The sequence below is a fragment of the Bacillus sp. NPDC060175 genome, from assembly GCF_042728695.1.
Taxonomy (GTDB): domain Bacteria; phylum Bacillota; class Bacilli; order Bacillales; family Bacillaceae_G; genus Bacillus_A.
Genome location: NZ_JBHWYR010000007.1, coordinates 1 through 56,735, shown reverse-complemented (window position 1 = coordinate 56,735; position 56,735 = coordinate 1). Strand labels below are relative to the sequence as shown.

General features: G+C 34.9%; 67 protein-coding genes, 1 pseudogene and 1 riboswitch (1 of these 69 running past the window's edge). Of the genes and pseudogenes, 26 read left to right on the top strand and 42 right to left on the bottom strand.

Translation table 11 applies throughout. From position 1 onward, the window contains the following. Both pckA and ACFWDE_RS06065 read left to right on the top strand, forming a co-directional pair. Positions 1-1,389 carry the 3' portion of a phosphoenolpyruvate carboxykinase (ATP) gene (pckA, locus tag ACFWDE_RS06070; RefSeq protein ID WP_002145259.1) on the top strand. 198 nt of this gene lie to the left of the window's left edge, so only the last 1,389 of its 1,587 coding nucleotides appear in the window; its start codon lies beyond the left edge, outside the window; it ends in the stop codon at positions 1,387-1,389. A 290-nt stretch (positions 1,390-1,679) separates the two neighbouring features. Then, the gene (locus ACFWDE_RS06065) at positions 1,680-1,877 is read left to right on the top strand and encodes a hypothetical protein (protein WP_078180110.1); all 198 of its coding nucleotides are present in this window, start codon (positions 1,680-1,682) and stop codon (positions 1,875-1,877) included. 279 nt (positions 1,878-2,156) lie between these two features. Here ACFWDE_RS06065 and ACFWDE_RS06060 read toward each other — a convergent pair whose 3' ends face one another. Next, positions 2,157-2,540, bottom strand: a complete 384-nt coding sequence (locus ACFWDE_RS06060) for an ATP synthase subunit I (protein ID WP_377890771.1) — start codon at positions 2,538-2,540, stop codon at positions 2,157-2,159. A 290-nt stretch (positions 2,541-2,830) separates the two neighbouring features. Here ACFWDE_RS06060 and ACFWDE_RS06055 point away from each other — a divergent pair, with 290 nt between their 5' ends. Further along, positions 2,831-3,052: a hypothetical protein gene (locus tag ACFWDE_RS06055; protein ID WP_002123250.1), complete on the top strand. Its 222-nt coding sequence runs from the start codon at positions 2,831-2,833 to the stop codon at positions 3,050-3,052. Between the two features lie 28 nt (positions 3,053-3,080). Here the strand turns inward: ACFWDE_RS06055 and ACFWDE_RS06050 are convergent, their stop codons facing one another. After that, complete coding sequence (locus ACFWDE_RS06050; protein ID WP_377890769.1) at positions 3,081-3,986, bottom strand: DMT family transporter; 906 nt, start codon at positions 3,984-3,986, stop codon at positions 3,081-3,083. A 272-nt stretch (positions 3,987-4,258) separates the two neighbouring features. Further along, the gene (locus ACFWDE_RS06045) at positions 4,259-4,582 is read right to left on the bottom strand and encodes an iron-sulfur cluster biosynthesis family protein (RefSeq protein ID WP_016095945.1); all 324 of its coding nucleotides are present in this window, start codon (positions 4,580-4,582) and stop codon (positions 4,259-4,261) included. Positions 4,583-5,068: 486 nt separating this feature from the next. On the opposite strand from ACFWDE_RS06045, the gene ACFWDE_RS06040 reads away from it, so the two are divergent. After that, positions 5,069-5,989, top strand: a complete 921-nt coding sequence (locus tag ACFWDE_RS06040; RefSeq protein WP_377890766.1) for a Nif3-like dinuclear metal center hexameric protein — start codon at positions 5,069-5,071, stop codon at positions 5,987-5,989. 315 nt (positions 5,990-6,304) lie between these two features. Here ACFWDE_RS06040 and ACFWDE_RS06035 read toward each other — a convergent pair whose 3' ends face one another. From ACFWDE_RS06035 to ACFWDE_RS06020, 5 genes are all read right to left on the bottom strand, one after another. Further along, a complete protein-coding gene (locus ACFWDE_RS06035) occupies positions 6,305-6,457 on the bottom strand; it encodes a hypothetical protein (protein ID WP_377890764.1) in 153 nt (50 codons plus the stop codon). 153 nt (positions 6,458-6,610) lie between these two features. Then, complete coding sequence (locus ACFWDE_RS30560; protein ID WP_483861744.1) at positions 6,611-7,717, bottom strand: hypothetical protein; 1,107 nt, start codon at positions 7,715-7,717, stop codon at positions 6,611-6,613. Positions 7,718-7,996: 279 nt separating this feature from the next. Further along, positions 7,997-8,137, bottom strand: coding sequence for a hypothetical protein (locus ACFWDE_RS30555; protein WP_483861743.1), 141 nt, complete (start codon positions 8,135-8,137; stop codon positions 7,997-7,999). A 155-nt stretch (positions 8,138-8,292) separates the two neighbouring features. Next, complete coding sequence (locus ACFWDE_RS06025; RefSeq protein WP_377890762.1) at positions 8,293-9,513, bottom strand: ATP-binding protein; 1,221 nt, start codon at positions 9,511-9,513, stop codon at positions 8,293-8,295. A gap of 25 nt (positions 9,514-9,538) precedes the next feature. Next, the gene (locus ACFWDE_RS06020; RefSeq protein ID WP_377890759.1) at positions 9,539-10,768 is read right to left on the bottom strand and encodes an ATP-binding protein; all 1,230 of its coding nucleotides are present in this window, start codon (positions 10,766-10,768) and stop codon (positions 9,539-9,541) included. Positions 10,769-10,933: 165 nt separating this feature from the next. On the opposite strand from ACFWDE_RS06020, the gene ACFWDE_RS06015 reads away from it, so the two are divergent. Both ACFWDE_RS06015 and ACFWDE_RS06010 read left to right on the top strand, forming a co-directional pair. After that, positions 10,934-12,961: a catalase gene (locus tag ACFWDE_RS06015; RefSeq protein ID WP_377890757.1), complete on the top strand. Its 2,028-nt coding sequence runs from the start codon at positions 10,934-10,936 to the stop codon at positions 12,959-12,961. A 21-nt stretch (positions 12,962-12,982) separates the two neighbouring features. Further along, positions 12,983-13,792, top strand: coding sequence for an alpha/beta fold hydrolase (locus ACFWDE_RS06010; protein WP_377890755.1), 810 nt, complete (start codon positions 12,983-12,985; stop codon positions 13,790-13,792). Between the two features lie 319 nt (positions 13,793-14,111). Here ACFWDE_RS06010 and ACFWDE_RS06005 read toward each other — a convergent pair whose 3' ends face one another. Beyond that, positions 14,112-16,178: an LTA synthase family protein gene (locus ACFWDE_RS06005; protein WP_377890753.1), complete on the bottom strand. Its 2,067-nt coding sequence runs from the start codon at positions 16,176-16,178 to the stop codon at positions 14,112-14,114. A gap of 291 nt (positions 16,179-16,469) precedes the next feature. Here ACFWDE_RS06005 and ACFWDE_RS06000 point away from each other — a divergent pair, with 291 nt between their 5' ends. After that, the gene (locus ACFWDE_RS06000) at positions 16,470-17,723 is read left to right on the top strand and encodes a glycosyltransferase family 39 protein (RefSeq protein ID WP_377890751.1); all 1,254 of its coding nucleotides are present in this window, start codon (positions 16,470-16,472) and stop codon (positions 17,721-17,723) included. 39 nt (positions 17,724-17,762) lie between these two features. Here the strand turns inward: ACFWDE_RS06000 and ACFWDE_RS05995 are convergent, their stop codons facing one another. From ACFWDE_RS05995 to ACFWDE_RS05985, 3 genes are all read right to left on the bottom strand, one after another. Beyond that, positions 17,763-18,419 carry a YwbE family protein gene (locus tag ACFWDE_RS05995; protein WP_377890749.1) on the bottom strand — a complete coding sequence of 219 codons (657 nt, stop codon included), beginning with the start codon at positions 18,417-18,419 and terminating at the stop codon, positions 17,763-17,765. A gap of 188 nt (positions 18,420-18,607) precedes the next feature. After that, on the bottom strand, positions 18,608-18,838 hold the full coding sequence (locus ACFWDE_RS05990) for a hypothetical protein (protein WP_377890747.1): 231 nt from the start codon (positions 18,836-18,838) through the stop codon (positions 18,608-18,610). An 11-nt stretch (positions 18,839-18,849) separates the two neighbouring features. Further along, a complete protein-coding gene (locus ACFWDE_RS05985) occupies positions 18,850-19,146 on the bottom strand; it encodes a DUF3986 family protein (RefSeq protein WP_088079542.1) in 297 nt (98 codons plus the stop codon). A gap of 120 nt (positions 19,147-19,266) precedes the next feature. On the opposite strand from ACFWDE_RS05985, the gene ACFWDE_RS05980 reads away from it, so the two are divergent. From ACFWDE_RS05980 to ACFWDE_RS05970, 3 genes are read left to right on the top strand one after another with little or no spacing between them, the layout of a single operon-like run. Next, positions 19,267-20,274, top strand: coding sequence for an ABC transporter substrate-binding protein (locus ACFWDE_RS05980; protein WP_377890744.1), 1,008 nt, complete (start codon positions 19,267-19,269; stop codon positions 20,272-20,274). Between the two features lie 11 nt (positions 20,275-20,285). After that, the gene (locus tag ACFWDE_RS05975; RefSeq protein WP_377890742.1) at positions 20,286-21,050 is read left to right on the top strand and encodes an ABC transporter ATP-binding protein; all 765 of its coding nucleotides are present in this window, start codon (positions 20,286-20,288) and stop codon (positions 21,048-21,050) included. Then, positions 21,043-21,849 carry an ABC transporter permease gene (locus ACFWDE_RS05970; RefSeq protein WP_377890740.1) on the top strand — a complete coding sequence of 269 codons (807 nt, stop codon included), beginning with the start codon at positions 21,043-21,045 and terminating at the stop codon, positions 21,847-21,849. The genes ACFWDE_RS05975 and ACFWDE_RS05970 overlap by 8 nt, the downstream gene beginning before the upstream one ends. A gap of 34 nt (positions 21,850-21,883) precedes the next feature. Here the strand turns inward: ACFWDE_RS05970 and ACFWDE_RS05965 are convergent, their stop codons facing one another. Then, complete coding sequence (locus ACFWDE_RS05965; protein ID WP_377890738.1) at positions 21,884-22,111, bottom strand: hypothetical protein; 228 nt, start codon at positions 22,109-22,111, stop codon at positions 21,884-21,886. Positions 22,112-22,337: 226 nt separating this feature from the next. Next, positions 22,338-23,456, bottom strand: coding sequence for a recombinase family protein (locus ACFWDE_RS05960; protein ID WP_377890736.1), 1,119 nt, complete (start codon positions 23,454-23,456; stop codon positions 22,338-22,340). A gap of 93 nt (positions 23,457-23,549) precedes the next feature. Between ACFWDE_RS05960 and ACFWDE_RS05955 the strand changes: the two are divergent. Further along, positions 23,550-23,663, top strand: a pseudogene (locus tag ACFWDE_RS05955) (HAD family hydrolase); the annotation flags it as partial. Positions 23,664-23,732: 69 nt separating this feature from the next. On the opposite strand, the gene ACFWDE_RS05950 reads toward ACFWDE_RS05955, so the two are convergent. The 3 genes from ACFWDE_RS05950 to ACFWDE_RS05940 all read right to left on the bottom strand — a co-directional run bounded on the left by ACFWDE_RS05950 (position 23,733) and on the right by ACFWDE_RS05940 (position 25,266). Continuing rightward, complete coding sequence (locus tag ACFWDE_RS05950; RefSeq protein WP_377890734.1) at positions 23,733-24,269, bottom strand: DUF3267 domain-containing protein; 537 nt, start codon at positions 24,267-24,269, stop codon at positions 23,733-23,735. 115 nt (positions 24,270-24,384) lie between these two features. Next, positions 24,385-24,864 carry an antimutator 8-oxo-(dGTP/GTP)ase gene (gene mutTA / locus ACFWDE_RS05945; RefSeq protein WP_002015736.1) on the bottom strand — a complete coding sequence of 160 codons (480 nt, stop codon included), beginning with the start codon at positions 24,862-24,864 and terminating at the stop codon, positions 24,385-24,387. Between the two features lie 84 nt (positions 24,865-24,948). Continuing rightward, positions 24,949-25,266: a hypothetical protein gene (locus ACFWDE_RS05940; RefSeq protein WP_002089150.1), complete on the bottom strand. Its 318-nt coding sequence runs from the start codon at positions 25,264-25,266 to the stop codon at positions 24,949-24,951. 83 nt (positions 25,267-25,349) lie between these two features. On the opposite strand from ACFWDE_RS05940, the gene ytzI reads away from it, so the two are divergent. From ytzI to ACFWDE_RS05915, 5 genes are all read left to right on the top strand, one after another. Next, a complete protein-coding gene (ytzI, locus tag ACFWDE_RS05935) occupies positions 25,350-25,499 on the top strand; it encodes a YtzI protein (protein ID WP_070145237.1) in 150 nt (49 codons plus the stop codon). A 1-nt stretch (position 25,500) separates the two neighbouring features. Further along, the gene (locus ACFWDE_RS05930; protein WP_377890731.1) at positions 25,501-25,731 is read left to right on the top strand and encodes a DUF3953 domain-containing protein; all 231 of its coding nucleotides are present in this window, start codon (positions 25,501-25,503) and stop codon (positions 25,729-25,731) included. A gap of 14 nt (positions 25,732-25,745) precedes the next feature. Beyond that, positions 25,746-25,976: a YczI family protein gene (locus ACFWDE_RS05925; protein ID WP_377890729.1), complete on the top strand. Its 231-nt coding sequence runs from the start codon at positions 25,746-25,748 to the stop codon at positions 25,974-25,976. 378 nt (positions 25,977-26,354) lie between these two features. Then, entirely contained in the window at positions 26,355-26,588 is a 234-nt protein-coding gene (locus ACFWDE_RS05920) for a hypothetical protein (protein ID WP_377890727.1), read from the top strand. 25 nt (positions 26,589-26,613) lie between these two features. Continuing rightward, entirely contained in the window at positions 26,614-26,844 is a 231-nt protein-coding gene (locus ACFWDE_RS05915; protein ID WP_377890725.1) for a YczI family protein, read from the top strand. 62 nt (positions 26,845-26,906) lie between these two features. On the opposite strand, the gene luxS is transcribed toward ACFWDE_RS05915, so the two are convergent. Next, positions 26,907-27,380 carry an S-ribosylhomocysteine lyase LuxS gene (luxS, locus tag ACFWDE_RS05910; RefSeq protein ID WP_001141371.1) on the bottom strand — a complete coding sequence of 158 codons (474 nt, stop codon included), beginning with the start codon at positions 27,378-27,380 and terminating at the stop codon, positions 26,907-26,909. Positions 27,381-27,508: 128 nt separating this feature from the next. Here luxS and yidD point away from each other — a divergent pair, with 128 nt between their 5' ends. Further along, positions 27,509-27,745, top strand: coding sequence for a membrane protein insertion efficiency factor YidD (yidD, locus tag ACFWDE_RS05905; protein WP_341305533.1), 237 nt, complete (start codon positions 27,509-27,511; stop codon positions 27,743-27,745). On the opposite strand, the gene ACFWDE_RS05900 is transcribed toward yidD, so the two are convergent. Further along, entirely contained in the window at positions 27,742-28,305 is a 564-nt protein-coding gene (locus tag ACFWDE_RS05900) for a beta-class carbonic anhydrase (RefSeq protein WP_377890722.1), read from the bottom strand. The two genes, yidD and ACFWDE_RS05900, sit on opposite strands and share 4 nt — an antisense overlap. Before the next feature lie 224 nt (positions 28,306-28,529). Between ACFWDE_RS05900 and cydA the strand changes: the two genes are divergently transcribed. Both cydA and cydB read left to right on the top strand, forming a co-directional pair. After that, positions 28,530-29,879, top strand: coding sequence for a cytochrome ubiquinol oxidase subunit I (gene cydA / locus ACFWDE_RS05895; protein WP_199675525.1), 1,350 nt, complete (start codon positions 28,530-28,532; stop codon positions 29,877-29,879). After that, positions 29,869-30,897, top strand: a complete 1,029-nt coding sequence (cydB, locus tag ACFWDE_RS05890) for a cytochrome d ubiquinol oxidase subunit II (RefSeq protein WP_377890720.1) — start codon at positions 29,869-29,871, stop codon at positions 30,895-30,897. Before cydA ends, cydB begins: the two co-directional genes overlap by 11 nt. A 169-nt stretch (positions 30,898-31,066) precedes the next feature. Here the strand turns inward: cydB and ACFWDE_RS05885 are convergent, their stop codons facing one another. Further along, positions 31,067-31,300, bottom strand: a complete 234-nt coding sequence (locus ACFWDE_RS05885) for a spore germination protein (RefSeq protein ID WP_002015747.1) — start codon at positions 31,298-31,300, stop codon at positions 31,067-31,069. Positions 31,301-32,012: 712 nt separating this feature from the next. Between ACFWDE_RS05885 and ACFWDE_RS05880 the strand changes: the two genes are divergently transcribed. Both ACFWDE_RS05880 and ACFWDE_RS05875 read left to right on the top strand, forming a co-directional pair. Continuing rightward, positions 32,013-33,047 (top strand): YdcF family protein, encoded by a 1,035-nt coding sequence (locus ACFWDE_RS05880; RefSeq protein WP_377890718.1) that lies wholly within the window; start codon positions 32,013-32,015, stop codon positions 33,045-33,047. A gap of 187 nt (positions 33,048-33,234) precedes the next feature. Beyond that, the gene (locus ACFWDE_RS05875; protein ID WP_002112469.1) at positions 33,235-34,107 is read left to right on the top strand and encodes a YitT family protein; all 873 of its coding nucleotides are present in this window, start codon (positions 33,235-33,237) and stop codon (positions 34,105-34,107) included. Between the two features lie 201 nt (positions 34,108-34,308). Here ACFWDE_RS05875 and ACFWDE_RS05870 read toward each other — a convergent pair whose 3' ends face one another. The 5 genes from ACFWDE_RS05870 to ACFWDE_RS05850 all read right to left on the bottom strand — a co-directional run bounded on the left by ACFWDE_RS05870 (position 34,309) and on the right by ACFWDE_RS05850 (position 37,133). Then, the gene (locus tag ACFWDE_RS05870) at positions 34,309-34,527 is read right to left on the bottom strand and encodes a hypothetical protein (protein WP_219920641.1); all 219 of its coding nucleotides are present in this window, start codon (positions 34,525-34,527) and stop codon (positions 34,309-34,311) included. 96 nt (positions 34,528-34,623) lie between these two features. Then, a complete protein-coding gene (locus tag ACFWDE_RS05865; RefSeq protein WP_219920642.1) occupies positions 34,624-35,442 on the bottom strand; it encodes a DUF4247 domain-containing protein in 819 nt (272 codons plus the stop codon). A gap of 13 nt (positions 35,443-35,455) precedes the next feature. After that, positions 35,456-35,962: a DUF4178 domain-containing protein gene (locus ACFWDE_RS05860; RefSeq protein ID WP_016095930.1), complete on the bottom strand. Its 507-nt coding sequence runs from the start codon at positions 35,960-35,962 to the stop codon at positions 35,456-35,458. Between the two features lie 21 nt (positions 35,963-35,983). Then, positions 35,984-36,388 carry a DUF350 domain-containing protein gene (locus ACFWDE_RS05855; RefSeq protein ID WP_002067791.1) on the bottom strand — a complete coding sequence of 135 codons (405 nt, stop codon included), beginning with the start codon at positions 36,386-36,388 and terminating at the stop codon, positions 35,984-35,986. A 79-nt stretch (positions 36,389-36,467) separates the two neighbouring features. Beyond that, a complete protein-coding gene (locus ACFWDE_RS05850; protein WP_002067789.1) occupies positions 36,468-37,133 on the bottom strand; it encodes a PspA/IM30 family protein in 666 nt (221 codons plus the stop codon). A 411-nt stretch (positions 37,134-37,544) separates the two neighbouring features. Between ACFWDE_RS05850 and ACFWDE_RS05845 the strand changes: the two genes are divergently transcribed. Beyond that, positions 37,545-38,123 carry a lipoprotein BA_5634 family protein gene (locus ACFWDE_RS05845; RefSeq protein WP_377890713.1) on the top strand — a complete coding sequence of 193 codons (579 nt, stop codon included), beginning with the start codon at positions 37,545-37,547 and terminating at the stop codon, positions 38,121-38,123. Positions 38,124-38,157: 34 nt separating this feature from the next. On the opposite strand, the gene ACFWDE_RS05840 is transcribed toward ACFWDE_RS05845, so the two are convergent. From ACFWDE_RS05840 to ACFWDE_RS05830, 3 genes are read right to left on the bottom strand one after another with little or no spacing between them, the layout of a single operon-like run. Continuing rightward, complete coding sequence (locus ACFWDE_RS05840; protein ID WP_000989601.1) at positions 38,158-38,325, bottom strand: FeoB-associated Cys-rich membrane protein; 168 nt, start codon at positions 38,323-38,325, stop codon at positions 38,158-38,160. Between the two features lie 16 nt (positions 38,326-38,341). Continuing rightward, positions 38,342-40,330 (bottom strand): ferrous iron transport protein B, encoded by a 1,989-nt coding sequence (gene feoB, locus ACFWDE_RS05835; protein ID WP_377890711.1) that lies wholly within the window; start codon positions 40,328-40,330, stop codon positions 38,342-38,344. Next, on the bottom strand, positions 40,327-40,554 hold the full coding sequence (locus tag ACFWDE_RS05830; protein ID WP_000060512.1) for a FeoA family protein: 228 nt from the start codon (positions 40,552-40,554) through the stop codon (positions 40,327-40,329). The genes feoB and ACFWDE_RS05830 overlap by 4 nt, the downstream gene beginning before the upstream one ends. 194 nt (positions 40,555-40,748) lie before the next feature. Next, positions 40,749-40,850: riboswitch (TPP riboswitch) on the top strand. 85 nt (positions 40,851-40,935) lie between these two features. Between ACFWDE_RS05830 and thiT the strand changes: the two genes are divergently transcribed. Then, positions 40,936-41,595, top strand: a complete 660-nt coding sequence (gene thiT / locus ACFWDE_RS05825) for an energy-coupled thiamine transporter ThiT (RefSeq protein ID WP_377890709.1) — start codon at positions 40,936-40,938, stop codon at positions 41,593-41,595. A gap of 210 nt (positions 41,596-41,805) precedes the next feature. Here thiT and ACFWDE_RS05820 read toward each other — a convergent pair whose 3' ends face one another. The 6 genes from ACFWDE_RS05820 to ACFWDE_RS05795 form a co-directional block, all read right to left on the bottom strand. Beyond that, a complete protein-coding gene (locus tag ACFWDE_RS05820; RefSeq protein WP_377890707.1) occupies positions 41,806-43,656 on the bottom strand; it encodes a sensor histidine kinase in 1,851 nt (616 codons plus the stop codon). After that, positions 43,653-44,342 carry a response regulator transcription factor gene (locus tag ACFWDE_RS05815; RefSeq protein ID WP_002145204.1) on the bottom strand — a complete coding sequence of 230 codons (690 nt, stop codon included), beginning with the start codon at positions 44,340-44,342 and terminating at the stop codon, positions 43,653-43,655. Before ACFWDE_RS05815 ends, ACFWDE_RS05820 begins: the two co-directional genes overlap by 4 nt. 39 nt (positions 44,343-44,381) lie before the next feature. After that, on the bottom strand, positions 44,382-45,002 hold the full coding sequence (locus ACFWDE_RS05810; protein WP_377890705.1) for a class D sortase: 621 nt from the start codon (positions 45,000-45,002) through the stop codon (positions 44,382-44,384). An 89-nt stretch (positions 45,003-45,091) separates the two neighbouring features. Further along, positions 45,092-45,586 (bottom strand): LPXTG cell wall anchor domain-containing protein, encoded by a 495-nt coding sequence (locus tag ACFWDE_RS05805; RefSeq protein ID WP_377890703.1) that lies wholly within the window; start codon positions 45,584-45,586, stop codon positions 45,092-45,094. 173 nt (positions 45,587-45,759) lie between these two features. After that, positions 45,760-46,092 (bottom strand): hypothetical protein, encoded by a 333-nt coding sequence (locus ACFWDE_RS05800; protein ID WP_377890701.1) that lies wholly within the window; start codon positions 46,090-46,092, stop codon positions 45,760-45,762. Between the two features lie 185 nt (positions 46,093-46,277). Next, positions 46,278-46,493, bottom strand: a complete 216-nt coding sequence (locus ACFWDE_RS05795; RefSeq protein WP_002145200.1) for a hypothetical protein — start codon at positions 46,491-46,493, stop codon at positions 46,278-46,280. 161 nt (positions 46,494-46,654) lie between these two features. Between ACFWDE_RS05795 and hpt the strand changes: the two genes are divergently transcribed. The 3 genes from hpt to ACFWDE_RS05780 all read left to right on the top strand — a co-directional run bounded on the left by hpt (position 46,655) and on the right by ACFWDE_RS05780 (position 48,498). Next, positions 46,655-47,182 carry a hypoxanthine phosphoribosyltransferase gene (hpt, locus tag ACFWDE_RS05790; protein WP_000687586.1) on the top strand — a complete coding sequence of 176 codons (528 nt, stop codon included), beginning with the start codon at positions 46,655-46,657 and terminating at the stop codon, positions 47,180-47,182. A gap of 83 nt (positions 47,183-47,265) precedes the next feature. Continuing rightward, entirely contained in the window at positions 47,266-48,168 is a 903-nt protein-coding gene (locus tag ACFWDE_RS05785) for a diacylglycerol/lipid kinase family protein (RefSeq protein WP_377890698.1), read from the top strand. Between the two features lie 150 nt (positions 48,169-48,318). Further along, on the top strand, positions 48,319-48,498 hold the full coding sequence (locus ACFWDE_RS05780) for a cold-inducible protein YdjO-related protein (RefSeq protein WP_002067775.1): 180 nt from the start codon (positions 48,319-48,321) through the stop codon (positions 48,496-48,498). Between the two features lie 217 nt (positions 48,499-48,715). Here ACFWDE_RS05780 and ACFWDE_RS05775 read toward each other — a convergent pair whose 3' ends face one another. The 8 genes from ACFWDE_RS05775 to ACFWDE_RS05740 form a co-directional block, all read right to left on the bottom strand. Continuing rightward, positions 48,716-50,563: an FtsX-like permease family protein gene (locus ACFWDE_RS05775; protein WP_377890696.1), complete on the bottom strand. Its 1,848-nt coding sequence runs from the start codon at positions 50,561-50,563 to the stop codon at positions 48,716-48,718. 15 nt (positions 50,564-50,578) lie between these two features. Then, complete coding sequence (locus ACFWDE_RS05770) at positions 50,579-51,340, bottom strand: ABC transporter ATP-binding protein (protein ID WP_002123373.1); 762 nt, start codon at positions 51,338-51,340, stop codon at positions 50,579-50,581. 268 nt (positions 51,341-51,608) lie between these two features. Beyond that, on the bottom strand, positions 51,609-52,379 hold the full coding sequence (gene mreC / locus ACFWDE_RS05765; protein ID WP_002145196.1) for a rod shape-determining protein MreC: 771 nt from the start codon (positions 52,377-52,379) through the stop codon (positions 51,609-51,611). A gap of 194 nt (positions 52,380-52,573) precedes the next feature. Beyond that, complete coding sequence (locus ACFWDE_RS05760; protein WP_377890883.1) at positions 52,574-52,939, bottom strand: YxeA family protein; 366 nt, start codon at positions 52,937-52,939, stop codon at positions 52,574-52,576. Positions 52,940-53,071: 132 nt separating this feature from the next. Beyond that, on the bottom strand, positions 53,072-54,580 hold the full coding sequence (locus tag ACFWDE_RS05755) for a sensor histidine kinase (protein ID WP_377890693.1): 1,509 nt from the start codon (positions 54,578-54,580) through the stop codon (positions 53,072-53,074). Next, complete coding sequence (locus ACFWDE_RS05750; RefSeq protein WP_016100365.1) at positions 54,564-55,265, bottom strand: response regulator transcription factor; 702 nt, start codon at positions 55,263-55,265, stop codon at positions 54,564-54,566. Before ACFWDE_RS05750 ends, ACFWDE_RS05755 begins: the two co-directional genes overlap by 17 nt. A gap of 28 nt (positions 55,266-55,293) precedes the next feature. After that, positions 55,294-55,908, bottom strand: a complete 615-nt coding sequence (locus ACFWDE_RS05745; RefSeq protein ID WP_377890691.1) for a DedA family protein — start codon at positions 55,906-55,908, stop codon at positions 55,294-55,296. Continuing rightward, on the bottom strand, positions 55,908-56,486 hold the full coding sequence (locus tag ACFWDE_RS05740; RefSeq protein ID WP_377890689.1) for a class I SAM-dependent methyltransferase: 579 nt from the start codon (positions 56,484-56,486) through the stop codon (positions 55,908-55,910). The genes ACFWDE_RS05745 and ACFWDE_RS05740 overlap by 1 nt, the downstream gene beginning before the upstream one ends. Between the last annotated feature and the right edge of the window lie 249 nt (positions 56,487-56,735).

Sequence of the window (56,735 nt, the reverse complement as noted above, 5' to 3'; positions counted from 1 at the left end):
GCATCGGTTGCTGACAAAATTGCTTGGGGAGCCGTGAACCAACCGATCTCTGAAGAACATTTTAATAAATTATATATAAAAGTTTTAGAATACTTAAAAGAAAAAGAAGAGTTATTCATCTTCAAAGGATTTGCTGGCGCTGATCGCAACTATCGCCTACCAATTCAAGTTGTTAACGAATATGCATGGCATAATTTGTTCGTACATCAATTATTTATTCGTCCAACTGAAGAAGAATTAACAACTCACGAATCAGAGTTCACAATTGTTTCTGCACCAAACTTCAAAGCAGATCCAGCAATTGACGGTACAAATTCTGAAGCATTCATTATGGTTTCATTCGAAAAACGTATCGTACTAATCGGTGGTACAGAATACGCTGGAGAAATGAAAAAATCAATCTTCTCTATTATGAACTTCTTATTACCTGAACAAGACATTCTTTCTATGCACTGCTCTTCAAACGTAGGCGAAGAAGGCGACGTAGCACTATTCTTCGGTTTATCTGGAACAGGTAAAACAACATTATCTGCTGATCCAAACCGTAAATTAATCGGTGACGATGAGCACGGTTGGTCTGATAACGGTGTATTCAATATTGAAGGCGGTTGCTATGCAAAATGTGTAAACCTTTCTCATGAGAAAGAACCACAAATCTTCGATGCAATCAAATTTGGTTCAGTTTTAGAAAACGTTGTCATTGATGGTCAAACACGCATCGCTGACTATAACGATACTACTTTAACAGAAAATACACGTGCCGCATACCCTATGCATGCGATTGACAATATCGTACTGCCAAGTGTTGCAGGACATCCAAATACAATTATTTTCTTAACTGCTGATGCATCTGGCGTATTGCCTCCAATCAGTAAGTTATCAAAAGAGCAAGCTATGTACCATTTCTTAAGCGGTTACACTAGTAAACTAGCAGGAACTGAGCGCGGTGTTACATCTCCGCAAGCTACATTCTCTACTTGCTTCGGTTCACCATTCTTACCGCTTGATGCATCTCGTTATGCTGAAATGCTTGGTGAAAAAATCGAGAAACATGATGCAAAAGTATTCTTAGTAAACACTGGCTGGACTGGTGGCGAATACGGCGTTGGTAAACGTATGAACTTAGGTTACACTCGTGCAATGATTCAAGCAGCACTAAGCGGTGAACTTGCTAAAGCTGAAACTGCAAAACACGACATCTTTGGCCTTGAAGTACCTCGTCACGTTCCAGGTGTACCTGACGAAGTATTAATGCCTGAACAAACTTGGGCTGACAAAGATGCTTACAAAGCAAAAGCAATTGAGCTTGCAAACGAATTTAAAGAAAACTTCAAAAAATTCGATAGCGTTTCTGCAGATATTATTAACTTAGGCGGTCCGATCGCTTAATTACAAATTTTCTGTTGGAATAACCCTTTTACTCATATGAATAAGTGTCGTGTAACCGTAAAGTTCCGTGTACTCACCGACAAAACCCAATGCGGCTTAACGGTTATACACACTTACATAAAAAGAAGCTTACGTAAAAAACGTAAGCTTCTTTCTATATCTTATATAAAGTGAAACGTTAATCTCTTCATCTGTGACTTAGCTCATAAACTTACAGAAAATTCATTTTATAATCATTCATTTTTAGTTTTTTATGATGAAATTGACATATACAGGAAAGAGTGAGGCCTATGAAAAATTTTTCTCGTACAGGAAAAATTTTATTCAGTTATGGAGCGATTCAAATGTTTTGGGGACTTGTAATGCTTAACGTTAATTTATTTGAGCATACAAGTGAAACGATAAAATACGTTATTCTAATTACCGGAATAGTTTGTTGTATTGTATCCAACTTTTTTAAAGAACCTAAGAGTCATACTAATACGTGATTGCATGTTAACTTATTGGGAGCAGAAACCTGCATTTTATGCAAAGTTACGCTTCCTGTTGTACTACCCCTCGCCAGATCCTCTATTCCAGAGTAAAGCAACTTTCAATTTATATACTTGAATTTTCACACATACAAATCACGGCTTCGAACATATAAATTATATCCCTACTCACTACCTCCCTCTGGTTTCACACCGCATGGGACTAAAAAAGGATCTGACCGCTTCTATCCATCGCCAGATCCTCTATTCCATCTAAAAAGAGGCTTTTTATCTTTTTTAGCTCTTTGATAATTCTTCTTCATCTTTCATACTATAATACCCTAAATTAACAACGATTAAGAAATAACCACCCATAATCCCAACTGCAAATGCCCACATAACCATATGGTGCTCAATTTCGTACATAATAATTGCACCAAGGATCGCCGCTGCGTAGCGATTAAACATACCAAGTGTCGGTGCCTTCGTTTTCTTTACAATACTATCTCCAAGCTTTTCGATACGCCTTCCTAAAATCCAAACGCAATACATACTTACAATAAGTCCAATGCCTGCACCTAAAAAATGTGCTGAAAAAGGTGTCATTGCCCAGCCTATTAACATTGCGCCTAGCAAATAATACATTTGAATTTTAAACGACCTCAGTGACATACTAATCATGCTGTACTCCTCTTCAATGGTTTTTATTTATCCAACAAAAGCTACATAACTCATTTCTTTCGAGTCCATGCTACTTAAAATCCATTTCATTCAAATTAAAAACAACATAAACTGTATGTTTATGTTGTTAAAATGCTTTTAGAAAATAATATTATACAAGATTTCTAATATAGAATCCCTCATAAATGTGACGTTTTTCAAAACATTTTCGTCCAATTATGAAAAAAGTGATATCAATCTATGAACATACGGATATGATGTAATAAGCACATAAATAAAGGGGGCGTCTAATGATTTATTTTTTAATGGCTCTCATTCATCTCATTGTCCCTGCACTTATTGGACTTTCATTATATTGGTACACGAAAAAACATAGTATTTTCTATGCTGTCCTCGGTGTTCTTCTTCCAGGAATTATTCTTATTACACTCTTCCGCATTCCTTTTCTTAATTTAATTCCACTTATTACTGCTATCTTGTTTCTCATCTTCTTACCAAAAATAAAAAAATAGGAAAGCAGATCATAGATGATCTGTTTTCCTATTTTGATATAGGTTCTTGCACGATAGAATGAGCTTCTACTTTCTCTGATTTCACAAACCATAGACCGAAGAAAATGATAATTCCACCGATTATTTGTTGAAACGATACATATTCATTTGCCCATACAGCTGCAAATAAAACAGCTACAAGCGGTGTTATATACATATATACCATCGTATGTGACGCACCAATTTTTTGAACACCAACATACCACATCACTAAACCGAATACAGTCACGAAGAAAATAGAATACAGCAAGGCAAACCATGTCATCCCGTGTGTAATGTGAAATGGCATTACAAATACATGTGGACCACTTAACAATAAGAGCGGAACCGCTCCAACTAATGTCGACCATGCAGTAACACGTAATGCTGAGTATCTTTTAATAAGCGGCCCTGCTAAAACGGGATAAAGTCCCCAACATATTGATGTAATAAGTCCAATCCCATTTCCGTAGAAAGAACTAGCGAGTGAATGCCCCGCTACTAAAACTAATGTAGCACCAATAAAGGCAATCATGGAACCAACTAACTTTCGAGAAGAGAATTTTTCTTGTTTCAAGAAAATCGCAAATACAGTTGTAAAAATAGGTGAAATAGAAATGAGTAAAGAGGCATTTGTAGCGGATGTATATTGTACAGTTTCCATGAATAGCGTTTGATACAGTACAATACCTACAACGCTAACAATGATTAATCTAGGTATATCCTTTTGCTCCATATAAAGTGACTTTTCGATAAAGAATGTAAGGAGTAACAGGAGCGGTGCAGCCGTCATCATCCGAATTGCAGTAAACTCAATTGCTGTAAATTCTAAAAGTCCATATTTCGCAATCGTATAGTTAATACCCCAAATAATAACGACACTTAAAATTAATAACTCAATTCCCCATTTTCTCATACGCAATCCCCTCCGCAAAAAGAATTATACAGAAAATTCAATCACATGTACATTTAATTAACTGAAAAGATTCATAAGAAAAAGGAACATACAATATGCTCCTTCATATATATTCATTTTAACTTTTCAACATATAATTCACTGCCATTCAGAATAAAAAATAATCTCGTACCCATTTACTCCCTTTGTTTTAACTTGGCATGGGGCAGAAAAAGGATCTGACCGCTTCTATGCATGGCCAGGTCCCCTCTCCCATCTAAAAAAGAAAGGTTCTATACTCGAATATGAAGCTTCATATTTGGATTATAATACTGGCTCGGGCTCTTTAATTGAAAATGTCCCCCGGATGCTTGTAAATCAACCGTTAACTTATCATCCATAAATACAAGCTTTGTGCGATCTGCAATAAAGTTTAGTACGCTTGATTCAATATCTACATCGCGCTCATCTTTCTCTGAAACGGCTACTAAATCAATAATCCCGCTCATAACACAACCGCAACCTTCATTATCGTAAAATAACTTTATATATTTCGCTTCATTTGGAATCGTATCCATAATCTTTTTATATGCTGCTTCTGTTACAGTAACGTACATGCGTGAATCTACATCCTCTCTTCTCGTATCATTTATATATTGTACCACCATTTTTCTTAAATTTTATATACAGAAAATTAAGACTAATATACAATGTATGTGGTAAAGGAGGTTATATCACTGATGTTCAAACTACAGCGATATCCCACTTTCTTAAGTCTATTAGGTAGCTTTTTTATTTCTAGCGGAATGGTATTACAACATATACTTCCCTATTCTCCTTCTATTGGCTAGATTCTAGGTTTTATCCCGCTATTTGTGGGCAGTTAAGACTCCCACCTCAAAATTCAGCTGAAGCAAAGAAGTTAGGTGAGAGGCGGGCTGCCCGTAAAAGCCCGATTGGTGTGGGCTAATAATCAGTGGGGGATAGACAAAACCCCACTGATTAAAGTTTCACTTTATTTGTTTTACATCCGCTTCTTATTTTGCTATGAAAAATAAAAACAACTAACACAGTAAGAATTATCTTAAGGAGGATTACCAAACATGCCAGTCTTAAAAGAAATAGAACAATCACTTAATCATTTATTCCAAATTGAAAAATACGGAAAAGACAGTTCCTTTAGTCGGTTCATTCCAGCCACATATGATCAGATCCAGTTTCCATGGCAACAATTTTTCGAAGCAAATTTTGTGGAGCTATTTAACGGTCTTATGATACGAGGTGCCCAAAATGTAAACACAGTATTTTTAGCTGTCTTCCCAACTGATGATATTCTTGAAACATTCATTTCACAATCCATGCCAGGTGATTTACTCTTTATGCACCATCCACTTGTGATGGAATGCGGTGATCCGCTCGGGAAATCAGGGAGAGGCTTTATTCCAATTCCACAAGAATATTTGCAGGCAATAAAAGAGAAACAGCTTTCTATATATACATGTCACGTTCCAATGGATTTTCATCAAACATATGGAACTAGCATTTCAATTGCAAAGGCACTTCAAGCTAACGTAATTGACGGATTTGCTTACGGTGGTCCAGAGCAAGAGCCAGTCGGTCTTATTTGTGAAATAGATGAAACATCAACAGAAAAACTCCAAAAACGTTTAAAAAAACTCTTCCATATTCCTTACACAGACTTCGAAGGTAAACAACATGATTCCATCAAGAAAATTGCAATTATCGCTGGCTGCGGCGATGTCGTATCTTTAATGAAAGAAGCAGAAGAAAAAGGCGCTGAAGCGTATATTACAGGAGAAATCCATTGCCATATCGACAATGATTACGGTAGACATAAATACTCGCTTATTATGGATTACGTGAAAGAAACAAACATGTCACTCATCGGTGTGTCACACTCTGCCTCTGAATATTTAGTGAAAGAGACATTGATGTATGATTGGTTTAAAGAGAATTTTGATGTAGATGTTACTTTGATGCCGCAGGAAAAATGGTGGTTATAATTTTTAAAGAGGTATCTTACTTTAGCTACCTCTCTTTACTACCATTAAAATTTCATACGTTACTTTAAAAACATGATTATCCCCTTCAAATCCTTTCCTTCTCTTTGCTCTCCATAACGCAAAACAAAATTTTGCCCCCTCCTGTTTTCCACATTAAAAGTCATATATTGAGTCTCCTATGTATAATGTTTCATTTTGAAACTCTCATCCGAATAATGACCAACATAAATATCCTTAAAATTCATCTTATAACCTATATATAAACAACAACCGAACCAAAATGTACAACTTACAATATATATATATTAGTTCGATTTAAAAAATATAAAAAGGAGAATAAACAACTATGTATCGACACAATTGCTTTAGTTGTGACGGTAGACGCAACAACGGGTCCATTGGCGGAACAGGGCCTACTGGTGCTACTGGCATTACTGGACCTACTGGAAGCACTGGTGCTATTGGCATTACTGGCCCCACTGGTGCGGGCTTACAGGGTACCACTACATTTAGTCTAGCTAATGCACCTACCTATAAAGCTGGACAAGTTGTTACCTATACACGTAGTGGTTACGTAGCACAAAAAGATGCACCTCAAGGATTTCCACATGTATCTCCAGATTATATAGTATTAGTCGAAGGAGGACCTACTGGAGATACTGGACCTACCGGGAGCACCGGACCTATCGGAAACACTGGACCTACTGGAAACACTGGATCTGCCGGAATCACTGGAAATACTGGCATCACTGGACCTACCGGGAACACTGGATCCACTGGCATTACTGGACCTACCGGGAACACTGGATCCACTGGCATTACTGGACCTACCGGGAACACTGGATCTACCGGAAGTACTGGACCTACTGGAAACACCGGGACTACCGGAATCACTGGATCTACCGGGAGCACTGGACCTATCGGGAGCACTGGACCTATCGGGAGCACCGGACCTACTGGAAACACTGGATTTGGATCTACCGGGAGCACTGGATCTACTGGAATCACTGGAAATACTGGGAACACTGGACCTACCGGGAGCACCGGACCTACTGGGAACACTGGATCTATCGGGAGCACCGGACCTACTGGAAACACTGGACCTACCGGAATCACTGGACCTACCGGAATCACTGGATCCACTGGCATTACTGGACCTACCGGGAACACTGGACCTATCGGGAACACTGGATCTACCGGGAGCACCGGACCTACCGGAATCACCGGAAATACCGGGAGCACTGGACCTATCGGGAGTACCGGAAGTACTGGACCTACCGGGAACACTGGATCTACCGGAATCACTGGAAATACCGGAATCACTGGACCTACTGGGAACACTGGATCTACCGGAATCACTGGAAATACCGGGAGCACCGGACCTACTGGAAACACTGGATCTACCGGGAGCACCGGACCTACCGGAATCACCGGAAATACTGGGCACACTGGATCTACCGGGAGCACCGGACCTACTGGGAACACTGGATCTACCGGGAGCACCGGACCTACTGGGAACACTGGATCTATCGGGAGCACCGGACCTACTGGAAATACTGGAAATACTGGAAATACCGGGAGCACTGGACCTACCGGGAGCACCGGACCTACTGGGAACACTGGGACTACCGGAGGTACTGGACCTACTGGGAACACTGGGACTACCGGAAGTACGGGACCTGCTGGAAGCAGTTCAGCAAAAAGCATCCTTTTCCAAGGAACTAACACTGAGTTTCAACGTATAGCAGGTGCTCCAGCAGTTGACTCCAATATTATTCCTTATGTAGTTGCTGGATTTGGAAATATAACTGGTTTTTCTGCATCTATAAATGTAAATAATTTACCTATAGAAGTTTATACAATTCAAATCTGTACTAATGTTCCAACAAACCTTTCTGCCCCTACGTCTAATCACGTTATATCTACTATTACTTTTACCACTACGGCTAAAATCACTGGAACAATCACATTTACTATTACCCCTTCGGACGTTGGAGCACAGTTAGTTCAAGTGTACGATCCTACCCCTTTACCAGGACCCGCCACCGTTACTTGGACTAGTACAACAACTGGAAATCCAGTTTCAAGAGGCGATGCATTATGCCTATATATTAGCCCTGGGATTACTGACAGTGCTGTATACTCCATTTTTTTAATTACCTCTATTTAAGACTAAACTTTAATCAGTAGGGGATCCCTTCTCTACTGATTATTAGTTGAACCAATCTGATTTTGACGCAGGATAAATAAATAGAAAACATCACTTTTGACAAAGTGATGTTTTCTATTTATCTCTTGCACTATCAACAAATCGGCAACATAATCTCAACAGTCGTTCCAACTCCAACTTCACTTTCAAAGTTCAATTTACCGTGGTGATCTTTAATAATTTTTTCCGTAACTACTAATCCTAAGCCTGTTCCAGTTTCTTTCGTTGTGTAAAAGGCTTCATTTAGCTTCGGAATTTTATCTTTCGGAATACCGCATCCCTCATCTATAATTTGAACAATGATCACATCTTCCACTATAACTTTTACAGTAATAGTTCCGCCAACTGACATTGCTTCAATCGCATTTTTAATTAAATTAAAAAATACTTGTTTCAATCGTTTCTCATCACATGTAATTGAAGGTATATCTTTACTATAAATAGCATGCATTTTTATCCCTTGTTCTAAAGCTGGCTTTTCCATAACCCTGATAACATAAGAGATGATTTCTTTAATATTATGAGTTTCGGATTCTACCGATTTAGATTTCTCAAATCCACTTAGTTCGTTAGCAATTATATTAATACGATCTACTTCCTGTTTCATAATGTCGCTATAAACCTTATCTTCTGGATGTTTTTTCGCTTGCTTATTCACAAGTTTTTTCAATTTCACTAACGGCCTTCTAATCTTATCGCCAATTACTGTTGCCATTTTTCCAACCATCGCTAATTTTTCTACCTTTTGTATTTCTTTATCCATCATTTCAAGTTTGCGAACGTAAGACTGAAATCTTAAAAGTATAATCCAACATATAATAGCAAATACGCTGCATAATGCCATTGGAATTAGAACGATAGCGGATTGAATAACGATTCCCATAAGAGCGTACTTTCCAACAAGTATCCCTGCTACTAACAAAAAATATCTTTTATTCACAAAGATTGGTGCAAATAAAATAAAGAATCCTTCTACTATATTACCGCCATCAAATTCAGCATCACTTCCGTAATAAATAATGAAGTTATGAATAAAATCCAATATATTATAGCCAATTAAAATAATGTACTTCACAATATATGGCTTTTTCTGTTTCATAAAATAAATTCCAGTAAAGAATAATAAGACCATCAAAATATATAACCATAAACCTAAGCCTTCTCCAAAAACATCTGCTGGCTTTAGATCTCCCTCCGAGAAAAAGACAGTAGCCTTTTCAGCAAAATCATACACAAAAAATATAACAAAGAATAAACTTAAAAATATTTTCAACGCCTTTATTTCTTCCTTTTCAAATATATAGTCTTTGTCCATATAGTAGCTCCTTTAACAACACCTCTTAATCTTGTACCACATTACGCTCAAGTTTTTTCAGAAGTACTATTTCTACTCTCGTTCCTTTCTTTACTTCACTAGAAATATGTAATTCTCCAAGATGCTCTTTAATAATTCGCTCTGCTACCGTAAGGCCTAATCCGATTTTGTCTTGCTTCGTTGTATAAAAAGCCTCTGTAACTCTTCCTAAATTCTCTTTTTTTATCCCGAAACCATTATCTACTATACTTACTATTACATAATCTCTTTTTTTATCCTCAACTTGTATTTGTAATGTTCCACCGAGCTCCATTGCCTCTAAAGCATTTTTAATAACATACAAAAATACCCCTTTTACTTTACGTTTATCACATTCAATTTCACTTCTATTATACTCTTCATTGAAGGTGAAATTTATATTTAGCTCATCCATTTTTTCACGCATATTTGCTACTGCTTGTATTAGAACATCACTTACAATATGTTTTTCATAAACAGAAGGTTTATATGTAGCAACCTCCATCAATTCGCTAATCATGTTATTTATATTTTCTATTTCAATAATCATTTGTCCATATGTCGCATCTTTTTTGTGCTTTTCTTTTTGTAATTGCGTAAACCCTTTTAATGACGCGAGTGGATTTTTTATTTCATGCCCGACTGTCGCTGCCATTTTTCCGATAACCGCCAATTTTTGTGACTGACTAGCCTCTGTAATACTTTTCCTTACTGCTGAAAGATATTGTAAAAACCGATTTAAAATAATATACGACACGAAAAGCAATAACATATTCATAACAAGAGGTGTAAATAAATTAAGTTCTCCAAATACAAATAGGTATATCATATATTTCCCTATAAGAACTGGCGTTAACATAAATAAATATCGTTTACTTAAAAATATTGGCACGAAAAAAATGAAAATAAATTCGATGATATTCCCTTCATCAAATGCTATTTTATTATGAAAGGCATACCATCCAATATTAAAAATCTCCGCAATTATGTATGCAAATAAGTATGTATATTTAACTAAATGTGCTTTGCCCCTCTCAAATAAATAAACACTAATACCTAATATAGTCATAATATATGTAATCTTCCATATTACTTTATACCAATTTTCTAAAGGCATTTTATCTTCTAATATAATGGCATATGCAACCTCGTATCCTATTAAAATAACATGTAATATCCATAAGAAAATCTTAGCGTTTTTCTTTTCTTCTTTAGCCGATAGAAAAATTCCTCTCACTTCAACACCCCTTCAAAATGATATTTCAAAGAATACCATTTATTATAATAAACGATTTTAATAGGTAAACAAAGATAAAATAAACCAAATAAGTAATATATACCCACAGTTATATAAGCATAAAACTAACGAAAAATAATACGTATAATATGGGAGGTGCTTTATATGGACGGTCGTGAAAATAAAAAAATAGAACAGTTACAATCCTTTACAAAAGACAATGAAGGAAAAGAGATGACAACAAATACAGGTGTCAAAATTTCAAATGATGAAAACTCCTTAACAGTTGGTGATCGTGGTCCTACACTTTTAGAAGATTTCCTTATACGAGAAAAACTCGCTCATTTTGACCGTGAACGAATTCCTGAAAGAGTCGTGCACGCCCGCGGTTACGGAGCACATGGTGTTTTTGAGCTATATGAATCTTTAGAAGACTTAACAATGGCTCATTTTTTACAAGAACCATCTAAAAAGACACCTATTTTTATTCGTTTTTCCGAAGTAGCTGGATCAAAAGGTGCAAATGAAACGAACCGAGATGTACGAGGATTCGCTGTTAAATTTTATACAGAAGAAGGAAATTTCGATTTAGTAGGAAACAACATTCCCATTTTCTTCATTCAAGATGGTATTAAATTTCCGGATCTTATTCACGCTCTTAAACCAGAGCCACATAATGAGATTCCCCAAGGGCAAACAGCACATGATACTTTTTGGGACTTTATCGCCAATAATCAAGAATCAGCTGCGATGATGATGTGGATTATGTCAGATCGCACAATTCCGAGAAGTTTTCGAATGATGCAAGGATTCGGCGTTCATACATTCCGTTTAGTGAATAAGCACGGAAAGTCTCGTTTCGTAAAATTCCACTGGAAGCCAAGGCTTGGCGTTCACTCGTTAATTTGGGATGAAGCTCAAAAACTAGGCGGTGCTGATCCAGATTATCATCGCCGTGATTTATGGGAAAATATTAATGCTGGAAACTACCCTGAGTACGAACTTGGCGTTCAAATTTTAGAAGAAGAGGACGAATTTAAATACGATTTCGATATATTAGATGCAACGAAAATTTGGCCGGAAGAAGACTTCCCTGTTAAAATCATCGGAAAAATGACGTTAAATCGAAACGTTGATAACGTATTTGCTGAAACAGAACAAGTCGCACTACACCCTGGAAGTATCGTCCGCGGTATCGATTTCACAAATGATCCTCTCTTACAAGGTAGACTCTTTTCTTATACAGATACGCAATTAGCCCGCGTCGGCACAAACTATCAAGAGTTACCGATTAACCGTCCGGTATGTCCTTTTCATAACAACCAAAGAGATGGTGCGTCTAAATATATAATTGATAAAGGAAAAATAGCTTACCATAATAACTCTTTAGCTAATAACTCTCCCTTTACTGTACCTGGTACGAAAGGCGGTTTCGTTACATATCCTTCTACTGTTTCTGGACATAAAACAAGAGAAACAGCCGCTAGTTTTAAAGACCATTTCTCACAAGCCCGTTTATTTTGGAATAGTATGAGCCACGTCGAAAAAATCCATATTATGCAGGCCTTCTCCTTTGAATTAGGAAAAGTAAAAAGTAGATCAGTTCGCCAACAAGTCGTAGATATGATTGGTCATATAAGTACAGAATTAGCTACTTTAGTAGCTGAAGCAGTCGGGGCAACAGTACCAAATGTTCAAGAATCAAATGTTACAAACTCCTCACCAGCACTAAGTATGGAACATACAACATTTAGTCCAAATACATTACGAGTAGGCGTCATTGTCGCAAACGGATATGACGGGCAAAACGCACAATCTATGCTACAGCAATTCAAACGAGTCGGTCTTCAGCCAGTAATTATTTCCGAACGATTAGGTATAGTGCAAGGAACACAAAATGTACAGTGGGAAGTGAATGATACTTTCTTAACAGGATCACCGCTTCTTTATGACGGGCTATTTCTTATTGGTGGAAATCTTGATGATCATTTTCTTAACAAAGCAAGTTCATTTGTCGTAGAATCATATAATCACTTTAAGCCACTTGGCGCTTTCCAAAATGGAACTACTATTATTCAATCTTTAAATATCGAAGGAAAACCTGGGGTTATAACAGAACAAAACTCTACACTACTTGCGAATGAATTTATTCAGGCAATGACAAAACAGCGATTTTGGGAGAGAGCCTATTAAAATGCATGAGGAGGATACATCATGTTCGTTACAGTGGAAAAAGATGTACACATTTTTGTTGAGGATATTAACCCAGGCCCTGGAAGTAAACCTGTCTTCTTCGTTCATGGCTGGCCTTTAAATCATCAAATGTACCAATATCAATTTAATATCTTACCACAACATGGTTTCCGCTGCATTGCCATGGATATACGAGGAAACGGACAGTCTGATAAACCATGGACTGGTTACACTTATGATCGTTTAGCTGATGATATCGCAATTGTATTAGATGCACTTCAAATAGAAAATGCTACGTTAGTTGGTTTCTCAGTCGGCGGTGCTCTTTCTATTCGATACATGTCACGATATAACGGTCGCCGTATTTCTAAACTTGCATTAATTGATGCCGTCTCCCCCTCTTTCGTAAAAAACCAACAATCCCCTTACGGCGTACCGAAAGAGCAAGCAGATGCTCTGATTGCTCAAATGTATGCAAATTTGCCTAAATTTCTTAATGATGTATCTTTATCATTTTTTAATAGAAACTTAGGAGCTGCCACGTTAGAATGGTTTTCTTATCTCGGTATGCAGTCCGCTTCTTATGCTCTCATCAAAATTTTGCAAGCTGCTGCAAACGAAGACGTAACGAAGGACTTAAGTAAAATTAACGTCCCAACAAAAATATTCCACGGTGTTCACGACCAACTCATTCCTTACAAAAGTGCTGAGCTAACAAAAGAACGAATTAGAAACTCTGTGCTATATCCTCTTACAAATAGCGGTCATGGCTCTCCAATCGATCAAGCGGATGAATTAAATAAGGAACTAATAAATTTTTTAAATTCATAGTTCCTTTACAGTAAAAAAAGCCTGTCTGTTTGTAAATCCACACAACTTTATTATAACTTGTTTTTCTGAAATTTTAATATATATCTAAATAAAAAAACTCTTAGAAACCTTAGAGAGTTTTTTTACGAATTAAACAAATTATCCAATTATATACTAAATGAAAAATTCACACACTTCTCACAAATCAATTATTAAAACGACTCTATTTTAATTTATACTAAATGTACAAGTAATACTCCCTGAACCTAGCTTGTCTGGTTATCCCGTTAAATACTATGAAAAAAGAACTTGTATCGTATACAAGTTCTTTTTTTGTCGCCTATTTAAATAATATCTCCTTACTATATTGCTTTCCGACGAGTAAGTCATATTGAATAAACTCATATTGCTTTAACATCTCTTTTTGTTTCGCTGTTAAACTTTTTATTGCTTCTCCGTCTTTTCCTATCCTCAATTCGTCACGAAGTACGGGAATTTCTTCATATAACTTCGATAAAAATTGATAGAATGGTGCCTTATTTAATCCAGCATAATCAAGGACAAGATTTGAAAAATAAATTGGACTTACTAAGCCTAAATTGTCATTTGGTATATCAAAATTTGCATACATTAATAACGGCGTTTGCGCCATCGCTAATCGTTCAATTGGCGTTTTTTCATTCGTTATATACCCATTCTCTTTATAAAGAGATTTATTTGTTCCTAGCGACGGAAGATGGTCCCCAAAGAATACTAATAATGTAGGTCTATCTAAATTATCTAGCTCTTCTATTAAATATTGAAGAGCTTCATCTGAACGTCTTAAACCTTCTGTATAAGTCTCTAATTCAGCCTTCGATTCTTCATTTTCTAAACCACTAATTTCTATTTGATTTTCGCCAAATCTTCCTTCTGTAAATGGAAAATGATTTTGCATTGTAACCGCATGAATAAAAGTAGGTTTCTTTTGCTTCTCTAATTCAGATATTATCTCTTTACTCATAGATAAATCGCTAATATAATCTCCATCAACTTCTACATTTTCCATCGTATCTTGTGCATTAAACTTATCAAACCCTAACACTTTATATACATCATCCCGTTTAAAGAATGAGCGCCCGAACGAATGAATTGCACTTGTATAATACCCTTCTTTTTTCAAAGCTCGAGGAATTGATGGAATTTCTTTCTTATTTGTAACAACTTGCTGATACGGTATAGAGCCTGGTTTTAACAAACTCATTGAATAACTCGTTAATACCTCAAATTCAACGTTCGCAGTATTTCCTCCAAATGCAGGAGAAATAGTTTGTCCACCAGGAAAACTTTCTATATAATGATGCAAATTAGGTAAAGGATCTTCACTAAAGGACAGGTTCGTTAACTTCGTTGGATCCCAAAACGATTCACTCATTACAAAAATAATATTCGGTTTCTCTTTTTGCTTCTGCGTCCCTATATTGCTACTATATTGTTTCTTTATATCGTTTGCTATTTGAAGCGTATTTTCTTTTGAATAATCTTTCGGCTTTTCAATGACTGTCGTATCTAAATTACTTATAAATCCTAATACAAAACCATTTGAAGCATAATTTTCATTTTGATCCCACAAAACGAACTCTATACCCGACTTTTGAAACAATTTATTCATAAACGTATTCGTAAAATTACCATACACATATAAAACAACAACAGATCCTACTATAAATAGAACTCGTACGCCTACATGAACTTTTACATTTTGAATATATTTCCTTATATACACACCCGTCCAAATACAGGCAACAACACTTACAATAACGAGAAGAATATAACCCCAACTAAAATAATCCATCACCATCGGTATAACAGATTGCATATGTCCAATCTGTGTAAAATCAGAAGGATATAGTGGGTCCCCTCTAAAAACAATTTTGAAGTGATTTACAATAGCCAAAATGATTAGCAAAATGCTTGTCAAAATAGTACTCAAAAAAACTTTTCCAAGTACATTGTACACCAAGACATATACCGCATAAATTACAATTAAGCTAAATATAAACTGTGCATTATAGTTGTAAATCCAATTCATTGTATTGACGATGTCCATATTATTTTGCATAAAAATAAAAAGAAAAGTAATCGCATGAGCTACTAAAAAAGTTCTAACATAAATCCTAATGATCGGTTTAAATTTATTAACTATACCTTTATTTAAATACGCAACATACAGTAGTACAATCCAAATCAAAATTGTCATTACACTTAAAACAACCTTTTGATTTAACATATCTTTCATCGTACCTAAACTAAAATATCTTAAAATCAAGAAAAGTGTGGGTACAACATATAAAGTTACTACACCACTTAAAATCACTGAAATTAATATACTTCTTCTTGGCTGATGAAATGAAAAATTATCCCTCAATTCATTCCCTCTTTTCTGTTTATTAATTTCACCCCGCACCGTAAAAATACTTCCTATAAAAATAACATATAACGTGTATTTCGTCTTCCTAATTGCTTTTACTATAAATATATTTTCTTAATTATCCCTTAACCATCAGTAAAATTTTGGATTTCAAACTATGGAGTATTGAAAAATCAAATTACTATGCTCCACTTTATGATATAATAACTATGTTTTGGAAAACCTTAATACTATTAGGAATTTTTCATGAAAATACGAAAGAATTAATAAAAAAGGAGATGCTCATTTTTGCTAAATAAGTTTAAAAGTTTACCTAAAGCGGTATATGCAATTTTGGCGCTTTCTTTCCTGTTGCACGTTTTTTGTCTAGTAAAACAGCCAGGATTAGATGGAGAGTTAGTCAAAGTAACATATGGTGCAAATGATGCGTTTAACTATTCGTTAACAGCTGAACAATTATTAAAACATGGTGTATTTGGCTATGTTTATTTAGAACCTAGTGAAGTTCCTGGAAAAAATGCTTATATCACACCAGGTCAACCACTATTATTAGCTGGCGCTATGATTATTTCTGATGTTACATCACTTCCGTACTATTACGTAGCAACTGTCATTAATATGATACTGAACCTCTGTACAGTGTTATTAGTATTTTTAATAGGAAAAGAATTGTTTGAAAAAAACATTTATGGGATTGTTGCGAGTATTTTATATGCTATTTATCCAAGTAACTATACATACTTCCGTACATTATTGACCGAAGTTCCTTCAATATTCTTATTAGCGTTAAGTGTATATGTATTTGTTCTCGCATGGAAATACAATAAAGTAAAATTCCATATATGGTTTGGAATTGTTGTTGCTATTTTACTTATGTTCCGTCCAAACCCAGCTCCAATGATGCTCATTCCTGTTCTTGTCGTCTTGTTCACATATGGATTTAAAGACTCAATTCGAATTGGATTATTATGGTTCATTGGCCCGTTCCTTATTATCGGCGCCTGGGTTGTTCGTAACTATTTAGCGCTTCATCAATTTATCTTATTCTCAACGCAAGGTGCAGACCCATTAATTGCCGGTGCAGATCCGTTTAACAAAATTGGCTATGAAAATGTAGTTAATCAAATGAAAGCCCAAGGCTTAGATGATAAAGGGGCATACGCAAAAGATTTAATCAAAAATGGATTTAAAACGGATTTCACATATTGGTTCTCTTGGTTCACTGTTGGTAAAACAATTGAGTTATTCAAAACAGCTCCTGCTGTAGACCAATACCGTATTCATAACTTTATACAAATGTGCCATAGAGTCTTTGTCATTGGTACATTCTTAAGTGGTTTCTGCTTCATGCTAAATTCATTTAAACATAAACGCGTTATGATGCTAGTAGCAAGTTCTGTTATTTACATCATCTTCTCAAACTTATTCTTAGCAATTAATCGCTACGGATTTTTCATTAACCCTCTTATGTGCTTAATTCTTGCATATGGGTTAGTTTACGCTGTGCAGAAGCTTCCATTTTTCCGCACTAACCAAGCATAATAAAAAAGAGATTTCCTAAGAAAGGAAATCTCTTTTTCATTACCCAACACTTTGAACACGGCCAATTTGTCCATCTTGTAATCGAACTTTAATTCCGTACGTGTGTGTTTCTGTATTTGTTAAAATATCTTTCACAACACCACTCACTGTTTTACTATAATCTTTATCTAATTGAATAACTACATGTGAACCAACCGAAATTTGTGATCTTGTCGGCTTCCCACCAGTTGCTTGTGTTGTTTTTTCTTGTTTCTGTGTTCTCTCTTGTTGTGCAGACTGTTGTTGCTGAATCTTCTGCTGTTCTTGCTTACGTTTTTCTTCCTCTACTCTTTGCCCCTCTTCTTGCTTACGTTTTTCTTCTTCTACTCTTTGCCCCTCTTCTTGCTTACGTTTTTCTTCTTCTACTCTTTGCCCCTCTTCTTGCTTACGCTTTTCTTCTTCTACTCTTTGCCCCTCTTCTTGCTTACGTTTTTCTTCCTCTACTCTTTGCCCCTCTTCTTGCTTACGTTTTTCTTCTTCTACTTTTTGCTCCTCTTCTTGCTTACGTTTTTCTTCAGCCTTCTTATCTTCTTCCATTTTCTTCTCATCTATTTTCTGTTCTTTCGCTGCCTTCAGCTTGTCCTCTTCATCTTTACAAGCTGTTAAAGCAACTACACATAAGCCTGTAAGTAAAAATAATAATAATTTTTTTAACATTAAAAAATCCTCCTATATATACATTACAAATAATGACCTTTAATAGAATAGCAAATATGTATGAACTCCCTTGTCGTAATTTGTCGTATACATTGAATTTCCCATATAACAAAAGAACCTGTCATGCGACAGGTTCTTTTCGCTATTTATTATGAGCAGGAAAAATGATGAAATGATTAGCATGTTTACTATATAAGAGGAAGCATCCATATTTTCCATATGATACACACTATTACTATAAAGATAAAATTAAAAAAATCTAATCTCGGACTCTTTTTCATAGTCATATCTAACCACATATGAACCAATTTCAATCTTTTGTATTTATGAATATTTTTCTTTACAAATCGGTAAATGAGTACTTGCATAATGAGAAATCCGACTACGAAAATGAACAATAGAATGAGAAATTCAACCACGAAATTCCTCCCTATTTTTGAAGCGTTTTTTCTACTATATGGTTCTTCAAAACCCATTCCTCAAACTGAGCACTTCCAAATTCCCAGCTCAAATCACGAGCATGTACAGAAAAAACGTAATAACCGGCATATTCGTCCATAAACATTCCTGCCCCTACATCATCTTTCTGAATACCGTATACTCCAAAATTAAAATACACATCCCACACGTCTTCATGCTTCCTCTTATAAGCAATCGATTCCATATCACATTCAGTTCCGAAATAATCAAGATGTAAATGTACGCTATCATCGTATTCATAATCCATTTTATCACCCCTTATATTTGTACTTCTTTATTCCCTAAAAAATTCCTGCTATCTATACTCACATATGGGCACTTACCTACATATTATGCTTGTAGATTGACTTCTAGGAGGTGTCATATAGTGAAAAAATTAATAACCGTTTTTTGCATCATGTTACTAGCTGTTTTCACATTCGCTGCTTGTAGTAGTACAAAGGAAAGTACGAAAGAAGAAGTTCAAAAAATTCGCGTTGGCGAAGTTACCCACTCTCTTTTTTACGCACCTTTATATGTTGGAATTGAAAAAGGATTTTTTAAAGATGAAGGTTTAAATATTGACTTACAAACAACAGCTGGCGGAGATAAAACGATGACCGCCCTTTTATCTGGCGGAATTGATATTGCGCTCGTTGGTTCAGAAACGTCTATTTATGTTCATCAACAAGGAGCAAAAGACCCTGTCATTAATTTCGCACAGCTTACACAAACAGATGGCACGTTTTTAGTTTCCCGTAAAAAATTAAACTCTTTTAATTGGAATGACGTAAAAGGCGTTACATTTTTAGGACAGCGTAAAGGCGGCATGCCGCAAATGGTTGGAGAATACGTTTTAAAGAAAAATGGCATTGACCCTCGCAAAGATACGAACTTAATTCAAAATATCGAGTTTGCTAATATTGCAAATGCCTTTGCATCTGGTACAGGAGAATTTGTACAGCTCTTTGAGCCAACTGCAAGTATACTTGAAAAAGAAGGAAAAGGTTATATCGTCGCGTCTTTCGGAGCTGAATCTGGTACTGTTCCTTATACAACGTTTATGGCAAAAGAAAGTTTCTTAAAGAAAGATAAAGCTGCTGCAGAAAAATTCACGCGCGCACTATATAAAGCGCAGCAATGGGTTGATACTCATAGTCCCGAAGAGATTGCCAATGCTGTTTCACCACTATTTAAAGACACTTCAAAAGACATTTCAGTGAAAGTAATTGAGCGCTACAAAAAACAACATTCTTATGCGACAAATCCATTATTAGATGATGCAGAATGGAAACAGCTCCAAACGATTATGAAAGAATCTGGTGAATTACAAAAAGAAGTTCCACATGAAGCGCTCGTCAATACAAAAATTGCCGAAAGCGTTATTAAGAAATAGAGGCGAAGTGTATGAGTTTTTTACAAATACGTAACGTTTCTCATTGTTTTTTTGCAAAAGAGAATGCGAAATTGATTCTTGAAGATATGAGCTTGCACGTAGAAGAAGGCGAGTTTATTTCTATTCTTGGTCCAAGTGGTTGCGGCAAAACAACGCTCCTCTCCATCATCGCAGGGCTACTTGATCCAATTGAAGGGATCGTATTTTTAGATGGTGAACCGATTACAACTATGACCCCATCTATGGGCTATATGCTCCAGCAAGATTACTTGTTTCCTTGGAAAACAATTGAAGAAAATATTATGCTCGGGCTTCATATTCGAAAGATGTATGATGAAAACACGAAAGAACATACATTAAAGCTTTTAAAGCAAGTCGGCTTGTATGATATTGAACAGCAATACCCACGTGAACTATCCGGCGGTATGCGCCAACGTGCTGCCCTCGTTCGAACATTAGCGACCGATCCAAAAATTTTATTGCTAGATGAACCATTTTCCGCACTTGATTATCAAACAAAATTAAAACTAGAAGATCTCGTCTTCACATTACTACGTAACTATAAGAAAACATCCCTACTTGTGACACATGATATTGAAGAAGCAATTGCGATGAGTGATCGTATTTATTTGCTGCAGGCGAACCCTGGAAAAATTGCAAAAACGTTCATCGTCCCAGAAAGTATCCGTTCCTTATCGCCATTAGAAGCACGCCACCACCATGACTTCCCATCCCTCTTCCAAGAAATATGGAAGGAGTTGGAACGACTTGGATAATATAAAACAACTACATGAGCAGTTTCGAAAAAAAGAAAGACAACATGCATGGTTAGCTCGCTCTTTACAACTTGTACTTCTTGTTCTTTTCTTTGCACTATGGGAAATAGCTAGTAAAAAGGAATGGATTGATCCTTTACTCTTTAGCTCTCCTTCAAGTATTTGGAATCTCTTTTTAACGAAATGGATTGACGGTTCACTTTGGATTCACATATGGACGACATTACTTGAAACAGGAGTAGGCTTTATTCTCGGAACTGTACTCGGAGCTATTATTGCTACTTTCCTTTGGTGGATGCCACTTTTGGCCCGCGTACTTGATCCTTATCTCGTCGTCCTAAATGCAATGCCTAAAGTTGCACTCGGTCCAATCATCATCGTTATTTTCGGTCCAAATATTTCATCCTCTATCGCAATGGGAGTAATCATCTCCATCATCATTACCATTCTCGTTATATACAGCGCATTTCAAGAAGTCGATTCCAACTTTGTAAAGGTCATGGACACATTTGGTGCAAATAAATGGCAATGCTATAAGCACGTTATTCTCCCTTCATCTTTCCCTGCAATTATTTCAACGTTAAAAGTGAATGTTGGCTTATCATGGGTCGGTGTTATTTTCGGGGAACTCCTCGTTTCTAAACAAGGACTTGGCTATTTAATTAGCTACGGATTCCAAGTCTTTAACTTCACACTCGTCTTACTCAGTGTATTGCTCACTTGCGTCCTCGCAACTCTTATGTATGTATTTGTCGAGGCATTTGAAAAACTCCTTATTGGAAAACGAAAAAGAAGCTGACTTAGAGCGATACACTAGAGTCAGCTTCTTTCTTTTATCTTTGATCACACATTTTTGAATCATCTGTAACATTCCCATTAGCAACCGTAACTGTATGGAAACAATCTTTCACACGCACCGTAACGACATTATCTTTTCGATCAATAATATGATAATCATTAAACTCTTTATTTAATGCACTACGAATTTGCTCCCCTTCAAAAATCGGAAAACCGTGAGACATTACCCAAATGAGACCAGCAACAGCAAGAATCGTTTTCATACGTTTCATTACCTCCTCGAGAGTAAACTTATAGCCCCTATACTATGCGCATTATAATTGTGTCTAATTTGTGACGTTTTTATACTAATTCTCTTTTAATGATTCAGTTCCTTCTTCTTTTTTGAAAAAAGACAGAATTTTCAATTTTATCAGCATAAAAAAACGCAAAGAACTATAATTCTTCACGTTTTCCCTTGGCTAAAATATATCGAACACATAATTCGCATTAATGTCCACTTGGTTGTTCTATCGTTTTCGAAACATCATATAATCCAGCTAACACTTCCGCTCTCATTTTTACAAGCTCGGGGAATTGATAGAAGAAGGCAATTTTTTTATATTTTAATTCTGTTCCTTCTTTCACCTTTTTTGAATCTTGTAATATAAACGCTGTAAATGTATCTGCGATATCTTCCGCTACATTTGTCGTTCCATACAGTGAAACAAACTCACTATGCTTTTCCTTAAAAAATTCAATTTGAGCTTCTTCGCTTTCTTCCACTTTCTTTTCTGTCCACTCCTGGTCAATTGGTTTCCAGAACAAATTATAAAATTGATTTATATAAGAGCTCTCCTTCGCACATCCTTCTTGTAAGAAAAGAGATTTACATTTATTTTGGTATGATGAAATATCTTTATCTTCGTCAAAAGCCTTTAAGTACTTTTCATTTACTGGTATTTGTTTATGTCCCAGTGTCAATACGTGAGCCGTCTCATGTATTAATGTTTTCATCACTTGATCGATATTTACTGCAGAATCAAGCGTATCTAAACTAATAGTCCACTCTTTCGGATACTCCATACTCGGTATAACGTGGGCGACAATTCCATCGTAACCATCTGTTACCATATCAAACTCTTTTATGTCAGTGCGATACTTAGCTGGAATAAGAGTACTGTACATATCCCATAACGATTCATGATAACCTCTATCTTGACGTTGCTTTAATACTTCTTCTTTCGCGTCCTTATCCTCCGCAAAAGCCTTATTCAATCGTTTGCGATCTAGTTTATCGAAATAAGGATCTACAATTTCATCACCATCAATATAATAAGAAGCTAAAAAGAAATAATTTTCATCATCCTCTTTTTTCATTTCCGCTTCTTTCATATCGTTACTTGAATGTCCTTCTAAATCATAATCCTCTAGTACTTCAAGTTCTGAAAGTCCATCTATTTTTTTATATACTTTTTGAAGCGTCTTATCACCTATTTGTGCACATTCTTCTGTCGTTTCGCACACATCTTTTTTCTCTCTTTTTGAAGTTTTTTCCGCCATATCACATCCAGCTACTAAGCCAATTGAAAGTATAAAACAAACTAATTTCCCATACAGTTCTTTCATTTGAACCTCCGTCGTTACAGTCTACAAAAATATGATAATCATTTTTTCACAAATATGCGATAATTATTTATAAAAACTTTGAGGAGGTTACATATGATTCTTGCGGTGCTATTTGATTTGGACGGGACACTATTAGATCGTCGTCAATCTTTAGTGCGATTTATTCACGACCAATACAATCGCTATATCAGCGATTTTCACAATATATCGACTTACCGACAAAAAGCGACAATAACAAGAGGAGGCCGTTATTCAAAAACGACTCCTCTTCCTTTATTATTCATAAACTGTAAACTGTGGTTTACTCGGATGATCTTTTACTAGTGCATCATCTGGAAACTTTGAAACTTTTTGATATAGAGCAATGTCACCAATACAACCTGCTGTTAGTAGAACCCCTAAAAATGAGATCGCTTGAACATTCATAGCTAATCCAATTGCAATTGGTAAAATTCCAGTCGGTAAAAATGGCAACATTAAAACTTTCTTCATTTGCTTTACTGTAATTTCTTTTTTAGAATGAGCGTATGCTACACCTAATTTCCAATTGACACCCCATTTTAGTTCGCTCCACGGAACACCTCCGATATAGCGAAATCCTATTAAATGTATCGCTTCATGTATACAAACGAGAACAATCATTCCAATAATTAAAAGAAACATAACAGGCAATGTAATTTCAAATTGAAACTTACCTGAAAAAAGCGCATGTAAATAACTAATTCCAATCGCCAGAGCGAATATTATAAAAAATGCATAGATGTTTAATTTAACCATCGAAACAGAAACAGTTATTTCTTTTCTGTTATCCACCTTTATCCCTCCTAAAATCTAAATATATCTTTACAAAATTGTATAATATACCCAAAATTATGTAAAGATATATTTACATTTATTCTTGAACACATAAAAAAAGAAACCGGCCATTTTACTTCGTAAAACAGCCGATTTCTTCTATATGTTTCATCGTACGCGCTAATACATCATCGCGCATAATAAAGCTAAATTTTCTATCAGTTTTAATATTATCAGGAATGTCTTTTAATAAAACAGACCCTTTCGTTTCTTCGTAATGCGTATGTTGCTCTACCGCACTAATTGTTGCAAAATAAATGTTTTTAATGATTATTTTGTCTTTTCCGGATACTTTGTATTGCCCTAAGTAAGTTAAATCAGAAACTATGCCGCCGGTTTCCTCATGAACTTCTCGAACTGCCGCTTCTTCCGGTGTTTCCCCGAGTTCTACTTTACCACCTGGAAATTCAAGACCACGGCGTAAATGATGCGTTAATAACCATTGATCCCCGTACCGGCATACAACCCAAACATGCTTTGGCTCAGGAGAAAATGGGTAACGTTCAAACGATAATTGTACAGTGTTGTGGTAATAATCTTTAAATTTGTACATGCCATTACTCCCCTATTGATGATTACAAGTTTTTCCTACCACAAATTGTAGCATATTCTCGCTTTTCTGCATAATATTATCCAATTACAATCCATTGATTATTCCCATTTGCGCGACTAATTCTTTCGTTTCATGATTCCCTAGATCATAAATCATTTTATATGCTTTTTGTAGTTGTTCATCATATCGATCATTATTCGAATCGTGATGATACTCAACGAATGGAACGTGGGAGCGTACATACGAACCTAAGTCCTCTTCATACGCTTGATCAAAATACTCTCTTAACTCCGTAATCTCTTCGTCATTTGCATAAATTTCAAAATTATACGTATCCGCCGTCTTCACTTGTGAGATTTGACCATTTCCAACTGATATATAATATGTTTTTTTATTCTCCATGTAACACCCTTCTTTCATCCTTTTAATTTCTATTGTTTTCATTAATTACAAAATTATGTAAAATAAAGAAAAGGAGGGATTTCATGCTCAAAATATTAATTATCGGCATTATAATCGTACTGATCATATTAGTACTCTCCGTCATGACAATTAATAAAGGCTACTCTTACAAACATTCGATTGATAAACCAGAAGATAACCCTTATACAAAAAACAGCAAGGAGGATTCATAAAATGCTTCGTATACTTCGCATCATAATCGCACTTACTGTGATAATTATGTCGGCAATTGGGCTATATACAGGTCAAAATAACTTTCTACCTCTTTCACAATTTTTATTAGGAGCTCTAATGTTTCTCATCGCTATTGAGCAAATAAAAAAGAAAGATTCAGGAACCGGATTTATTTGTATTGTTGCTGGTGCTTTCATTTGGCTTGTTCTCATCATTAGCTATATAAGATAAAAGGAGGTACATCCATGCTAAAAGGATTGCGAATTACTTTTTCACTTATTGCTTTATTTATAGCAATCTATAGTTTTATCAGCAACAACAGAGACATTATGCCTTACATGTTCATTTCCTTAGGCTTGATGGCTTTCACTATGGGTCTAGAAGAAATTAAAAAACAGAGACAATCTAGTGGCACACTTGCTTTCATAGCTGGCGCTGCTGCTTTATTACTTGGCTTCTCAGAAATATTTCGTTAAATAGTCTATTTAAAGGAGGTATACAATGCTAACTGGATTACGGATTTTCCTCATGTTTTTCACGCTTATCATACTCTCTCTTTGCACTTATTCTCTTATTACCGATAATTTCACACTTCTTCCATACATACAATTTACTCTCAGTTGTTTCTTTATTCTTCTAGGAATTAATGAACTGAAATCTGGACGGAAATCAATGAGTATTCTGTATTTTTTCGTTTCTATTCTTATTTTCTTCGTTTTAATATCGATCTACTTTCACTAAAGGTAGCATGTACTTTTAATCACCTACTGACTATTACCTTTCACCAATTTGGCTTTTTCGAACAGGTAATAAATTTGAGGACAATCTAAAAAACAAAAAAGGTGGAGATTAGTATGCTAAAAACATTTCGCATTATATCCGCTCTTATCGTCATCGCTCTCGCTCTATCCGGAATGTTTACAAACTCGCTTGTTATTATGCCCTATATGCTTATTGCCTTATCTATTATGACTTTCATCATGAGTGCAGAAGAAAAGCAAAAACAAAAGAAAGTAAATAGTACAATCTCTTTCTTTTCTGGCGTCTTTACTTTAATTATTGTCATTCTTATTCTTGTCTCTCAATAACAATACTTCTACTAAGGAGGATTTCATGTTAAAAAACATTCGAATTATAGTAGCCACTATTGCCCTCATTCTCGCTCTACTTAACCTCTTTACAAACTTCTCTATGCTTTTACCATTCGTATTTATCCTTTTAAGTATTATGTTTATCCTTTTTGGAATTGATGAAATAAAAGAGCGGCAAAAAGCAAAAGCATTTGTTTATTTTCTCGGTTCTGCCTTTATTTTATATGTTGGGGTGTCTAGTATACTTTCATAAAAAGAAGAGCAAGTTTTCACTTAACAAAATAAAAAACTGCCCTTTAACAGGCAGTTTTCCTTCTATCCAAACACTTTCTCAAGTTCATCTTTATCTTGGCTTAACCAGAAGTTCATTAAGCGTTGTGCTCCTTCTAAGTCGTGGAGCTTCGCTTGGCCACATTGTGTTTCATTTGCAGCTGGAATTTCTGTAATTTGAACCGCATCTTTTAATGTTAGTTCTAATAAATCAATGATTTCACGAACTGTCGGTGTTCCACTCACAACAAGATAATATCCTGTCTGGCAGCCCATCGGTGAAATATCAATAATGTCAAAATGCGGATAACGATCAATATATTTACGTAAATTAAATGCTAATAAATGTTCTAACGTATGAATAACATCTGGTTTCATTGCTTGTTTATTTGGTTGGCAAAAACGAATATCAAATTTATTTACAATACCGTCACTACCTACATTGTGAACTCCGCAATGTCTTACATAAGGTGCCTTTACAATCGTATGATCTAATTCAAAGCTTTCTACTGATGGCATACAACATCTCTCCCGCTTTTAATTTAATTCCGTTATATCCAATATGATATAACGGAAATTAACATTAGTAAAGTATTATGTACGGTCGTGCTATAATACTTTAAGACTATGCTGAAAAGGAGACCATTATGAAACAGATTTTTATTGGGATTATACGCTTTTATCAAAAGTTCATTTCTCCGATGACACCACCAACTTGCCGCTTTCATCCAACTTGTTCTCATTACGGATTAGAGGCGTTTCAAAAACATGGTGCACTCAAAGGCTTTTGGCTTACTTGTAAGCGTATATTAAAATGTCACCCTTTCCACCCAGGAGGATTTGATCCTGTCCCAGATAAAAAGGATGACAATATACATTCTTAATTTTCGTAACCATTCACAACTACATCTAATTTTCCTGTGTCAGGATCTATAACAAGACCGTGAACAGGTACTTCTCCCGGAAGTAACGGATGGTTGCGAAGTATTGACACACTATGTTCTACACTTTCTTCTACACTAGAGAACCCTTGTAGGAATCTTTCTAAATCGATTCCAGAATAACGAAGTGTATCTAATTTCTCTTCTGTTACGCCGCGCTCTTTCATTTTTTCAATTGTACTGCTTGCTTGAATTTTTGCCATACCACAATCATGGTGACCAACTACACAAACTTCATCGGCACCCAGTTCGTATACAGCAACTAAAATACTACGCATAATACTTCCGAATGGATGTGAAATAACAGCGCCTGCTACTTTAATAATTTTCACATCACCGTTACGCATATTCATTGCTTTCGGTAATAGTTCAACAAGACGAGTATCCATACAAGAGATAATTACCATTTTTTTGTTTGGAAATTTTCCTGTTTCATACTCTTCGTACTTTTTCTCTTCAACGAATTTTTCATTGTATTGTAAAATCTCTTCTAATGACTTCATAGTAAAGAACCCTCTTTTCTCTCATTTACATTACATATATAGTGTACCAAAATATGAAAAACTCAAAAAGGATATTGTATTATTATAAAAGCAATATATTTTCAGATAACCGACATAATTCTTTCAAAATATACACACAGCTTTGTAACAAGTCACACATACTTTATCCCTATTCTCACTATAAACTAACTGTAGATAATGTAAAAAAGGAGTGAATATTTATTATGTCCGACGTTCTGTTACTGAGTCGTTTTCAATTTGCAATTACTATTTTTTATCATTTTTTATTTGTACCTTTGACAATCGGACTTGTTATTTTAGTAGCATGTATGGAAACTCAATACGCCCGCACATTGAATCCAACATACCGCAAAATGGCAAATTTCTGGGGTAAATTATTTACAATTAACTTCGTAATGGGGATTATAACCGGGATTACGATGGAGTTCCAATTTGGAACAAACTGGTCTGAGTACTCCAAATATATGGGAGATATTTTCGGATCACCTCTTGCAATCGAAGCACTTGTTGCCTTTTTCTTAGAATCTACTTTCATGGGAATATGGTTATTCGGTAAAGACAAAATCTCACCAAAGTTCCGTGCTTTCTGTATGTGGATGGTTGCACTTGGAACAAATATTTCTGCCCTTTGGATTATTACAGCAAACGGCTTTATGCAAAATCCTGTTGGCTATGTAGTACGTAATGGCCGCGCTGAATTAAATGACTTCTGGGCCCTTGTTACAAATCCATATGCATGGAATATGTTCTTCCATACTGTAATTAGTTGTTATATCGTTGGTGCTTTCTTCGTTATGGCAATTAGTGCCTATCACTTATTACGTAAAAATGAAGTGGAATTTTTCAAAAAATCATTTAAGTTTGGTTTAATGTTAGGATTATTCGCAGCAACTATTACACCTTTTATGGGACATCAATCCGGTGTATCAGCAGCTAAGTATCAACCAGCAAAAGGAGCTGCAATGGAAGCTGTTTGGGAAACGGGAAAAGGACAAGGCTTCTCAATCATTCAAATTCCTGATGTGAAAAATGAAAAGAACTTTGAATTCCTTACTATTCCAAAACTCGGAAGTTTCTTCTATACAAACTCATTTGATGGAGAAATTGTTGGTTTAAAAGATATTCCGAAAGAAGATCGTCCAAATGTTAACCTCGTGTACTATAGCTTCCGCTTAATGGTTGCACTTGGCATGTTCTTTATGGCATTAACTTGGTTCGGTTTCTATTTAAACCGAAAAGGAAAACTAGAAAACTCAAAACGCTATTTAAAAATTACAATGTGGTCTGTCTTACTTCCATACATTGCAATTAATGCTGGCTGGATTGTTGCTGAAGTAGGTCGTCAACCATGGACAGTATATAAACTAATGCGTACAGCAGAATCTGTATCACCTATATCAGTTCCACAAATTTGGTTCTCATTAATTAGTTTAATATTGTTCTACACTTTACTTTTAATTGCAGACGTATACTTAATGCTGAAGTTCGCGAAAAAAGGACCAGCTGCATTAGAAGAACCTGCTACTGAAGGAGGTACAGCTCATGTCTCATGATATGCTTGCAATCATCTGGTTCGGTTTATGGGGCATAATTTGGACAGTTTACTTCATTCTTGATGGCTACGCACTCGGTAACGGGATGATTTTCCCATTCGTTGCGAAAGACCGACAAGAACGAAATCAATTACAAGAAGCTATTGGCCCGTTCTGGGGTGGTAATGAAGTATGGTTAATTACAGCTGGTGGCGCAACATTTGCTGCCTTCCCAATCATATATGCAAATATGTTTAGTTACCTGTATACACCACTATTTTTAGTCTTACTTGCACTATTTTCTCGTGCTGCTGGACTTGAATTTATGCATAAAGATGATTCACCAATTTGGCAAAAAACTTGCAAATGGGCATTTACAATTGGTAGTTTCCTAATTGCCTTTTTATTCGGTGTTACATTCGCTAACCTGTATTACGGGCTGCAAATCGGAAAAGATGGTTATGAAGGAACTTTATTTAGCTTACTAAACCATTATGGTATTTTAGGTGGTCTTTTCTTCACTACTATATTCGTCGTATCTGGTGCCCTTTGGATTATGATTAAAACAACTGGTGAAGTATCTGATCGTGCTTATAAAATCGCAAGACCATTTTCAATGGCAGCTGCAATCATTTTAGCTATCTTCTATGTCGCAACTGCAAATCGTACAAATTTATTCCAAAACTTCACGGAATATCCTGTACTATTCATTCTTCCAGTACTTGCAATGTTAATGAGTGTACTCGCACTTATTATGGTGTACAAACATAAAATTGGCCTTGCATTCACATTCGTTTGCTTAACAATCGCAATGTTTATGACAACTGGTTTTGCAGGTATGTTCCCAAGAATGTTACCATCACGTATTAATGACGCATACAGTACAACGTTATATAACGCAGCCGGTAGTGAATTAAACTTAAAAATTATGTTCTTCGTTGCAATCGTCATGGTACCAATCGTTATTGGATATCAACTTTGGAGCTACAGTATTTTTAAAAATAAAATCCATAAAGACTCTGCTAAAGGGTATCACTAAAATGAAAAAGACACTTCAAGCGAAGTGTCTTTTTTCTTATACGTATGATTTTCGATAAGATGTTACATTTCTAATCTAACAACTATGATAAAGAAGAATCACTAACAGCTCACAACTAAATTGTATCACAGGGCAAACACATCAATTTATGCAATTTTACATATAAAATTTATAACGTAGATTGAATTACTTGGTCATACACATCGTTATCCGTTACATCTGCCGTACTAATACCACTGAATGTCCTCACATTTAATCCGGTATTTGAAGATCCCGATCCATTATAAGCTTTCGTTTTTTCAATCGGATGTACGTTATATTTATCACCTAAGTTAATTGTCCCGTTACAGTTCTCAATAATAACCCCTTCAACAATAGCTGGCATTTTATCACCTACTTTCATTTCGTTACTTTTATTTTATGAAAATCGCCTAAAAAAATAGCATGTTTCAATAAGAAAAAGCACTCAAATTGAGTGCTTTTTCTCTAAGCATGAATGGCAAGTTTGGAGACAGTTGACTTCTTCAAAATTTTATTAGGGGTAATATTTTGAAAAAGAAAGCCTTTCATATGTAGCTTAACACCGCTGGAATATATAGTAAATTGATAATCTTTATACGGAAGATTGCTAATCTTTAGTATAGATAGTTTGCACTACGTTAATAGTGGAAATTATCTATACTAAGAAACAAAAAGACGCCTTTCAAGAAGACGTCCTTTCCCCTGTTTATATATACCCCATCCCGCTCTTTGTAAACACACACTAGAAAACAGAATCATGAATTGTTGCAAGATTGTTAGGTACAAAAAGAGTAGAGGTAAATATTAATATAAAATTCTGCTTTATAGCGTGTATCCACAACTTATATTTTAATCCTCTTCCCTTGAAAATAAACATAATATGCATAATTACATACCAAAAAGAAAAAAGACACTCTCAGAGTGCCTCTTCAACCATTTTACTTTTAATATATCGCTTTGAATATATTTTACCATATTTAACTATATCGGTTGTTGAGAAAATTCAAAATCGTTATTTTTTTATCAACATCTTCAAAATCATGTAATATTAAGGATGCAATAAAACATTATAAAAATTGAGGTGTATTATATTTATGTATTTTGGAATTATTCCTCTTATATTGTTTATTATTTTTCTTATCTCTTACTTAAAAGATCCACGAAAAATAATAAATGGCTTTTTATTTAATGCCTTTTTCTGTTCATTTCTATTCTTTTGTGCTATAGCCTCATATGCGTCTGGTAATAACAATTTACATTTTATCGTTCTTATTCCTATACTAGCGCTAATTGTAATGATACCTTTTGCTATAGTCGCTTTAATGTTTGGACTATTTCTTAATGCAAAAATTTTAATGCAGAGAGAAGGACGACGCTTCACAAATTCTTTAACTTTAATCGCAGCTTTAGGTATTTTATTCTTTATAATGCTCTCTATCATAAATCCAGCAAATTTATTCTCTGCACATTTTCAATTTATTTTTGCTGCGATTTCTCTTATAACTATGTATTTCTTTATACATTTATCTAACTTCTTAAGCGCTTATTTTCTATACCAATTCAATAGACCGAGACGTAATCAAGATTTCATCATCGTTCTTGGTAGCGGCTTAATTAATGACAAAGTGCCACCTTTACTTGCAAGTCGTATTAATAAAGCTATCGACTTTTATTGGAAGCAAGCAGCTGTGAATACACCACCAACAATTATTTTCTCTGGTGGACAAGGTCCAGATGAAGGGCTTCCTGAAGCAGAAGCGATGCAAAATTATGCGGTTGAAAAAGGAATTCCTCTTGAACATACAGTGCAAGAAAATCGCTCTGTAAACACATATCAAAATATGTCGTTCTCTAAAGAAATTATGGATTCTTTAAAACCTGAAGTTAAGTATAGAAGTATTTTTACAACGAATAATTTCCATCTTTTCCGCGCCGGTATATATGCAAGACAAGCCGGTCTTAATAGCCAAGGAATCGGCTCAAAAACAGCATTTTATTACTGGCCTAACGCAATGATTCGTGAATACGTTGCGATTGTCGTAATGGGACGTAAACGCCATATGAAAATATGTGGAACTATTTTAGGTTTCGCTTTATTCCTAACGGTCGTTAGTCTTATACTTTCTTAACAAAATCCCATCCTTTAAAAGGATGGGATTTCTTATACGAATTTCAAAAATATTTTAATGGTAATATGGTGATAATATTCCCTGCATGCATCCATTAAAGGAGAATTTTTTCAAATAAAATGTTAGAATGAAATTTAGATGTGAATTATGTAACAAATACGAAACTAGTTTGAAACGAGGAAATTATATGGAGAGAATTATGAAAAACAAGCCCAATAAGCTGAAAATCGCTTCAAAAGCTTTGATGATTATTATTGGGGCATTTATCACAGCATACGGATTAGAAGCCGTATTAATTCCAAACAACGTATCAGACGGTGGTGTAACTGGTTTAAGTATCGTTAGTTCAAGATTATTCGGGTTACCATTAGGACTTCTAATCGCAGTCGTTAACATCCCTTTCGTTTGGTTAGGATATAAACAAATCGGTAAAAGCTTTGCAATTTATTCTATTATCGGGATTGCTTCGCTAGCAGTAGGTACCGTTCTCATGCACGGAGTACCAACAATTATTGAGGGCGATACACTTTTAATTACTGTTGTTGGTGGTATTATTATCGGTTTTGGTATGGGACTAGCATTACGTAATGGCGGGGCATTAGATGGAATCGATATGCTAGCCGTATTACTTTCTAGAAAGTTACCATTTGGAACAAGTGATCTTATCTTATTCTTAAATATGTTTGTCTTTATTTTTGTCTCAACAGTATTTGGTCTTCAAGGAGCTATCCTTTCAGCGATTGCTTACTTTATCGCATCTAAAGTGATTCATATCGTTGAGGTTGGTTTAAGTGGTTCTAAAACGTTTAAAATCATTACAAAAGAACCTGAATTAATAGTAGAAACAATTCGTGATCGTTTAGGTCGAAGTGCAACATACAATGAAGTTTATGGTGGGTATTCAAGAGAGAAATTTAAAGAAATCTCTTGTGTAATTAACCGTTTAGAAGAAAGTAAAATGAAAGAACTTATTCATGAAATTGATCCAAATGCCTTTATTACAGTGTATGACGTAGCAGAAGTAAAAGGCGGTAATTTCAAGAAGCATGATATTCATTAATCGTTATGAAAAACGAGGCTGTGCCAACATTTGGGCACAGCCTCTTCTTATTATTAAGTTGCTACCGTTGTCAGTTTTTGGCGGTAAATCGATATATTTCAAAAATCGCTGATATATTTAGAGTTGCGGTCGATATATTCTAATATTCGCTGATACGTTTGAAGTTGCGGTCGATATATTCCAAAAATCGCTGATATAATTTTACTCACCCCATCTTCCTCCGCTTTTAATCCATGCTACGTATTTTTGAAAGGCAGTCACTTCATCTTGAAAGCGAAGCGGAATATATAGAAATAGAGTACATGCACATAGTATCCATAGAATACCTACTACAAAGTGAAATTTCATCGTTGTACTAATAAACAAACCGAGGAATAAGACGAGGAACATAATCAAACTAAATCTTTTATACATAGTCATACTAATCCCTCCTTATGGATTAAGTGTACCAGTTATAAGGAATTAATCACCATAAAAAAAAGACCGAAAAGCAAATTCCACTTCTCGGTCTCTCTACTATCTTCTTTTCGAAATTTTCCCTGAACCGCCAACCCTCGTTTTCGGGGGAGACGTATTCTTTGGCGGAGTTTTAATGGATGATTTCGGCTTCACATCAGATCCGCTCGATCCATCTGGCGTTTTCGTAATTTTCCCTTTGCTTCCGGTAGAAGGTGGAGGCGTCGTATTACTTCCTTTTTCAGTAATACTTCCCTTATCACCTACTGATGATTTCGGATCTACATTATCTCCTCGCTTAATGATAGATCCTTTCCCTTCCTTCGTAATTGGAGGCGGGGTTTTCTTTTCTTCTTTCGTAGGTGGTCTTTCCGGGATAACCGGTTTATGATTTTGTCTATCGTTATATCCGCGATAATCACCGTATGATGATTTCCGTGAACCGAATATATCGTTTAATATACTCCCCATAATATATCCTTGTAAGAAGGATGGTTGGTAATTTTGACGAACAAATTCTTCATTACTTATTTCAATTAGCGTATCAGATGGTTTCTCTTTATCCTTTTGAAGATTATACATTTTATCAGAATAAACGAGGAACATTTGATTTTCGTCTTCTTTAGATGCTTGCTTCGGTTTCCTTTCGGCTATAAGTTCCTTTGCGACTTCAGGAACTGACCGATTGGCGGCCCTATACACGTAAGATTCTTGTTTACCTTCTTTTGCGACAGACTCAAGCGGATAACGGTCTTGAATTGACTTCGCTTGACCACTTTGACAGCCTGATAAAGCATAACCAGCAATAACAAGTAATGTAACGATAGCAAGTATAGGGATTACGAACGATTTAATCATGGTAAACAATCGGTTTGACATGATTACGCCCCCCTTATGTTGCTCTTATAATTTGTACATCAGCAGGAATAATTGTTTCTCCCTCATACATCATTGTGCGACCATTTTGCCATTCAATACGTAATAATTTTCGGTTATCAGATTGGAATTCCCATACGTGCTGTTCTTCTGAAGCAGCGAATGGTGTTTTCCCCATGACAACAACACGTCCGTTATATTGCTCTTCCATATGGTACTCTGTATCATCCATTTCAATTGTCGTCGGAATTTCATCAATTGAATCTAAACGACCATCAATCGGTGTATATAATTTGTAATACGTATTTTCACGGTCTTCAATTTTTAAATAGCGAATATCTTTCCCGTCCTGCAGGGTTAAAACAATCTCCTTACGAGAATGCATACTCGTTTTCCCAGTTAATTCGTACATTACTAACGAAACTTCGATCATGTCGCCAGGAGCTAACGTTAAAAGACTCTTTTCTGGTTTCGGCGGTTCCGGGCTTTTCATTATATTTTTAATACGTTTAAATAAGCTCACAATCTACCCCTCCTTCTCTCTTTATAAACAAGCACCTAAAATAAGTGCACCAACAATATGTAATGAACCAGCTAACATCGCATGTGCTACGCTGCCTTCTTTCGTTCCTTCTTCTAAATCAAGACCTGCCATTTTTCTTAAAACAAATTCAATAAACATTTCTACAACTAATAAAATAACGAAAGAAACTGCTGAAGCAAGAAGTGCCTGCCATAAATCATTCGCTTTCGTAATCGATTGGGATAAAATATAACCTTGCGCAAATAATTTCATAACGAAACGAGTTGTTACAGCTGTATTCCCGTTTTTTATTTCTTTTAAATCATTGTATTTTGTAAAAATCGAATCAACCCACATAATTGCAAATAAAAGTACCGCACTTGCTCCAGTCCATACAAGCATGGCTAAAACATTCGTCCACGTCATTGCAAAACCTCCTCTAAAAGGTAATAGAAAACCGACATGAATTCTCTTCAGACATGTCGGCTTCTTTGTCTATTCTATATTATTTCTCATACTGCTTCATAATACGAGCTAATTCATCGTCAACAGCAGAATTTTTGTTTAAGCTTGCGAATTCATCGTCTAATGACTTTTCTTTCTTGTAAATTTCACCGCTTGCTTCTGCTTCAGCCTCTAATTGAAGAGCTTTCTCTTCCATACGGCTTAAACCAGCTTTTGCTGTATTTGAGTCAAATCCAGACATCGCCTGATTAATATTCTTTTGTGCTTTCGCTGCATTTACACGCGCTACAAGTGTTTCACGTTTGTTTTTCAGCTCTGTTAATTGCTTACGCATTTCTTCTAACTTCGCACGAAGGTTATCAGCAGCAGCTTTATTTTGTTCATAGCTCGCTTTATATTCATTCATCTTTTGCTCTGCATTTTGTTTTTCTTCAAGAGCACGACGTGCAAGATCAAGATTGCTTGCTTGAACAGCCATATGTGCTTGCTCTTCACGTTTTTTCACAAGTGCTTCTTGCTCTTCAAATAACAACTTGAACTTTTTCTCAAGTGCGATTTGAGCAGCTACACTTTTCTCAGCTTCTTGTACATCTGCTTGCATATCACGTAAATATTGATCCGTCATCTTAACTGGATCTTCAGCTTTTTCAATTAATGAATACACATTCGACATTGTTAAATCTCTTAATCGTTTAAATACAGACATCCAAATTCCTCCTATGATATACCTCATATTTCAAATTCACTACTTGGAAATTTTAAAATCTCCCTTTACAGTAAGAATATTCATTTTTATAACCTATGTGTTTATTATAACAAAACTAAGATGTCCTTACATGTTATTTCCAAAATACATCCAATATAATATGACATTCTAGATAGAATATTGTATTCCTACTATATCCTTATTATTTCTGCCTCCAAAATTAACTCATTTTTACGTACTTTCACTAAATTACATAATTGTAATGTTACTGTAAGCTAACTCGATAGTTGCATCTCCACATTTCTTATACACTAATACCAGAAGCAACAGAATAACAAAAAAGCTTCTCATACTGTAATGACTAATACAGAAACTGTATTTACTATAAAACATATAAAAGGAGAAATCATCATGAAAAAATTAGTAGGAATCGGGTTAGCAGCAGCAATTTCATTCGGAGCATTATCAGGTTGTTCTTTATTAGGAGAAAAAGCGAACGGCTTTGTATTATACGGAACAGAAGAGCAAGTCACGCAAATTGCAGATAAAAATAAAAAAGAAGTAAAAGAAAAAGATGTATACAAAATGAAGCTTACAACGCTAGAAGATAAAAAGGTTCTTGTAATGGATAAGAAAACTGGTGAAGAACTTGTTAAGAAAGAATTACTACAAAAAGTTGATGAAAAAGACGACACGAAACCACTTGATAAATTACCAGCTGTAACAACAGAGCAAGGCGTGTTATTCGCAAAAAATAAAGTAGAAAATGCTACAATTGATGGCGCGAAATTAAAATATGAAGGTAATACAATTATTGGTAGTGGCCGTGCATATGCAGATATGTTCGCGATTGTTGATGATGCAACTTACGGCAATGTAAAAGGTGAAGAAAAATCTGTGGGTGTATTAAAATTTGATAAAGACCCTAGTAAAGAATTCCCTGGAAAAAATGGTGTAGAAGGAGCACAACTTGTAAAAATTAAGAAATAATAAAAAAGCTTTGCGAAATTCGCAAAGCTTTTTTCTATTTATGAGCAATTTGCTCCATATCCGGACTACAAGTTTGTGACTGACATGACTTACTTAAAGAGCATGCTGCGCATTTGCCTTTTTTACTTCTCTTTACAAAATTAACTAACGTATATGCTGCATAACCAAAAATGATAGCTCCAATTATAATATTGACCATCACCGCGATACATCTCCTTCTAGAATCCGAGTAAGGACCCAACTTGGTATATAATAAGCGTTAATACATAAGCAACAACGAGCGGATAAATGACAGAGAAAACTGTCCATTTCATCGATCCTGTTTCACGTTTAATAACAGCTACTGTCGCTAAGCACGGAACATATAATAAAATAAAGAACATAAATGCATAGGCTGATAACGCCGTATAATGCGCTCCCATTACATTTCCTAACACATCTTCTTTAACCGCATAAATAATTGCCATTGTAGAAACGACAACCTCTTTCGCTAAAAATCCTGTTAAAAGGGATGCCGCAGCTTGCCACGTTCCAAAACCGAGCGGTGCAAAAAGTGGTGCGATAAATCCACCAATCATCGCTAAGAAACTGTCTCCCATATCAACACCAAATCCTGATGGACCTGCATAGTTTAATAACCAAATAACAACCGAACCACCGAAGATGAATGTACCTGCTTTACGAACAAATCCTTTACCTTTCTCCCACGTGCTGAGCCATAACGTTTTCGCTTGCGGCACACGGTAAGGAGGTAATTCAATTACGAAAATAGATTTTTCCGCTTTTAAAATAGTAAGAGACATAATTTTTGTAACAAGTAACGCAAGAACAATACCTGCAATGTATAAAGAGAACACAACAGTCGCCTGACTATGAGGGAAGAACACTCCCGCAAATAATGCATATACAGGTAAACGTGCTGAACAAGACATAAATGGAGTTACTAAAACTGTAAGTAAACGTTCTTTTTCCTGTTCAATCGTTCTCGCTGCCATAATCCCCGGAACGTTACATCCAAAACCGATAATCATCGGAATGAACGCTTTTCCGTTTAAACCGAAAAATTCCATAATTCTATCCATAACAACTGCAATTCGTGCCATATATCCCGAGTCTTCTAATAGCGAGATGAAAAAGAATAGTGCAAAGATTTGTGGAACGAATACTAATACCGCACCAACGCCCGCAATAATACCTTCTGTAACGAGTGCTTGAATAAAGTCAGAAGCTCCAACACTTGTGAGCCCAGCTGTAACCCAATCAGTAAGTTGTCCGCCAAAAAATCCATCAAGCATATCAGATAAAGGCGTACCAATCCACGTAAACGTAACCTGAAAAATAAAAAACATAACTGCTAAAAAGATTGGAAGTCCTAAAATTTTATGTGTAATTAACTGATCGATTTTTTCCGAAAAAGGAATTTCCCCTTCTTTCTCATGCTGAATGACATTTGTTTTTAACTTTTCAATATACGCTTCACGAGTTTTGTAAATGTGCTCTTCTAACGTACAATCAAGTTTTCCTTCTAAACGAGATCGAATGGCTACAAGTTCCTTATAAATTGGTAATGCTTTCATTTCTTTTTCTACTACTTCGTTATTGCTTAAAAATTGAAGGGCTAACCATCTTGGATGCTCATAATTCGCTGTCTCTAAAAGAGCAATTACCTCTCCGATTCCTTCATCCATTTGTACACCATATGAAATAACGAATGGCTTTTTCTCTTTTTGTTTCTCTTCATGAAGAGTAGCAAGTAATTCTTCACAGCCTTTTCCGCTTCTTGCAACGACAGGAACGACTGTTACACCTAATATTTCTGATAATCGTTTTACATTAATAACAATTCCTCTTTGCTTTGCCACATCAATCATATTTAAACCAATTGAAACTGGCTTACCAAATTCAAGTAATTGTAATGTTAAATGCATATTTCGCTCAAATTGCGAAGAATCCACTATATTTAACATATGATGAAATTCGTCTGTTAGTAGAAAGTTTGTAACGACACCTTCATCACGTGAAACTGGATTTAAATCATAAACGCCTGGTAAATCAATTAGTGTTCCTTGCTTATCTTTTAATTTACCAACCTTCTTTTCTACTGTTACACCGCTCCAATTTCCTACATATTCATAAGAACCAGTGAGTGCATTAAATAATGATGTTTTCCCTGTATTCGGATTCCCTAGCAAAGCTACCTTATTCACGCTAATTCCACCTTTATCATTTTCGCGTCACAATGACGAATACTAATTAACTGTCCACGACACTCCAATGTACAAGGACCTTTAAACATCGCCTTCTGTTTCAGGCGAAGTTCGCTTCCTTCCGCGAGGCCGAAAGCAGCCAGTCTACGCTTTAATAACTGATCTAACGATTGAATACTTTTTACTAATACTTTCTCACCAATTTTAATATCTACTAAGCTCATAACCTTCCCCCTCAGAAGAGAATGATAATTATTTTCAAAAAAATTATATCATACTCTATTTCACTTGGACTATACCTTTTCACTTCATATTTATTAACATTTCAATACAATTCTATTTCAATAATTGTCATAAGGTATTCGTTTGCCATTCTCATCCATTTCGCTTACAATAAACAATAACAAATAAAGAATCTCGTTATCGCAGGGGGAGCCTTACCGCTGAGAGGGAACATTTCGTTCCGACCCTTTGAACCTGTTAGTTAATGCTAACGCAGGGATTGTGCAAACGTCCGAAATACATACCTCTTTTTATTTACGTATTTCGTATCCTCCTATGATATCTATTCTTTTTTGTGCAACTTGGATTTAGGGGGAAACAACATGCGTAACACCAATTTACAAGCGATGATCGAATCTGCTATTCTTGCAGCCTTCGCCTTGATTATCGACATTTTACCATTATCACTTAAACTTCCAACAGGCGGTTCCATCTCATTTGCTATGATTCCTATTTTTATTATTGCATACCGCTGGGGCTTCAAAATGGCTTTCTTAGGAGGCTTAATTTGGGGACTATTACAAATCGTAGTAGGTGATGCCTACATTCTAACACCTGTTCAAGCATTCATTGAGTACTTCATTGCATTTTCCTTTATCGGCTTTGCTGGTTTATTCTATCGTCCAATTCAAAAAGCACTTGCCTCAGACAACAATAATGCAGAGCATTCAAGTTTTGGTAGTCGCAAAGATAAACCAAAACAAAACAAAGGAAAAAAAGCACTCGTTTACATTATCATTGCCACATTTGTCGGTAGCTTTGCACGCTATTTCTGTCACTTTATTGCTGGTATTATTTTCTTTGGTCAATATGCACCTAAAGGACAATCAGCTGCCTTATATTCCTTAATTGTAAACGGTAGTACTATGATCGGTTCTTTCATATTATGTACTGTATTACTAATTCTTTTATTTACAACTTCACCACGCTTATTCAAAAGCACCGGTGCTTATCAAATGAATACACAAAAAAAGGGCGCTTAATTAGCGCTCTTTTTTTCATATCGTAATATCAATAATAAATACAATAAATGCACAAAAGAAAATAAATACCATCACACCTAGTAAATTGCTATTCATGGCTAATCTACTCCTTACATAACCTCTTTTTCTAACCAGATTATATCTCTTAAAAATAAAGATTAGGTAAAGATAATATGAAAATAACTTAAAAAAAAGCGTAGCATGTATGATCTACGCTTTTTTCGGTAAGTAGAAGTAAAATAACACCCCATCTTTTGTATTCTTTACCCCATATTCAGCATTGTGCAATTCTAAAATATTCTTTGAAATGGCAAGCCCAAGCCCCGTTCCACCTTGTGAACGATGACGCGCTGCATCCACGCGATAAAAACGATCCCAAATTTTATCTAATTGCTCTTCTTCAATGTGAGTACCTTTATTTTCAATACACACTTTTATACGATCCTTCTCATCTACTGTAGAAATAATGATATCCTCTTTATTTGGTGTATAACGTATGGCATTCGTAATGAAGTTCACGATAACTTGTTCAATCCGACTTTGGTTTGCAATCACTTCAAATGAACGTATATTTTTATGAACACGAAGTTCTTTTTTCTCTATCTCCACAGAAAGGTATTCGCATATATCTTCAATTGCTGTATCAATATAAAATGAATCTTTTTTCATTTTATATGTACCAGATTCAAATTTAGCTAATTCAAGCATATCCAAAATTAGTATATCCATCTTGTCTACTTCTTTTTCCATCGCCTGAAAATAGTAGTCTTTCTTATGTTCAGCTACCCCATCTTTTAAAATAGAAATACAGCTTTTCATAATACTTAACGGTGTTTTTAATTCATGTGAAACACCAGAAATGAATTCTTTCCGCGTCTTTTCTAACTTTCTTTCCTTTTCAATATCTTGTTCTAGCTGTCCAATATGCGAATGGAGTTTATTCGATAGTGTATTAATATTTTGCGATAAATCACCGATTTCATCTTTTGAAGTAATCGGGATTTTTTCTGTAAAGTCTAAATGTGCTATTTTCTTCGTTGTATCATTTATTTTTAGTAACGGTTTTGCAATTTGTTTTGAGTAATAAAACGAAGCTAGAAAAATTAGAACGACTACAAATGCAACAATATAGATGTAATAATCTTGCACCATTTGTACAGCCTCATCGACAGGTTGCAAAGAAGCCATCGCATATATATATGTTACCGATCCGTCTTTTTCTTTTTTTGGTTTAATTAATAATTTATATTTTATATCATTTTTTTTATGGTCCCTTATTTGTGTTGAATACTGTATATGATTACTCTCTTTTAATAATAAATCAGCTTGAAATTCCTTTATGCTATCTAAGAATAAACTATTTTTATAAATTGGATTCACAGGACCTTTTACATCAGGTAACTGTACTTTTGTAACACGTCCTCCTATGTAAACGCCTAATTCCTGAGCACCTTCTTCCTGAACAGCTGGTTTCTTTTCCTTAACAAGTTGCTCTTGAGCTGCTCTCTTTTTCTCCTCATCTAATTTCATTTTCTCCTGAAACTCTTTTTCTAACGGTTTATTAGATCCATTTAAATTTTGCTTACTTAACGCGAAAGAGAATGGAATGAAGCTATCTTCTTGTTTCACTCCAGAAAAATAAATTTCTTGTCCTAAAAACTGATCTGACGATTTATTATCAATCTCCTCTATATTGACGAGATTGTATAAGGGAATCTTGAATATTTGTTGTCCAAAGCTCTTTTGTTGCCTACGGTCTATCGTTACCTCAAAATAAAAATCATCCGCATGTTTTAAATTCCCATTCTGATCTAATGTCGTAATCCACGTATTATTTTCTCTTAAAAAATCTTGCTCCAGTTTCTGAATTCCTTCTGCATTTCCTGCATAATTTAAATAATTCTTTTCAAAGGAATTTAAATTCACTTTAATATCTTCTACTTTTCGATTCGCATAATATTGTTTGAAAAATATCGTTTGTCCAATAAAAATCGTCGCTAAAATTAACATACATAATGCTGTTGTGAGAGTAAATAATTTTAGTACAATCCCTTTTCTCATACATTCCCCTCAAACTTATATCCAGTTCGCACTACAGTTGTAATGTACTTTGCTTTCTCTCCTAATTTATTTCGCAAATTACGAATATGGCTATTAACCGTTCGATCATCACCAGCAAATTCGTATCCCCAAATTCTTGAAATTAACTGTTCCCTTGTTAGTACAATTCCTTGGTTTTTCATGAAATACACCAATATTTCAAACTCCGTATGCGTTAAACTAACATCTACCTCATCAACAGTAACAGTACGTGATGGAAAATGAACGTGGATACCATGAATTGATAACGTATCATCTTCATTCTCTAAAGGTTTCTTCGATGCTTTTCTACTTTCTAATAATCGTTTCGCCCTTGCTAATAAAATTGGCGGACTATACGGCTTCGTCACATAGTCATCTGCCCCAAGTTCAAAGCCAAGTAACGTATCATCTTCATCTACACGCGCCGTCAACATAATAATAGGAACCTCGGACGTCTTACGGATTCTTCGGCAAACAGACCATCCATCGAGTTCTGGCAACATAATATCTAGAATAACTAAATCAACCTCTTCTTCTTCAAATACAACTAAGGCTTCTTTCCCATCTCTTGCTTCAAACACTATATATTGTTCACTCAAAAAATAATCTTTTAATATTTCACGCAAAATATCTTCATCTTCAACAATTAAAATGTTTTTTGACATAACTTATGTATCCCCCTCCCGCTTTCAAAAACTACAATTTCACTTTGAATAACTACCAGTTAACTTCGCTTCAATAATATATCGATCCGGTGCATCCCCTATATAATCAAATGGATAGCAAGTCGTCAGTGTTAATATTGGTTCTTCTTTTTTTATAATAACAGTACGATCATCCGCATGGGTAATCCATGTCTTTTGAACTTCATATGTGTAAGTTTTATTATCATACTCTAAAATAAGAGTATCCTTTTCTTTTAACTCTCCTAAATCTGTAAACACAGTATCTCGATGTCCACTCAGTACAGTATGACCTCCTCCAGAGGGTGTTGTCGTTAAATCACTAACAAACATACCGACTCCTTTTTTCAATGTTGCATCATTTGCTCCCCAATATATAGAAAACTTCTTCTTTATTTTCGGTATATTTAACATCGCTACCTTTTCTCCTTCTTTATGCTGTATTTGAGAAGAAGGTACTTGCGCATTTACTGGTACCTCACTAGAAGGCTGCTTATATGTTTGCTGCTCAAAATTTTCAATTTCTTCTGTCGTTAAATCTTGTGCAGAACTTTTTCCTTTATACCATTCAAAAGCGTAATAGGCTCCCATTAATAGGCCTACTATCATTAACGTAAATCCAATACGATTTAGAACTGTCACTGTGAATCCCTCCATGCAAAAAATGGTAGGAGTAACCTACCATTTTTAATATATGAAATTATCCCATTCTTTATAGGCTAATATTTTATTTACGCTTTAACCTTATTGCGACGATTCAATCCAAATAATGTCCCTATCGCTACAAGACATGCGCTTAATGCCATCATTGCTACATTATTTGATGCTGTGTTTGGTAATTTTTCACCTTTTACAGCTGGTTTCGCTACTTCTTTTTTCGCTGCATCATTCTTTTGCCCGGCCTGAATTGCTGCTTCTTTTTTTGCAAGAGCTTCCTTTTCTTGCACTTGTGGTGTTACTTCTTTTTTCGCTGTATCATTCGTTTGCCCAGCTTTTATTGCTTCCTCTTTTTTAGCCATATCACTTTTTTCTTGTACTTGTGCTGCTTGCTTTTTCTCTGCATCATTTTTTTGCTGTGCCTTAATTGCTTCTTCCTTTTTAGCTACATCTGACTGCACTTGCGCTGCTTCTTCCTTTGTCAGTGTCCCAGTTGAAGCACTCGCTACTGAAGAATATCCTACTGTTAAAAGTGCCATTGCACAAATCGGTAATAGTTTTTTTTTCATTTTATCTCTCCTCTTATACGTTTTACATCACTTCGCATCGGATGTATCACTAGAATAAACAAGAGATATAAATATAAGATGCAGATGAAATAGATTTCATTTAAAGATTTCATTGTAGAAAAATAAAAAACATCGCAATATATACGATGTTTTTTGGGTGCGTGTCTCAATATTTACATGTTACTTTCGCGTGTTTCAGAAGTAGAGCGGGCCGGAGCGATAACTAATTGTCTCAGCTCAGTTTTCTTGAAGTGATTTTTGACGTTACACTTACGACGTTGAACAACCCATGCTTTAATAGGATTTGTTAAAATAACTCTTTGCTCTTCGTTAGGGGCCTCTTCTTCCAATCTACAACTTTCGCTCCATTTACGCCATTTCATTGTAAATTTAGAAGAAGAATGATCGTCTTCTCGATCAAACAAGTGCAAAAAATCCATTTCTCCAGCTAGCATTACTGTGTTACTAGTCGCTAAAAAAGAAAAGGTTGTCCAACGTTTCTCCATGCCCTCATACTCCTTCTTCACATATAGAGTGCCTAAAACTTAATTCACCTAAAATATGCTTGCCCTTTACCTTACACTTATAGTTTATCCAAAACACTACTATGCAACTATCGATTTGTCTTACAAATCACCTTACATTTTTGTAAGAAACGAAAAAACCTTCACTCTATATACGTGAAGGTTTCTCATTTCTTATCTATATGATCTTTCATATCATCAAGTCCAGCTTCTTGCAGCTGCGACATCATACCGTGGGAAATTGCGCCTAATACTAAAGTCATTCCAATTAGTGAAATGCGAATTGCAGGTACATCAATTATGTAAGCCAACATGCCAAGAACAATTGTTAAAAGCAATGCTTTTATAAATGTTACACTTGTATACTGTTTTTTCCTCATCATAATCACCCTTTATGAAAGCGTTTTCTTAATATAATCAGTATATCATATCATCTGATTATTTTGTGGGGGTTTCTGTAAAAACCTTATATCTTCTTTGACTTTTTTCTTTCTATCCTTTACAGTCGAAATGTTCACAAGTTTTACACTGTAGGAGGATTCAAATGAAAATTGAAATAAAAGACACTTTAATTTCTGAAGAACAATTACAAGAAAAAGTAAAAGAACTAGCTCTTCAAATCGAACGTGATTTTGAAGGAGAAGAAATCGTTGTAATCGCTGTATTAAAAGGATCATTCGTATTCGCTGCTGATTTAATTCGTCACATTAAAAACGAAGTAACAATCGACTTTATCTCTGCATCTAGCTACGGAAATCAAACAGAAACAACTGGAAAAGTGAAACTATTAAAAGATATCGATGTAAACATTACTGGAAAAAACGTAATTGTCGTAGAAGACATTATCGATTCTGGTTTAACACTTCACTTCTTAAAAGATCACTTCTTCATGCATAAACCAAAAGCATTGAAATTCTGTACGTTACTTGATAAACCTGAACGCCGTAAAGTGGACTTAAAAGCTGAATATGTTGGCTTCCAAATTCCAGACGAATTTATCGTTGGCTACGGTATCGACTGTGCAGAAAAATATCGTAACTTACCATTTATCGCTTCAGTTGTAACGGAATAATATAACAAAATAAACTTCCATCAATTACTGATGGAAGTTTATTTTCTATCACAATTCGTAAAAGACAAAGGGAGAGAATAAAAATGCCAAAGACAAAATTTGAAAAGGTACTCCTCATCGTAAATCCAAAGGCAGGACAAGGTGATTTACATACTAACTTAGCGAAAATCGTACCACCACTTGCCGCAGCTTTTCCTGACTTACATATCCTTCATACGAAGCAACAAGGTGATGCAACAAAATATTGTCAGGAGTTTGCTAGTAAAGTAGATTTAATTATCGTCTTCGGTGGTGACGGAACTGTATTTGAATGCACAAATGGCTTAGCCCCTCTTGAAACTAGACCTACCCTTGCAATCATTCCAGGCGGAACTTGCAACGACTTCTCTCGCACACTTGGTGTTCCGCAAAATATTGCAGAAGCAGCAAAACTCATTACAAAAGGACATGTAAAACCAATTGATGTCGCAAAAGCAAACGGACAACATTTCTTAAACTTCTGGGGTATTGGACTCGTCTCTGAAGTATCAAACAATATTGATGCAGAAGAGAAAGCAAAGCTTGGTAAAATCGGTTACTACTTAAGCACCATTCGAACTGTAAAAAACGCTGAAACATTCCCAGTAAAAATAACTTACGACGGACAAGTATATGAAGACGAAGCTGTCCTTGTTATGGTTGGAAACGGTGAATATCTCGGGGGTATCCCATCCTTTATTCCGAACGTAAAATGTGATGACGGAACACTTGATATTTTCGTAGTCAAATCAACAGGCATTCAAGCGTTTAAAGATTATATCGGAAAGAAACTATTTGAAGACACAAACGAAAATGACATCTTCCACGTAAAAGCGAAATCCATTCATATTGAAACAGAAGAAGAAAAAGAAGTAGATACAGATGGAGAAAGTTCGCTCCATACACCATGCCATATTGAACTATTACAAGGACACTTTACGATGATTTATAATCCTGCGTTTGTATAATTACTATTTCAATATATTTTTAATAATTACTAACCTTCGCATTTTTTAAAAAAATACAGTATAATGAATAACTAAAAGGTTGTTAACAAAAATCGTTAACAACCTTTTTTGTTTTTTCTAAAAAACTTTTCAATTTAAAGGAGCGATCACATGTATTGGAGAAAAAATGATAAACCTGTAGAAGAACCAGAAGCAATTGCTGTGTGGGAATGCGAAGCAGACGACTGCCTTGGATGGATGCGTAAAAACTTTTCTTTAGAAGATAAGCCGCAATGCCCGTTGTGTAAAGGCGACATGAAAAGCAGCGAACGATTACTACAGAAGTTATAATACCTTTCCCTCTTTATCTTTTATATACTGAAAAGATAGAGGATTTTATTTCTCCTTATCTACAGTACAAGTTGCTTCCTAATTATAAATAATGAAAGAAGCAGCTATTACGTAGAATAGCTGCTTCTTTCAATCTATAACTTCTTCATCGCTATAAATTCCATATAATATTCCCCTAAATTTATTTCTATTCATCATCCCCCTTACTCACTACATACTACACTTCTTTCGGAAGAACAATTTTTTTATACAATTGAACTGTAATGAAATAATAAAACACATAAATGACTAAGAAAATAATAATCGGCAGCCAAATACGGAAATATGGATTATCTATTAAGAACGAGAACATGCTCATTCCGACTAATACGTGCATTATACCTACGATCGCTGGGAACAAGAAAACTAAAAGTAACTCTTTATAAATTGATTTCGTTAATAGCTCATAACGCACACCAATTTTACGAAGCATTTGATAGCGAATAATATCTTTTGAAGCACCAGAAAGAATTTTAAACATTAAACAGCTTGCCAGCATCGCTAAGAAAGCTATGCCTAAGAAAAATCCCATAAATACTGTTCCACTGTAAGTACTGTAATATCCTTCATACAGCATATATTTACTCAAAAGATGTACTTCTTTCATATCTTTATATTTAGCTAGCTCTAATTCATCGATTTTTTTCCATTCTTCTTTATACGTTATAAAATTGTCCGTTTTCCCCAGTATTATAATTTCTTCTTTACCTTGTATCCCGTCATATATCTTTTGATCTACAATTTGTATCTTTTGACTAGGATTCATATATGTCTTTTGAAGAGACCTTAAAACATTTCCCCACTCTTCTGGAATTACATTGGTATTATCCTCGTTTTTTTCTTGGCTATGACTTAAAACGGCTCCCACAATTAGCTCCCTCGAAACAGGAACGAATCGGCTACTATTCTCGTCTTTTCCAGTACGTGTTAGCGGACGATTTCTTTCTAAATCTTCTTTCAATTGATAAATAAACTGCTCATCTACTTTGTATCGATATTCATTCTTTTCTTTAAATGTAATGCTATCTAATATTTTCTTTTCTTCTGCTGTGGGATTTTTAATTTCGACATCATAGTATTCTGCACTCTCCACCATATTTGTGACATTATTTTTTAACGCCATACCACTGGAGATTGCACCCGCACCGAGAGCCACTAACATAGCAACTGTCGCTAATACTTTCGTTAAACTATTAATAGAAAAACTCAACTGTGCAAACGTAAACGCATTGATTCCTTTTTCACTACGATTTTTATTCGCTTTTAGTTTGTTAATAATAATGGGAAGGAATGATGCAAATAGCATGTAAGTTCCTAATGTTACTGTAATTGTAGCAATGATAAATCCTGATTCCTTTAACTCTTTCATATAAATCATCGAAGCATAACCAACTGCTAATAAAATAATTGATAAAAGTGCTACTATATTCGTTAGTTTTCCTTTAGTAGGCGTACGCTCTGTGTGACTATTGGAGTGAACGAGTTGTAATAACGAATTACGCGCTAGTTTCATACCATTCATAATTGCGGACAACATAAATAATGCAATGAAAAAGATGAAAGTAACAATGATTGATGGTACATAAAATGCATGATAACCACCACCAGTAAATTCTAGTTCCTTCATTAGCAAATGGCCAACACCTTGCGCCAAGATTATACCGACTATCACACCTACTATAAGAGATACTATTCCTAATACAATTGTTTCAATAAACATGAGCAATGTAATTTTATGCTTTTTTGCCCCTAATACCATATACATACCAAATTCTTTTTGCCGAAGTGATAATAAAAATGAATTGGCGTATAAAATATAAAATAATGTAATGAAGCCTAATAAAAATGATCCTGTTTGGAAGACTGAAAAAATTCCATCCATGGAATTCCCTTCGATAAATGTTTTATTTAACGCTAACGTTTGAAACATATAAAAAATTGAAATAGACATAATAAGCCCAACTAATAAGACCATATAGTCTTTTCGTTTACTTTTTAGTCCCGACATGGAAAGTTTGAATAACATGTTGAACCTTCTTTCTTATGCTTTTTGTGTGCCTAAATCTGCAAGCACATCTAAAATTTCTTTATAAAACTCTTCACGAGTACCTCTGCGATGAATTTCTTTATACAATTCTCCATCTTGGATGAATAAAATACGTCGGCAATAACTTGCGCTTAATGGATCGTGTGTAACCATCATAATTGAAACATCCTGTTCTTCATTTAAGTTGGTCATCGCCTCTAATAAACTTTTCGCATTTTTAGAATCAAGCGCTCCTGTTGGCTCATCTCCTAAAATTATTGCTGGCTCATGTACAAGTGCACGAGCCGCCGCCGAACGTTGTTTTTGTCCACCAGATACTTCGGACGGATATTTTTGAAGAATCTCTGAAATTCCTAACATCTCTGCTACCTTTTTCACCTTTAATCCAATTCTTTTCGAATGAACACCTTGCAGAGAAAGCGGTAATGCAATGTTTTCATAGATTGATAAATTTTCAAGTAAGTTAAAATCTTGAAAGATAAACCCTAGTTTCTCTGAGCGAAAATCAGATAATTCCCCTTGCTTCATTTTCGTAATATCTGTTCCAGCAATTTCAACAATTCCACCTGTCGCTTTATCTAATGTAGAAATTACATTCAATAATGTTGTTTTTCCTGAACCAGATGGTCCCATAATCCCAACGAATTCACCCTCTTGAATCGAGAACGATACATTCTTTAGTGCATGCGATTGGCTCTCACCTTTTTTACCGTATACCTTTTGTACATTCTTTACCTCTACAACTGATGCTTTCATTTATATCCTCCTACATTTCTTTTTCCTATTTTTATTTTCCTTACATATTTTCCGAGCATTTCTTAACCCATTTCTAAGTATAGATAGCATTTCTTAATAAATAGCAGCGGATATTCTTAACATTTCTTTAAGAATATGAAAAAGTCCCAAAGCTAGTAGCTTGGGACTTTTGATTTCTATATTCTATTTTTGAGTAAGAAATAAAGACTTTATTTCTCCTCTTAATCTTACTCTACCTAAAAAAAAAATGATATTCATCTATACTTTGCTAACCTTTAGGTTCTACTAAAATGACATCTTCTAAATCATATAAATTCGCCTTTGGTTTTGCATAAATAATATGTGCAAGACCATATTTATCCGGCTCTTGATCTATTACCTCTGCTACTTCAAGACCAGGTGGTATTTTCTGGCTCAATTCAGAGGTAATAATGCTATCACCTATTTTTATTTCTTTCGCTTTATCTGATGGAATATTATCAATTCGAAGAGCCTGTTTTTCCTTATCATACCCTGTGACAAATCCTAAAATGGATGAGTTATTTTGGAAGGTGATTGCTAAACGATTTGTTCGTTCATCTTTCGTAATTAATTTCACAATAGATGTAAATTGATCTACACTCTCTACCTTTCCAATAAGACCACTCACCGTCATAACAGCCATATCAACCTTTACACCATGTTGTACCCCTCTATCAAGAGCGATTTTTCCATACCAATCTTCTGCTACACGCCTTACTACTGTAGCTTGAATTAAATTATATTTTCCTTGTTCCTTTAATTCTCTCGTTTTGTTGATAAGCTTAGTAAGGTTTTCTTTCTCCTCACTTAACATTTGCACTTTACTCTTTAACGATTCTTGGTTCTCGATTTTTTCTTGCAATAATTGATTCTCTTTATATACTTTATAAATGTCTTCTATATTGTTAACAATATTTTGTACATGCCTATTATTCGTACATACATACATCATCAATAAAACAAAAAGAATAATTGAAAGAAATAATAATATTTTCCTCTTAGAAACCTGCATAATCATCCTGTTACTCCTTACCATTTTTTATCTACACAATATAGAATACTAGTAGTTGTATACAGAAGAAATGCAGTTTAGATAAAGTTCAGATAATCTTTATCTTCTTTATAAAAATTTTAGAAATTATCATATACTACCATTACATTTGAAGCTTGATCGTTACTTTATCTATTGAATACAACTTATCATTTCTATAACTAGACATGCTTTATTGTTACTTTTTCTTTTGCTTTAGTGGGCATTTCGTCACCTTGTATTTCTTCCCATTTCATACCATACGTCCCTTTAGACTTAATCTTTAAATATGCTCCTATTCGTAAATGTTTTGAAGAAGTCATCATAATTTTTTGTTCTTTCCCAGATTCATCATATCCTTTAAATTTATAGTTCCATCTACCAAAACCATTACTTTTGGCTTCATATTCCCCATCATTGTCGACAACAGCATAATAAATATCTTCTTTAATAAACGGATTGAGTTGATCTACAATCGGTCCACCTTTCACTACAAGTAATGTAACTCCAACTATAATCAATATCATAAACGCACTTAATTTTTTCATATAACTTTCGATTCTCCACTTCTCTGTTTTATTAGTCAATGTCCCCCTGAATGATGGAATAAGACTCCCTCTAAATCAATAGCAACACTATCACTCATTCTTCCCTAATTAGAAGGTAACCGATATTTCTAATTAAGTTGGCAATAAGATAATAAATTGAATAACCCCATTTTCATATTCCGCTCGAATTTCTCCTTTGTGCAATTCAACAATGCTTTTTGCAATTGCAAGCCCCAAGCCTGAACCTTCTACAGCTCTACTTCTAGATTGATCTTTTTTATAAAAACGCTCAAATAAGTTCTCTAACTCTTTTTTTGTAAATTCTTCACTATGATTTGCTATTGAGACTTTAATATGACGTTCTTCCCTTTGAATAGAAACTTTAATTTCTCTCTTTTCTATACTATATTTGATTGCATTTATTAAGAGATTTTCAAATACACGCACCATTTTTTCCGAGTCCACAAGAGCGTATATACGCTCTTCCTGGAATTCTTTCACAAAAGAAAGATTATGTTCCTCCGCTTGTGGTACTAGCTCTTCTATTAATTGATCAAGTAGTTCATTCATGCACACTTCTTGCAGATTTAATGCCATATTTTCATCTGTTAGTTTTGTATACTCAAACAAATTCTCTATTAACATCTTCAACTGCTCTGATTTTGAAAAAGCAATTTTTATATACTCATCATGCTGTTCTTTATTTTCATATTTCGCATCACCTAGTAAACATAAATACCCCATAATAGAAGTAAGTGGTGTTCTTAAATCATGTGATACATTTGTAATCAATTCACTTTTTTGTTTCTCTATTTGTTTTTCTTTTTCTATATTAGCCAAAAGCTTTTCTGCCATTTGATTAATATTTGAAGTTAATACACCTATTTCATCTTGACCTGCCTGTTTGATTTTATATTGTAAGTTCCCTTTCGAAAACTCCCTTACTCCTTCTGCCATTGCTTCAATCTGATTCATCTTTCTTTTCGTTATATAAAAGAAAGAAAGTAGAAAAGTAATAAAACCTAGTAAAGATGGGAATGGACTACTACCGTTCACTACATACTTTACATTTCCTTGTGGTATACCACTTGCAATGACATACATATTTTTCGTATTAACAGTAACTGGATAAAAGGTTGTAAACTCCTTACGCTTTTGTTCAGCTCTATCTTGAATTAAATTTTGTGCTTCTACATAGCGTACTTGATCCATTTTAAAATCCATTACATTACGCATCGTCTCATGAAGATTAATCTGTTCTTCCGGTGCTCCCTTTGTTTTATAAACGACTTTCCCATTCTCATCTATTATTAAAACCTTCAATTGATTTTGATGATTTAATTGATCAAGCAGTTCTTGTATATTAATTTCCTTACCCTCTTCTGTCATACTTTCAACAAGCCTTTGTGTCTGTCCATCAATGGCTTCCATACCTGATGCATAATCAATGATAGAAATTTTATTCGCATCCTCGAAAAAGGAAGATGAAGACCACCCTACTAATACACCAAGTAATGTACAGAAAGTAAATGTAGTAATTAGCTGTACCCGTATACTCTTCTGCAAATAACTAACTGTTTTACCTATCATTTTTTTAAAAACTTGATTCATCCATATTATCGGTTCAAATATCTTTCTCAATCTTGTAGCCAACTCCCCATACTGTTTTAATGTAACGAGGCTTCCTTGGAATTGCCTCTATCTTTTCACGTATTTTCCGAATATGTACCATCACAGTATTATCGGATTGGAAAGCTTGCTCTTTCCATACTCTTTCATAAATTTGTTCTGCATTTAATACCATTCCTTGATTTCGTGCAAGCAATTCTAATACCTCAAACTCTCTCGGTGTCAATTTCACCTCTTCATTTGCAATAATGACCTGCCGCGTTGCTATATTTATCTTTATATCTCCAACTTCAAATACATTTTCATCTTTTACACTCGCCCCGCTCATTTTCATATATCTCCGAAGTTGTGATTTAATACGAGCAATGAGTTCAAGTGGATTAAATGGTTTTGCTACGTAATCGTCTGCTCCAGTTGTTAACCCTAAAATCTTGTCCATATCTTGCGTTTTTGCCGACAGCATAATAATGGGCATTTCCGCTATTTCTCTCACTTTCATGCACATATGAATACCATCTATTTTCGGCATCATAATATCAAGTACAATTAGATGCACGTCTCTTTTCCTTACTATTTCTAACCCCTCTTCACCATCTCCAGCTTGTAATACTTCGTAACCTTCATTCTTCAAATAGATGGCGATAAGTTTTCTAATTTCCTTCTCATCGTCCACGATAAGTATCGTTCCTTTACTCACAAAATCTCCTCCAGCATCATTTACCAAACTATGAATGTTGCTTTACTTCACTCACTACTGCATTCTTCTTATGCATATACACATAAGAAATACTAGAAACTATGATAACGATGCCACCAAAATATATACCATACTCGGTCACAAGGGTTACTATCATTTCTATGTGCTTTCCAAATATAGAGCCTAGTACAAAGTAAACTAACGTCCAAACAAATCCTGTCACATATGAATAAATCACATACGTTTTAAATGACATGTTATTCATTCCTACTAAATACGGTACGATATGTCTCACAACGGGGATAAAATAACTTATTACTAATGCATAATGACCATATTTTCCTACTATCTCTTGTGATTTTAAAAGGTACTTAGCCTTTTTCTTTTTCATCAATTTTTCAAGTACTTTTATGCCAAATATTTTCCCTAGTATGTACCCTAAAGAAAGACCTGATACAACACCTAAATATGTTAATAAAAACGCAGGAATGACACTTAATACGCCTAATGAAGATACAAATCCACCACTCATTACAATCATTTCATCTGGAATCGGCATACCGATAATACCGAGCCATAAGCAGAAAAATAGTGCCCAATAACCGTACTGCTCAATATATGATAATAATTCATGTAATTCCATTATGCATATGCTCTCCTTAGCTCTTTTTTACAGCTAAAGACGTAGGCTGGCGGGAAATTGAACCACACTTTTTCTAGTGTAATTTCAGGGAAGAAATGCTGTATAAATCCTTTTTTTACAAGTGAATATTGAAATGTAATGAATTCCCCATTCTCATGTATCGCTTCCATTGCATTGTTTAAAATGCGTTTTGAAACTTCTTCTGGTAAAGAAGTAAAAGGCAATCCTGATAAGACGTAATCAATGCATTCTATATTGAACTCTTCCATATATTTCTTTATATTTTCAGCCGAACCGTGTACAACAATGACGTTCTGCTCATCTTTAAATTTGCTCTTTAGCTCTTCGCAAAACACTTCATTAATTTCGATAAGAAGAAATATTGTCTCCTTCTTCTTTCGCTTCATAATTTCTTTCGTAAAGACTCCTGTACCAGGACCTAATTCCACAATGCACTTCGCTCTATTAAAATCAATTACATCTACCATTTTCTTTGCTAATATTTTTGAACTTGGCGCAATCGCACCAGTATGTTTCGGGTGTTTAATAAATTCATTTAAGAATGTTATGAGCTGCATGTAAACCTCTCCTCATTCGTTCCATAGTTTTTAACTTGTGTCTAAGTATAACTATCGTTTCTTAACAAAAATTGAGGAGATTTCTTAAGATTTTATGAAGAATTAAAGAATAGCTATCGCTTACAGCGATAGCTACCGTGAGGTAAGATTGTATTTGAACAGCCTTCAGCCTTCAAGCTAAGTGTATCAATAGCCATATAGTTTTTTAGCTGTACTTATCAATTTATTTTTTATTAAAATCCTTATATC

What these genes read in the sequence shown, in the direction of transcription:
- ACFWDE_RS06065 (WP_078180110.1), top strand. Translation starts at nt 1,680, where the DNA reads ATGAAAAATTTTTCTCGTACAGGAAAAATTTTATTCAGTTATGGAGCG.
- ACFWDE_RS06060 (WP_377890771.1), bottom strand. Translation starts at nt 2,540, where the DNA reads ATGATTAGTATGTCACTGAGGTCGTTTAAAATTCAAATGTATTATTTG.
- ACFWDE_RS06055 (WP_002123250.1), top strand. Translation starts at nt 2,831, where the DNA reads ATGATTTATTTTTTAATGGCTCTCATTCATCTCATTGTCCCTGCACTT.
- ACFWDE_RS06050 (WP_377890769.1), bottom strand. Translation starts at nt 3,986, where the DNA reads ATGAGAAAATGGGGAATTGAGTTATTAATTTTAAGTGTCGTTATTATT.
- ACFWDE_RS06045 (WP_016095945.1), bottom strand. Translation starts at nt 4,582, where the DNA reads ATGTACGTTACTGTAACAGAAGCAGCATATAAAAAGATTATGGATACG.
- ACFWDE_RS06040 (WP_377890766.1), top strand. Translation starts at nt 5,069, where the DNA reads ATGCCAGTCTTAAAAGAAATAGAACAATCACTTAATCATTTATTCCAA.
- ACFWDE_RS06035 (WP_377890764.1), bottom strand. Translation starts at nt 6,457, where the DNA reads ATGCCAATAGCACCAGTGCTTCCAGTAGGTCCAGTAATGCCAGTAGCA.
- ACFWDE_RS30555 (WP_483861743.1), bottom strand. Translation starts at nt 8,137, where the DNA reads ATGGAGTATACAGCACTGTCAGTAATCCCAGGGCTAATATATAGGCAT.
- ACFWDE_RS06025 (WP_377890762.1), bottom strand. Translation starts at nt 9,513, where the DNA reads ATGGACAAAGACTATATATTTGAAAAGGAAGAAATAAAGGCGTTGAAA.
- ACFWDE_RS06015 (WP_377890757.1), top strand. Translation starts at nt 10,934, where the DNA reads ATGGACGGTCGTGAAAATAAAAAAATAGAACAGTTACAATCCTTTACA.
- ACFWDE_RS06010 (WP_377890755.1), top strand. Translation starts at nt 12,983, where the DNA reads ATGTTCGTTACAGTGGAAAAAGATGTACACATTTTTGTTGAGGATATT.
- ACFWDE_RS05995 (WP_377890749.1), bottom strand. Translation starts at nt 18,419, where the DNA reads ATGTTAAAAAAATTATTATTATTTTTACTTACAGGCTTATGTGTAGTT.
- ACFWDE_RS05985 (WP_088079542.1), bottom strand. Translation starts at nt 19,146, where the DNA reads ATGGATTATGAATACGATGATAGCGTACATTTACATCTTGATTATTTC.
- ACFWDE_RS05975 (WP_377890742.1), top strand. Translation starts at nt 20,286, where the DNA reads ATGAGTTTTTTACAAATACGTAACGTTTCTCATTGTTTTTTTGCAAAA.
- ACFWDE_RS05965 (WP_377890738.1), bottom strand. Translation starts at nt 22,111, where the DNA reads ATGAAAACGATTCTTGCTGTTGCTGGTCTCATTTGGGTAATGTCTCAC.
- ACFWDE_RS05960 (WP_377890736.1), bottom strand. Translation starts at nt 23,456, where the DNA reads ATGAAAGAACTGTATGGGAAATTAGTTTGTTTTATACTTTCAATTGGC.
- mutTA (WP_002015736.1), bottom strand. Translation starts at nt 24,864, where the DNA reads ATGTACAAATTTAAAGATTATTACCACAACACTGTACAATTATCGTTT.
- ACFWDE_RS05940 (WP_002089150.1), bottom strand. Translation starts at nt 25,266, where the DNA reads ATGGAGAATAAAAAAACATATTATATATCAGTTGGAAATGGTCAAATC.
- ytzI (WP_070145237.1), top strand. Translation starts at nt 25,350, where the DNA reads ATGCTCAAAATATTAATTATCGGCATTATAATCGTACTGATCATATTA.
- ACFWDE_RS05930 (WP_377890731.1), top strand. Translation starts at nt 25,501, where the DNA reads ATGCTTCGTATACTTCGCATCATAATCGCACTTACTGTGATAATTATG.
- ACFWDE_RS05925 (WP_377890729.1), top strand. Translation starts at nt 25,746, where the DNA reads ATGCTAAAAGGATTGCGAATTACTTTTTCACTTATTGCTTTATTTATA.
- ACFWDE_RS05920 (WP_377890727.1), top strand. Translation starts at nt 26,355, where the DNA reads ATGCTAAAAACATTTCGCATTATATCCGCTCTTATCGTCATCGCTCTC.
- ACFWDE_RS05915 (WP_377890725.1), top strand. Translation starts at nt 26,614, where the DNA reads ATGTTAAAAAACATTCGAATTATAGTAGCCACTATTGCCCTCATTCTC.
- luxS (WP_001141371.1), bottom strand. Translation starts at nt 27,380, where the DNA reads ATGCCATCAGTAGAAAGCTTTGAATTAGATCATACGATTGTAAAGGCA.
- yidD (WP_341305533.1), top strand. Translation starts at nt 27,509, where the DNA reads ATGAAACAGATTTTTATTGGGATTATACGCTTTTATCAAAAGTTCATT.
- ACFWDE_RS05900 (WP_377890722.1), bottom strand. Translation starts at nt 28,305, where the DNA reads ATGAAGTCATTAGAAGAGATTTTACAATACAATGAAAAATTCGTTGAA.
- cydA (WP_199675525.1), top strand. Translation starts at nt 28,530, where the DNA reads ATGTCCGACGTTCTGTTACTGAGTCGTTTTCAATTTGCAATTACTATT.
- cydB (WP_377890720.1), top strand. Translation starts at nt 29,869, where the DNA reads ATGTCTCATGATATGCTTGCAATCATCTGGTTCGGTTTATGGGGCATA.
- ACFWDE_RS05885 (WP_002015747.1), bottom strand. Translation starts at nt 31,300, where the DNA reads ATGAAAGTAGGTGATAAAATGCCAGCTATTGTTGAAGGGGTTATTATT.
- ACFWDE_RS05880 (WP_377890718.1), top strand. Translation starts at nt 32,013, where the DNA reads ATGTATTTTGGAATTATTCCTCTTATATTGTTTATTATTTTTCTTATC.
- ACFWDE_RS05875 (WP_002112469.1), top strand. Translation starts at nt 33,235, where the DNA reads ATGGAGAGAATTATGAAAAACAAGCCCAATAAGCTGAAAATCGCTTCA.
- ACFWDE_RS05870 (WP_219920641.1), bottom strand. Translation starts at nt 34,527, where the DNA reads ATGACTATGTATAAAAGATTTAGTTTGATTATGTTCCTCGTCTTATTC.
- ACFWDE_RS05865 (WP_219920642.1), bottom strand. Translation starts at nt 35,442, where the DNA reads ATGTCAAACCGATTGTTTACCATGATTAAATCGTTCGTAATCCCTATA.
- ACFWDE_RS05855 (WP_002067791.1), bottom strand. Translation starts at nt 36,388, where the DNA reads ATGACGTGGACGAATGTTTTAGCCATGCTTGTATGGACTGGAGCAAGT.
- ACFWDE_RS05850 (WP_002067789.1), bottom strand. Translation starts at nt 37,133, where the DNA reads ATGTCTGTATTTAAACGATTAAGAGATTTAACAATGTCGAATGTGTAT.
- ACFWDE_RS05845 (WP_377890713.1), top strand. Translation starts at nt 37,545, where the DNA reads ATGAAAAAATTAGTAGGAATCGGGTTAGCAGCAGCAATTTCATTCGGA.
- ACFWDE_RS05830 (WP_000060512.1), bottom strand. Translation starts at nt 40,554, where the DNA reads ATGAGCTTAGTAGATATTAAAATTGGTGAGAAAGTATTAGTAAAAAGT.
- thiT (WP_377890709.1), top strand. Translation starts at nt 40,936, where the DNA reads ATGCGTAACACCAATTTACAAGCGATGATCGAATCTGCTATTCTTGCA.
- ACFWDE_RS05820 (WP_377890707.1), bottom strand. Translation starts at nt 43,656, where the DNA reads ATGAGAAAAGGGATTGTACTAAAATTATTTACTCTCACAACAGCATTA.
- ACFWDE_RS05815 (WP_002145204.1), bottom strand. Translation starts at nt 44,342, where the DNA reads ATGTCAAAAAACATTTTAATTGTTGAAGATGAAGATATTTTGCGTGAA.
- ACFWDE_RS05805 (WP_377890703.1), bottom strand. Translation starts at nt 45,586, where the DNA reads ATGAAAAAAAAACTATTACCGATTTGTGCAATGGCACTTTTAACAGTA.
- ACFWDE_RS05800 (WP_377890701.1), bottom strand. Translation starts at nt 46,092, where the DNA reads ATGGAGAAACGTTGGACAACCTTTTCTTTTTTAGCGACTAGTAACACA.
- ACFWDE_RS05795 (WP_002145200.1), bottom strand. Translation starts at nt 46,493, where the DNA reads ATGATGAGGAAAAAACAGTATACAAGTGTAACATTTATAAAAGCATTG.
- hpt (WP_000687586.1), top strand. Translation starts at nt 46,655, where the DNA reads ATGAAAATTGAAATAAAAGACACTTTAATTTCTGAAGAACAATTACAA.
- ACFWDE_RS05785 (WP_377890698.1), top strand. Translation starts at nt 47,266, where the DNA reads ATGCCAAAGACAAAATTTGAAAAGGTACTCCTCATCGTAAATCCAAAG.
- ACFWDE_RS05780 (WP_002067775.1), top strand. Translation starts at nt 48,319, where the DNA reads ATGTATTGGAGAAAAAATGATAAACCTGTAGAAGAACCAGAAGCAATT.
- ACFWDE_RS05775 (WP_377890696.1), bottom strand. Translation starts at nt 50,563, where the DNA reads ATGTTATTCAAACTTTCCATGTCGGGACTAAAAAGTAAACGAAAAGAC.
- ACFWDE_RS05770 (WP_002123373.1), bottom strand. Translation starts at nt 51,340, where the DNA reads ATGAAAGCATCAGTTGTAGAGGTAAAGAATGTACAAAAGGTATACGGT.
- mreC (WP_002145196.1), bottom strand. Translation starts at nt 52,379, where the DNA reads ATGATTATGCAGGTTTCTAAGAGGAAAATATTATTATTTCTTTCAATT.
- ACFWDE_RS05760 (WP_377890883.1), bottom strand. Translation starts at nt 52,939, where the DNA reads ATGAAAAAATTAAGTGCGTTTATGATATTGATTATAGTTGGAGTTACA.
- ACFWDE_RS05745 (WP_377890691.1), bottom strand. Translation starts at nt 55,908, where the DNA reads ATGGAATTACATGAATTATTATCATATATTGAGCAGTACGGTTATTGG.
- ACFWDE_RS05740 (WP_377890689.1), bottom strand. Translation starts at nt 56,486, where the DNA reads ATGCAGCTCATAACATTCTTAAATGAATTTATTAAACACCCGAAACAT.